This is a genomic window from Xenorhabdus doucetiae (assembly GCF_000968195.1).
In the GTDB taxonomy this organism is placed as follows: Bacteria; Pseudomonadota; Gammaproteobacteria; order Enterobacterales; family Enterobacteriaceae; genus Xenorhabdus; species Xenorhabdus doucetiae.
Genome location: NZ_FO704550.1, coordinates 3,804,015 through 3,861,685, shown reverse-complemented (window position 1 = coordinate 3,861,685; position 57,671 = coordinate 3,804,015). Strand labels below are relative to the sequence as shown.

39 protein-coding genes, 1 tRNA gene, 3 rRNA genes and 1 riboswitch (2 of these 44 cut by a window edge) are annotated in these 57,671 nt (G+C 48.0%); of the genes, 27 read left to right on the top strand and 16 right to left on the bottom strand.

Features of this window, described 5'->3' with window-relative positions; genetic code table 11:
• The 3 genes from rpoB to XDD1_RS16830 all read left to right on the top strand — a co-directional run.
• A protein-coding gene (rpoB, locus tag XDD1_RS16840; RefSeq protein WP_045972987.1) for a DNA-directed RNA polymerase subunit beta crosses the window boundary here: on the top strand, positions 1–3,324 show its 3' portion. The gene continues 705 nt to the left of window position 1, outside the view; the window shows 3,324 of its 4,029 coding nt (coding positions 706–4,029); its start codon lies beyond the left edge, outside the window; it ends in the stop codon at positions 3,322–3,324.
• An 81-nt stretch (positions 3,325–3,405) separates the two neighbouring features.
• A complete protein-coding gene (rpoC, locus tag XDD1_RS16835; protein ID WP_045972985.1) occupies positions 3,406–7,632 on the top strand; it encodes a DNA-directed RNA polymerase subunit beta' in 4,227 nt (1,408 codons plus the stop codon).
• Between the two features lie 142 nt (positions 7,633–7,774).
• Positions 7,775–9,007, top strand: coding sequence for a polysaccharide deacetylase family protein (locus tag XDD1_RS16830; protein ID WP_231854528.1), 1,233 nt, complete (start codon positions 7,775–7,777; stop codon positions 9,005–9,007).
• Positions 9,008–9,497: 490 nt separating this feature from the next.
• Here the strand turns inward: XDD1_RS16830 and malM are convergent, their stop codons facing one another.
• The 3 genes from malM to malK are packed head-to-tail and all read right to left on the bottom strand — an operon-like array spanning position 9,498 to position 12,855.
• A complete protein-coding gene (gene malM, locus XDD1_RS16820) occupies positions 9,498–10,448 on the bottom strand; it encodes a maltose operon protein MalM (protein ID WP_045972979.1) in 951 nt (316 codons plus the stop codon).
• Positions 10,448–11,710 (bottom strand): maltoporin, encoded by a 1,263-nt coding sequence (locus XDD1_RS16815; RefSeq protein ID WP_045972977.1) that lies wholly within the window; start codon positions 11,708–11,710, stop codon positions 10,448–10,450. Before XDD1_RS16815 ends, malM begins: the two co-directional genes overlap by 1 nt.
• 35 nt (positions 11,711–11,745) lie before the next feature.
• On the bottom strand, positions 11,746–12,855 hold the full coding sequence (gene malK / locus XDD1_RS16810; RefSeq protein WP_045972975.1) for a maltose/maltodextrin ABC transporter ATP-binding protein MalK: 1,110 nt from the start codon (positions 12,853–12,855) through the stop codon (positions 11,746–11,748).
• A gap of 442 nt (positions 12,856–13,297) precedes the next feature.
• On the opposite strand from malK, the gene malE reads away from it, so the two are divergent.
• The 3 genes from malE (at position 13,298) to malG (ending at position 17,048) form a co-directional block, all read left to right on the top strand.
• Positions 13,298–14,497, top strand: a complete 1,200-nt coding sequence (gene malE / locus XDD1_RS16805; protein WP_045972973.1) for a maltose/maltodextrin ABC transporter substrate-binding protein MalE — start codon at positions 13,298–13,300, stop codon at positions 14,495–14,497.
• A 91-nt stretch (positions 14,498–14,588) separates the two neighbouring features.
• Complete coding sequence (gene malF / locus XDD1_RS16800; RefSeq protein ID WP_045972971.1) at positions 14,589–16,145, top strand: maltose ABC transporter permease MalF; 1,557 nt, start codon at positions 14,589–14,591, stop codon at positions 16,143–16,145.
• Positions 16,146–16,157: 12 nt separating this feature from the next.
• Entirely contained in the window at positions 16,158–17,048 is an 891-nt protein-coding gene (gene malG, locus XDD1_RS16795; protein WP_045972969.1) for a maltose ABC transporter permease MalG, read from the top strand.
• 130 nt (positions 17,049–17,178) lie between these two features.
• On the opposite strand, the gene malQ is transcribed toward malG, so the two are convergent.
• Together malQ and malP are read right to left on the bottom strand one after the other, a co-directional pair.
• Complete coding sequence (gene malQ, locus XDD1_RS16790; RefSeq protein WP_045972967.1) at positions 17,179–19,299, bottom strand: 4-alpha-glucanotransferase; 2,121 nt, start codon at positions 19,297–19,299, stop codon at positions 17,179–17,181.
• 9 nt (positions 19,300–19,308) lie between these two features.
• Positions 19,309–21,756 carry a maltodextrin phosphorylase gene (gene malP, locus XDD1_RS16785; protein WP_045972965.1) on the bottom strand — a complete coding sequence of 816 codons (2,448 nt, stop codon included), beginning with the start codon at positions 21,754–21,756 and terminating at the stop codon, positions 19,309–19,311.
• Between the two features lie 303 nt (positions 21,757–22,059).
• Between malP and malT the strand changes: the two genes are divergently transcribed.
• From malT to XDD1_RS16755, 6 genes are all read left to right on the top strand, one after another.
• A complete protein-coding gene (gene malT, locus XDD1_RS16780) occupies positions 22,060–24,774 on the top strand; it encodes an HTH-type transcriptional regulator MalT (RefSeq protein ID WP_045972963.1) in 2,715 nt (904 codons plus the stop codon).
• Between the two features lie 232 nt (positions 24,775–25,006).
• Positions 25,007–26,260, top strand: a complete 1,254-nt coding sequence (locus XDD1_RS16775) for a class-III pyridoxal-phosphate-dependent aminotransferase (protein ID WP_045972961.1) — start codon at positions 25,007–25,009, stop codon at positions 26,258–26,260.
• A complete protein-coding gene (locus XDD1_RS16770) occupies positions 26,254–27,315 on the top strand; it encodes a zinc-dependent alcohol dehydrogenase (protein WP_045972959.1) in 1,062 nt (353 codons plus the stop codon). Before XDD1_RS16775 ends, XDD1_RS16770 begins: the two co-directional genes overlap by 7 nt.
• A 25-nt stretch (positions 27,316–27,340) precedes the next feature.
• A complete protein-coding gene (locus tag XDD1_RS16765; protein WP_045972957.1) occupies positions 27,341–27,994 on the top strand; it encodes an HAD family hydrolase in 654 nt (217 codons plus the stop codon).
• A 171-nt stretch (positions 27,995–28,165) separates the two neighbouring features.
• A complete protein-coding gene (locus XDD1_RS16760; RefSeq protein ID WP_197541045.1) occupies positions 28,166–29,275 on the top strand; it encodes an MFS transporter in 1,110 nt (369 codons plus the stop codon).
• A 14-nt stretch (positions 29,276–29,289) separates the two neighbouring features.
• A complete protein-coding gene (locus XDD1_RS16755) occupies positions 29,290–29,889 on the top strand; it encodes a DUF1349 domain-containing protein (protein ID WP_045972953.1) in 600 nt (199 codons plus the stop codon).
• A 77-nt stretch (positions 29,890–29,966) separates the two neighbouring features.
• Here XDD1_RS16755 and XDD1_RS16750 read toward each other — a convergent pair whose 3' ends face one another.
• Complete coding sequence (locus XDD1_RS16750; protein ID WP_045970488.1) at positions 29,967–31,010, bottom strand: IS630 family transposase; 1,044 nt, start codon at positions 31,008–31,010, stop codon at positions 29,967–29,969.
• A gap of 118 nt (positions 31,011–31,128) precedes the next feature.
• Positions 31,129–31,770, bottom strand: coding sequence for a hexitol phosphatase HxpB (gene hxpB / locus XDD1_RS16745; RefSeq protein ID WP_045972951.1), 642 nt, complete (start codon positions 31,768–31,770; stop codon positions 31,129–31,131).
• 338 nt (positions 31,771–32,108) lie between these two features.
• Here hxpB and nudI point away from each other — a divergent pair, with 338 nt between their 5' ends.
• On the top strand, positions 32,109–32,534 hold the full coding sequence (nudI, locus tag XDD1_RS16740; protein ID WP_045972949.1) for a nucleoside triphosphatase NudI: 426 nt from the start codon (positions 32,109–32,111) through the stop codon (positions 32,532–32,534).
• A gap of 44 nt (positions 32,535–32,578) precedes the next feature.
• On the opposite strand, the gene thiH is transcribed toward nudI, so the two are convergent.
• From thiH to thiC, 6 genes are read right to left on the bottom strand one after another with little or no spacing between them, the layout of a single operon-like run.
• A complete protein-coding gene (gene thiH / locus XDD1_RS16735; RefSeq protein ID WP_045972947.1) occupies positions 32,579–33,715 on the bottom strand; it encodes a 2-iminoacetate synthase ThiH in 1,137 nt (378 codons plus the stop codon).
• The gene (locus XDD1_RS16730; protein WP_045972945.1) at positions 33,712–34,479 is read right to left on the bottom strand and encodes a thiazole synthase; all 768 of its coding nucleotides are present in this window, start codon (positions 34,477–34,479) and stop codon (positions 33,712–33,714) included. The genes thiH and XDD1_RS16730 overlap by 4 nt, the downstream gene beginning before the upstream one ends.
• A 4-nt stretch (positions 34,480–34,483) precedes the next feature.
• Positions 34,484–34,684 carry a sulfur carrier protein ThiS gene (gene thiS / locus XDD1_RS16725; protein WP_045972944.1) on the bottom strand — a complete coding sequence of 67 codons (201 nt, stop codon included), beginning with the start codon at positions 34,682–34,684 and terminating at the stop codon, positions 34,484–34,486.
• Positions 34,681–35,466 (bottom strand): HesA/MoeB/ThiF family protein, encoded by a 786-nt coding sequence (locus tag XDD1_RS16720; RefSeq protein ID WP_045972942.1) that lies wholly within the window; start codon positions 35,464–35,466, stop codon positions 34,681–34,683. Before XDD1_RS16720 ends, thiS begins: the two co-directional genes overlap by 4 nt.
• A complete protein-coding gene (gene thiE, locus XDD1_RS16715) occupies positions 35,460–36,164 on the bottom strand; it encodes a thiamine phosphate synthase (protein WP_045972940.1) in 705 nt (234 codons plus the stop codon). The genes XDD1_RS16720 and thiE overlap by 7 nt, the downstream gene beginning before the upstream one ends.
• Positions 36,148–38,124, bottom strand: a complete 1,977-nt coding sequence (thiC, locus tag XDD1_RS16710; protein WP_045972939.1) for a phosphomethylpyrimidine synthase ThiC — start codon at positions 38,122–38,124, stop codon at positions 36,148–36,150. Before thiC ends, thiE begins: the two co-directional genes overlap by 17 nt.
• 126 nt (positions 38,125–38,250) lie before the next feature.
• Positions 38,251–38,375, bottom strand: a riboswitch (TPP riboswitch).
• 175 nt (positions 38,376–38,550) lie between these two features.
• Between thiC and nudC the strand changes: the two genes are divergently transcribed.
• The 6 genes from nudC (at position 38,551) to XDD1_RS16680 (ending at position 43,071) form a co-directional block, all read left to right on the top strand.
• A complete protein-coding gene (gene nudC, locus XDD1_RS16705; protein WP_045972937.1) occupies positions 38,551–39,321 on the top strand; it encodes an NAD(+) diphosphatase in 771 nt (256 codons plus the stop codon).
• A 119-nt stretch (positions 39,322–39,440) separates the two neighbouring features.
• Positions 39,441–40,505, top strand: coding sequence for a uroporphyrinogen decarboxylase (gene hemE / locus XDD1_RS16700; protein WP_045972935.1), 1,065 nt, complete (start codon positions 39,441–39,443; stop codon positions 40,503–40,505).
• Positions 40,506–40,509: 4 nt separating this feature from the next.
• Entirely contained in the window at positions 40,510–41,199 is a 690-nt protein-coding gene (gene nfi / locus XDD1_RS16695) for a deoxyribonuclease V (protein WP_045972933.1), read from the top strand.
• Between the two features lie 76 nt (positions 41,200–41,275).
• Complete coding sequence (locus XDD1_RS16690) at positions 41,276–41,866, top strand: YjaG family protein (protein WP_045972931.1); 591 nt, start codon at positions 41,276–41,278, stop codon at positions 41,864–41,866.
• 186 nt (positions 41,867–42,052) lie between these two features.
• Positions 42,053–42,325 (top strand): nucleoid-associated protein HU-alpha, encoded by a 273-nt coding sequence (gene hupA, locus XDD1_RS16685; RefSeq protein ID WP_010848914.1) that lies wholly within the window; start codon positions 42,053–42,055, stop codon positions 42,323–42,325.
• A 47-nt stretch (positions 42,326–42,372) separates the two neighbouring features.
• Entirely contained in the window at positions 42,373–43,071 is a 699-nt protein-coding gene (locus tag XDD1_RS16680; RefSeq protein ID WP_231854527.1) for a DUF1481 domain-containing protein, read from the top strand.
• A 32-nt stretch (positions 43,072–43,103) separates the two neighbouring features.
• On the opposite strand, the gene purD is transcribed toward XDD1_RS16680, so the two are convergent.
• Both purD and purH read right to left on the bottom strand, forming a co-directional pair.
• Complete coding sequence (gene purD, locus XDD1_RS16675) at positions 43,104–44,402, bottom strand: phosphoribosylamine--glycine ligase (protein WP_045972929.1); 1,299 nt, start codon at positions 44,400–44,402, stop codon at positions 43,104–43,106.
• Positions 44,403–44,414: 12 nt separating this feature from the next.
• The gene (gene purH, locus XDD1_RS16670) at positions 44,415–46,013 is read right to left on the bottom strand and encodes a bifunctional phosphoribosylaminoimidazolecarboxamide formyltransferase/IMP cyclohydrolase (RefSeq protein WP_045972927.1); all 1,599 of its coding nucleotides are present in this window, start codon (positions 46,011–46,013) and stop codon (positions 44,415–44,417) included.
• A gap of 590 nt (positions 46,014–46,603) precedes the next feature.
• On the opposite strand from purH, the gene XDD1_RS16665 reads away from it, so the two are divergent.
• From XDD1_RS16665 to rrf, 4 genes are all read left to right on the top strand, one after another.
• Positions 46,604–48,146 (top strand): 16S ribosomal RNA (locus XDD1_RS16665).
• Positions 48,147–48,228: 82 nt separating this feature from the next.
• Positions 48,229–48,304 (top strand) — tRNA-Glu (locus tag XDD1_RS16660).
• 192 nt (positions 48,305–48,496) lie between these two features.
• Positions 48,497–51,407, top strand: a 23S ribosomal RNA gene (locus XDD1_RS16655).
• A gap of 98 nt (positions 51,408–51,505) precedes the next feature.
• A 5S ribosomal RNA gene (rrf, locus tag XDD1_RS16650) occupies positions 51,506–51,621 on the top strand.
• The 16S, 23S and 5S rRNA genes sit together here with 1 tRNA gene alongside, the layout of an rRNA operon.
• A gap of 58 nt (positions 51,622–51,679) precedes the next feature.
• Here the strand turns inward: rrf and XDD1_RS16645 are convergent.
• The gene (locus tag XDD1_RS16645) at positions 51,680–52,345 is read right to left on the bottom strand and encodes a GntR family transcriptional regulator (protein WP_045972925.1); all 666 of its coding nucleotides are present in this window, start codon (positions 52,343–52,345) and stop codon (positions 51,680–51,682) included.
• A gap of 369 nt (positions 52,346–52,714) precedes the next feature.
• Here XDD1_RS16645 and XDD1_RS16640 point away from each other — a divergent pair, with 369 nt between their 5' ends.
• The 4 genes in view from XDD1_RS16640 to XDD1_RS16625 are tightly spaced (at most 39 nt apart) and all read left to right on the top strand, a layout consistent with a single transcriptional unit that may run on beyond the window.
• Complete coding sequence (locus XDD1_RS16640; RefSeq protein ID WP_045972924.1) at positions 52,715–53,974, top strand: NRAMP family divalent metal transporter; 1,260 nt, start codon at positions 52,715–52,717, stop codon at positions 53,972–53,974.
• A gap of 10 nt (positions 53,975–53,984) precedes the next feature.
• Positions 53,985–54,752, top strand: a complete 768-nt coding sequence (locus XDD1_RS16635; protein WP_045972922.1) for a LamB/YcsF family protein — start codon at positions 53,985–53,987, stop codon at positions 54,750–54,752.
• Positions 54,753–54,791: 39 nt separating this feature from the next.
• A complete protein-coding gene (locus XDD1_RS16630) occupies positions 54,792–56,405 on the top strand; it encodes a 5-oxoprolinase subunit B/C family protein (protein WP_045972920.1) in 1,614 nt (537 codons plus the stop codon).
• A protein-coding gene (locus XDD1_RS16625; protein WP_045972918.1) for an ATP-binding protein crosses the window boundary here: on the top strand, positions 56,402–57,671 show its 5' portion. The gene runs 506 nt beyond the window's last position; the window shows 1,270 of its 1,776 coding nt (coding positions 1–1,270); the start codon lies at positions 56,402–56,404; the stop codon falls past the right edge of the window. Before XDD1_RS16630 ends, XDD1_RS16625 begins: the two co-directional genes overlap by 4 nt.

The window sequence follows — 57,671 nt, the reverse complement described above, 5'->3', positions numbered from 1 at the left end:
AAATTGCAGATGACGCTGGTTCCAGAACGTCTGCGTGGCGAGACAGCTTCATTTGATATCGAAGCAAACGGTAAGGTCTATGTTGAAAAAGGCCGCCGTATCACCGCCCGTCATATCCGCCAGTTAGAAAAAGATCAGGTAGACCGTATTGAGGTGCCTGTCGAATATATCGCGGGTAAAGTGGTAGCAAAAGATTACATCGACCAGAACACAGGTGAAATCATCTGTGCGGCTAACATGGAACTCTCTTTGGATCTGCTGGCACGTTTGAGCCAGTCTGGTTACAAATCTATCGAGACCCTGTTTACCAATGATCTGGACCACGGTGCTTACATTTCCGAAACTCTGCGTATTGACCCAACCAATGATCGCCTGAGCGCACTGGTTGAAATCTATCGCATGATGCGTCCGGGTGAACCACCAACACGTGAAGCCGCAGAAAACCTGTTTGAGAACCTGTTCTTCTCTGAAGATCGTTATGATCTGTCTGCGGTGGGTCGCATGAAGTTCAACCGTTCACTGGATCGTGAAGAGGTTGAAGGTTCCGGTATCCTGAGCAAAGAAGACATCATTGACGTGATGAAGAAGCTCATCGATATCCGTAACGGTAAAGGTGAAGTTGACGATATCGACCACTTGGGCAACCGTCGTATCCGTTCCGTGGGTGAAATGGCGGAAAATCAGTTCCGCGTCGGTCTGGTTCGTGTCGAGCGTGCCGTGAAAGAGCGTTTGTCCCTGGGCGATCTGGATACCCTGATGCCACAGGACATGATCAACGCCAAACCTATTTCTGCGGCGGTGAAAGAGTTCTTTGGTTCCAGCCAGTTGTCCCAGTTCATGGACCAGAACAACCCACTGTCTGAAATTACCCATAAACGCCGTATTTCTGCGTTGGGCCCAGGCGGTCTGACCCGTGAGCGTGCCGGCTTTGAAGTTCGAGACGTACACCCAACCCATTACGGCCGTGTATGTCCAATCGAAACCCCGGAAGGTCCAAACATCGGTCTGATTAACTCATTGTCCGTTTATGCGCGTACCAATGAGTATGGTTTCCTTGAAACGCCTTACCGCTTAGTGCGTGATGGCGTGGTGACGGATGAAATCCACTACCTGTCAGCCATCGAAGAAGGTAACTACGTCATTGCACAGGCGAACACCGTACTGGATGAAGAAGGCCACTTCGTTGAAGAATTGGTCACTTGCCGTCATTACGATGAATCCAGCTTGTTCAACCGTGATCAGGTTCAGTACATGGACGTTTCGACACAACAGATCGTGTCCGTCGGTGCTTCCTTGATCCCATTCCTTGAACACGATGACGCCAACCGTGCATTGATGGGTGCGAACATGCAACGTCAGGCAGTTCCAACTCTGCGTGCTGATAAGCCGCTGGTCGGAACAGGCATGGAACGTGCGGTAGCGGTTGACTCCGGTGTTACCTCGGTTGCTAAACGCGGCGGTGTGGTTCAGTACGTTGACGCCTCCCGTATCGTTATCAAAGTGAACGAAGATGAAATGTACGCGGGTGAAGCGGGCATTGATATCTATAACCTGACCAAATATACCCGTTCAAACCAAAACACCTGTATCAACCAGATGCCATGTGTTTCTTTGGGTGAATTGGTAGAACGTGGTGACGTACTGGCTGATGGTCCATCCACCGACTTGGGTGAACTGGCACTGGGTCAGAACATGCGCGTGGCGTTCATGCCTTGGAATGGTTATAACTTCGAGGACTCCATCCTCGTCTCTGAGCGTGTTGTTCAGGAAGACCGTTTCACCACCATTCACATTCAAGAACTGGCTTGTGTGTCCCGTGACACCAAACTGGGGCCTGAAGAGATTACGGCTGACATCCCTAACGTGGGTGAAGCTGCGCTGTCTAAGCTGGACGAATCCGGTATCGTTTATATCGGTGCGGAAGTCAAAGGTGGCGACATTCTGGTTGGTAAAGTGACACCGAAAGGTGAAACTCAGCTAACACCAGAAGAAAAGCTGTTGCGTGCGATCTTCGGTGAGAAAGCGTCTGATGTGAAAGACTCTTCACTGCGCGTACCAAACGGTGTTTCTGGTACTGTCATCGACGTACAAGTCTTTACCCGTGATGGCGTAGAGAAAGACAAGCGTGCGTTGGAAATTGAAGAGATGCAGTTGCGTGAGGCTAAGAAAGACCTGACAGAAGAACTGCAAATCTTCGAAGCTGGCTTGTTTGCCCGTATTCACTCGGTACTGGTTGCCGGTGGTATTGAAGCGGAAAAACTCAACAAACTTCCTCGTGAACGTTGGTTGGAGTTGGGTCTGGCTGATGAAGAAAAACAGAATCAGTTGGAGCAGTTGGCAGAACAGTATGACGAACTGAAAGTCGAGTTCGAGAAAAAACTGGATGCCAAACGCCGTAAGATCACTCAGGGCGACGATCTGGCACCCGGCGTGCTGAAAATTGTCAAAGTGTATCTGGCCGTGAAACGCCAAATCCAGCCTGGTGACAAGATGGCAGGTCGTCACGGTAACAAAGGGGTTATCTCCAAGATCAACCCGATCGAAGACATGCCTTACGATGAAAACGGCACACCCGTGGACATCGTACTGAACCCGCTGGGCGTACCATCACGTATGAACATCGGTCAGATTCTGGAAACGCACTTGGGTATGGCGGCGAAAGGTATTGGTGACAAGATCAATGCCATGCTGAAACAGCAGCAAGAAGTTGCCAAACTGCGTGAATTTATCCAGAAAGCGTATGATCTGGGTGATGATACTCGCCAGAAAGTGGATTTGAACACCTTTACCGACGAAGAAGTGATGCGTCTGGCTGAAAACCTGAGAAAAGGTATGCCGATCGCAACGCCAGTTTTTGACGGTGCAAAAGAGACCGAAATCAAAGAGTTGTTGAAACTGGGCGGCTTGCCGACTTCCGGTCAGATCACGCTGTTTGACGGCCGTACTGGTGAACAATTCGAGCGTCAAGTCACCGTGGGTTACATGTACATGCTGAAATTGAACCACTTGGTTGATGACAAGATGCACGCCCGTTCTACCGGTTCTTACAGCCTGGTGACTCAGCAGCCGCTGGGTGGTAAGGCACAGTTCGGTGGACAGCGCTTCGGTGAGATGGAAGTGTGGGCACTGGAAGCATACGGTGCTGCATACACCCTGCAAGAAATGCTCACCGTTAAATCCGACGATGTTAACGGTCGAACCAAGATGTATAAAAACATCGTGGATGGTAACCACCAGATGGAACCAGGCATGCCGGAATCTTTCAACGTATTGCTGAAAGAAATCCGTTCGTTGGGTATCAACATCGAGCTGGAAGACGAATAAACCGTTTTCCAACCAGTGGTTATACAGGTGAGTGGCATGGGCCACTCACCTAACAGGTCTAACTCCGACAGGAGCCATTTCGTGAAAGACTTATTGAAATTTCTGAAAGCGCAAACCAAGACCGAAGAGTTTGATGCGATCAAAATTGCTCTGGCCTCCCCAGATATGATCCGTTCGTGGTCATTCGGGGAAGTAAAAAAGCCGGAAACTATTAACTACCGTACGTTCAAGCCTGAGCGTGACGGTCTTTTCTGTGCACGTATTTTCGGGCCAGTAAAAGATTACGAATGCTTGTGTGGTAAATACAAGCGTTTGAAACACCGTGGTGTGATTTGTGAGAAATGTGGCGTTGAAGTGACCCAGACCAAAGTACGTCGTGAACGTATGGGGCACATCGAGCTGGCATCTCCAACCGCTCACATCTGGTTCCTGAAATCTCTGCCATCCCGCATTGGTTTGTTGCTGGACATGCCTCTGCGCGACATTGAACGCGTACTGTATTTCGAATCCTATGTGGTTGTCGAAGGCGGCATGACCAACCTTGAGCGTAGCCAAATCCTGACCGAAGAGCAGTATCTGGATGCTCTGGAAGAGTTCGGTGATGAATTTGATGCCAAAATGGGTGCAGAAGCGATCCAGGCATTGCTGAAAAGCATCGACTTGGAAAACGAATGTGAAACCTTGCGTGAAGAGCTGAACGAGACCAACTCTGAAACCAAGCGTAAGAAGCTGACCAAGCGTATTAAACTGCTGGAAGCCTTCATTCAGTCTGGTAACAAACCAGAGTGGATGGTTCTGACCGTTCTGCCCGTTCTGCCACCGGATCTGCGTCCACTGGTTCCGCTGGATGGCGGCCGTTTCGCAACCTCAGACCTGAACGATCTGTATCGTCGCGTTATTAACCGTAACAACCGTCTGAAACGCCTGCTGGATCTGGCTGCGCCGGATATCATCGTACGTAACGAAAAACGTATGTTGCAGGAAGCGGTTGATGCGTTGCTGGACAACGGCCGTCGCGGTCGTGCGATCACCGGTTCCAACAAACGTCCTCTGAAATCCTTGGCAGACATGATCAAGGGTAAACAGGGTCGTTTCCGTCAGAACCTGCTGGGTAAACGTGTTGACTACTCAGGCCGTTCGGTAATTACCGTAGGTCCATACTTGCGCCTGCATCAGTGTGGTCTGCCTAAGAAGATGGCGCTGGAACTGTTCAAGCCATTCATTTACGGCAAGCTGGAACTGCGTGGTCTGGCGACGACCATCAAAGCCGCCAAGAAAATGGTTGAGCGTGAAGAAGCGGTTGTATGGGATATCCTGGATGAAGTCATCCGTGAGCACCCGGTTCTGCTGAACCGTGCACCAACCCTTCACCGTCTGGGTATTCAGGCTTTTGAACCGGTTCTGATCGAAGGTAAAGCCATTCAGTTGCACCCGCTGGTGTGTGCGGCGTATAACGCCGACTTCGATGGTGACCAGATGGCTGTTCACGTACCGTTGACACTGGAAGCTCAGTTGGAAGCGCGTGCGCTGATGATGTCTACCAACAACATCCTGTCTCCGGCGAGCGGTGAACCTATCATCGTTCCATCTCAGGACGTTGTATTGGGTCTGTACTACATGACCCGTGACTGTGTTAACGCGAAAGGCGAAGGCATGGTGCTGACCGGCCCTAAAGAAGCAGAGCGCGTTTACCGTGCCGGCCTGGCTTCTTTGCACGCCCGTGTCAAAGTTCGTATCACTGAAGAAGTGAGAGATGGCGAAGGTAATGTCACCGTTAATACCGGTCTGGTGGATACCACTATCGGTCGTGCCATCCTGTGGATGATCGTACCGCGAGGTCTGCCATATTCACTGATTAACCAGGCGCTGGGTAAAAAAGCCATTTCCAGAATGCTGAACACCTGTTACCGCATACTGGGCCTGAAACCCACCGTTATCTTAGCTGACCAGACCATGTATACCGGTTTTGCTTACGCTGCCCGTTCAGGGGTATCCGTAGGTATTGACGACATGGTGATCCCTGAGAAGAAAGAAGGCATCATCGCGGAAGCGGAAGCAGAAGTGGCCGAAATTCAGGAACAGTTCCAGTCAGGTCTGGTTACCGCGGGCGAACGCTATAACAAAGTTATCGATATCTGGGCAGCGGCGAACGAACGTGTTGCTAAGGCGATGATGGAAAACCTGTCTTCTGAAACCGTGATTAACCGTAACGGTGAAGAAGAACAGCAGGTTTCTTTCAACAACATCTTTATGATGGCCGACTCCGGTGCGCGTGGTTCTGCGGCTCAGATCCGTCAGTTGGCGGGTATGCGTGGCCTGATGGCAACGCCAGATGGCTCGATCATCGAAACCCCAATTACCGCAAACTTCCGTGAAGGCCTGAACGTACTCCAGTACTTCATCTCAACCCACGGTGCGCGTAAAGGTCTTGCGGATACCGCATTGAAAACAGCGAACTCCGGTTACCTGACCCGTCGTCTGGTTGACGTTGCCCAAGACTTGGTGGTGACGGAAGATGACTGTGGTACTCACGACGGTATCCTGATGACGCCGGTTATCGAGGGTGGTGACGTTAAAGAACCACTGCGTGAGCGTGTATTGGGTCGTGTGACGGCGGAAGATGTTCTGAAACCGGGTACAGCGGACATTCTGGTAACACGTAACACATTGCTGAACGAAAAATGGTGTGACCTGTTAGAAGAAAACTCCGTTGACAGCGTGAAAGTACGCTCCGTAGTCAGTTGTGAAACTGACTTTGGTGTTTGTGCGAACTGTTACGGTCGTGACCTGGCTCGTGGTCACCTGATCAACAAAGGTGAAGCGATTGGTGTTATCGCGGCACAGTCAATCGGTGAACCGGGTACACAGTTGACGATGCGTACGTTCCACATCGGTGGTGCGGCATCTCGTGCGGCAGCAGAATCCAGCATTCAGGTACGTAACAAAGGTCACCTGAAACTGACCAACGCGAAATTCGTAACGAATTCAACAGGCAAACTGGTTATTACCTCTCGTAATACCGAATTGCGCTTGATCGACGATTTCGGTCGTACCAAAGAGAGTTATAAAGTTCCTTACGGTTCGGTATTGGCGAAAGGTGATGGTGAAGTCGTGACCGGCGGTGAAACCGTTGCGAACTGGGACCCACATACCATGCCAGTCGTGAGTGAAGTCTCCGGTATTATCCAGTTCTACGACATGGTTGATGGTCAAACCATTACCCGTCAGACGGATGAACTGACCGGCCTGTCTTCACTGGTGGTTCTGGATAGTGCAGAGCGTACCGGTAGCGGTAAAGACCTGCGTCCGGCACTGAAAATCGTAGACGCCCAAGGTAACGACGTTCTGATCCCAGGTACAGATATGCCTGCTCAGTACTTCCTGCCGGGTAAAGCGATTGTTCAACTGGAAGATGGCATGTCCATCTCTGCGGGTGATACATTAGCGCGTATTCCTCAGGAATCTGGCGGTACTAAAGATATCACCGGTGGTCTGCCACGCGTTGCTGACCTGTTCGAAGCCCGTCGTCCGAAAGAGCCTGCTATCCTGGCAGAAATCAGCGGTATCGTTTCCTTCGGTAAAGAAACCAAAGGTAAACGCCGTCTGGTCATCAGCCCACTGGATGGTGGTGACGCTTACGAAGAGATGATCCCTAAATGGCGTCAGCTCAACGTGTTCGAAGGTGAGGTGGTTGAACGTGGTGACGTGATCTCCGATGGTCCAGAATCTCCACATGACATTCTGCGCCTGCGTGGAGTCCATGCGGTTGCTCGTTACATCACTAACGAAGTACAGGAAGTTTACCGTCTGCAAGGCGTTAAGATTAACGATAAACACATTGAAGTTATCGTTCGTCAGATGCTGCGTAAAGCGACTATCGCGAGTGCGGGTAGTTCTGAATTCCTCGAAGGTGAGCAGGTCGAATACGCACGCGTTAAAGTTGCAAACCGTAAGCTGGAGCAGGACGGTAAAGTTGCAGCTACCTTCCAGCGTGACCTGTTGGGTATCACCAAGGCATCACTGGCAACAGAATCCTTCATCTCTGCGGCGTCGTTCCAGGAAACAACCCGCGTTCTGACTGAAGCCGCTGTTGCAGGTAAACGTGATGAACTGCGTGGCTTGAAAGAGAACGTCATCGTGGGTCGTCTGATCCCTGCGGGTACAGGTTATGCTTACCATCAGGATCGCATCCGTCGCCGTCAAGAAAACGTCGTGGTTGAAGCATCACAAGTGAGTGTTGACGAAGCCACTGCAAACCTTGCTGAATTGTTGAATGCAGGTTTTGGTAGCAGCAGCGATAACGAGTAATCTCGTGATGCGTAGATGCTATAGAGCTAAATACAGCTAATCGTGAAATGCCCTCTCTTGGTAGAGGGCATTTTTTATTGGATGGAAAATCAAAATGAGACGAATTGTTTATATTACTGCAATGATTTTCTCAGCACTTCTGATGTGTTTTTCCCATTCAGCTTTATCGCAATACCACGATTTTCCTCATTATCGTTACATGGAGATGATCAAAGACAGTGAAATTTATTCTTGGGTCGGCGAGCACGTCATCAAGGTAGCCGTATTAAAGAAAGGGCAAGCCTTTAAAATTATTGAAGAAGAGGAAGAGAGTGATTACTATGCGCTCCATTTTGGTAATGGTACAGGTTATGTAGCCAAAGGAAATTTAAAGGAAATTAAAAAATCTGCATTTCCCCGTGATCCTTTTAATATTCTTCATAAGAAAGCCTCCCAAAATTTGATGGTTTTTAAGGTGGCTCGAATTTATGGCACACCTGATACAGATAGCGAGCCCATTGCAATCTTAATGGAAAATCTCCGCTATCCGGTTCTAGACAAATTACAAGATCTTTCACACCATACTTGGTACGAAATTAATTTGGGTGATCGATTGGGCTACATTAGTGATCGGGATGCTGAACTGGATAATGGCATTCCTTTGTTAACGTATCACCATATTCTTAACGATAATAAACATTTTCTACATACCTCGACGACGACATCTCTGACGGCCTTTCGTGAGCAGATGGCTTATTTGAAACGGGCAGGTTATACCACAATTTCATTATACGAATTGGAAGGTTACCTGAATGGTTACATTAACTTGCCGGCAAAAGTGGTTGGTTTAACCTTTGATGATGGGCTGAAATCCGTTTATCGTTATGCCTATCCCATTTTGCAAGAGAATGGTCAGAAAGCGACACTCTTTATTATTTCATCCAGAATTAAACGCCATCCACAGAAATGGAACCCTGACAGCCTGCAATTCCTGAGCCTGCCTGAATTATATGCCATGCAAGATGTATTTGATTTTCAGTCTCATACCCACTTTTTGCATCGTCTGGGAAAAAATAAACAGCCCATACTATTGAAACGGTCATACCATACTATCCTGTATGATTTTGCCCGTTCCAGACGGGCACTATCACAATTTAATCCTCATGTGTTTTATCTCTCCTATCCTTTTGGTGGATATAATCCAAAGGCAATAAAAGCGGCTGAACAAGCTGGATTTCATTTGGCTGTCACCACGGTACAGGGAAAAGTTAAGTTAGGCGATAATCCTTTTTCTTTGAAACGGTTATATATATTGCGGACAGATCCGATTGAAAAAATGGCGAAAATGATTGCTAACCAGCCAGATTCAATGTTTTTGCAACCGATTGAGAATTGAATATAAGATGTAAAATCATTTAGTCGATAAATCACAGTAGATCTTAACCTAATGTGATAATTTTTACTAAGGATGGAAATTATGGATTTCTTGGAGTTAATATTGGAAATTCCTTATGGTTTCATAAAATGTATTATCAAATTTTTTGCATGGATATTTAAGATTGCCATGAAGGATATTTTTATTTCATTGCTCTCGTTTGGTATTTTATGCTGCATTATATTTTCATTCATAATGCCTAAGGTTATTTTTAGTGTCTTGTTATTGTTGATGTTTATTTATTTGGTTTTTAAGTTCCGAGGGGAAATAAGAAGATATTTGAATAAGAAAGGCTTTTTATAGCCTATTTCGTTAGGGCCATTTTTCTATACCCTATAAACTTTAAGTTGCGGCGCGTAAGACGAAAACCACTTATTATCTCCCCACAATGCGGGGAGATAATAAATGCATCTTGAAGTACGACGAGAATATAACTATTTGGCAAATCAATCTATTTTTTGTTTTTTATCATCTTGATAAACGTTTTCCGTGCCGTTGGGGAGCCAAGTCGTTCTGCTTCATCCAACAGTTTTAATGCCTTATCAATATCACCGTGACTAATGGCTCTTGTGATAGCGTCATTGAAATATTGCTCAGTATCATTCAGCACTGGTTTCACTGGTGAGGCAGCCGATTGTGCGACATTAGCCGGCGTTGTTCTTATCGGCGATGTCGATACGGCTTGTGTAGAACCGACTGTCACTGGCTTAGTGTCAGGTGAAGAAAATACCTGACCAATCAAGATATTGCCTGTATTGCTTTCTGATTGCACTTTTAACGTTAATGACCCTATTTCTGTATGGCGAGCGACCGGATCGGGGATATTCGGCACGGAATTACCGATTCCTTTAGCATAAGCCTTAGCAGGATCGACCATTTGTGTTGACGTTTGTAAATCAGGACGGGTGGTATAAATGAGTAAATAAATTCGCTGTTGTCCCAATGCCGGAGTCAGCTTTAACACACCCTCCAGCCTATCGGTCGACATAATACCGGGTTGTTGATAGCGAAAATAATGGCTTGGATAAAAAGCCGCAGGATGCAGTTGTTCATCAAATACCAAAACATTCGGCGAGTATACCTGCTTATCTTTTATCAAACTGGTCAGTGTGATTTCCAATGAACCTTGATTGGCGGGTAAAGCAAATGCGGCGATCGCCCCTTGGACATGACCATCATTAATTTGCTGCGACGAGCTATTAAGAACCATGGACTGCGTGCCATGGGTATTAATCGGCTGCCACTGTAATTTCTGCAAAGTTGACAGGGACAACGCTGGCGCGACAGCGTTGCTTGTTTCTATATCAATTGGTTCTATGCCAGATCCTGCGGCATAACTCACCGCCGGGATCACGTTGCAGAGCAGGGCGCTGAGACAAAGTGAAAGTAATTTCTTTTTCATTACCACCAAGCCTCAAATTGGGCACCAAACGTAAATTCATCGCTGTTCCCACGACTGAACTGCTGTGCTGATGTATCGCGGTAGGCAACGCCATCGCCATAACCCCATTTTTCATTCCATTTGGAGTAAGAAGTAAATAAACGGATAGCAGGACGTGACCAGATGCTGTCACCCGCTTGCCATTGTTGGGCCAGAGTGATCTTGTACTGATTATTGTTTGCCTTAGTCCGTTGTGACTTCACATTGTCATAACCTACTTCCAGTAAGGTACTCATTATCGGTGTCCACTTATACATTGGACGGACACCTACGGTGTACCATGTGTTGCCATTGTTATTGTCGAGGTCAATGTTTTGGTACATGGCAACATACATGAGATCCCATTTATTCGTGATACTAATGGCACCATGATCCAGAATGCGTAGCATATGTCCGTTATTGTATACATTAGCACCTTCAGCGCGCCCATTGCTGTTAGACGTCATGGCGTCAGTTGCGTACTGTAGAACAAATTTGTTGAAGCCACCCAACAGGCTTTGGGTATGTTCGGCAGTCAGCATCACACCGTCTTTAGGTGCTTGTTTATCAAGCTGGTATCCTTTACGTGTATTAGCACGTCCATAATCTATACCAAACTCCAGTGTGCCGCTGGCATTGACAGGTAAGTTGGCTAGCCGTATATCGAAAACATCATTTGAGGTTGATTTAACTTTTTTATCGGATTGATCGGCAATCCACCCATGCGAACCGCCTTCTTCTGTATTACGGGTGACCGCGAAGGAAAGTTTACCAAAACCAAGATCGACATTTTCCAAACCTGCGCCGGGACCAGAGATATCCCAGTAATAGAAATCGATCATATGTACATCATGGCGTTGGTAGAAACGTTTACCCGCCCACAATGTTGAGCCTGGCAACCAACCAAGGACATTCGTTGCTTTCACATTAACTTCACGAAAACCAGGTTTGGTATCTTCCCAGTCTTTTTGCTGACTGACGGAGTAGGCTAAATTGGTATCAAAATAGAAACTTTTATCACCTTCTTTCCATAACTCTTGCCCCAGCTTAAGTTCGGCGTAGGTTTCACATTCGTTGCCGAGACGGTATTTACTCGGTGCACCAGTGACTTTGGCACAGTTTTGCTCACCGCCACTCCCTGTCCAGCCAATGCCTGAACGGGCATAGCCGTGGAAGTCAACAGCAAGAGCTTGCATAGATAATAAACCAGTTAGCATAGCCAATGAGAGAGACAATATACGCATAATGATTCTCCTGTTATTTTTTTATGGCCGCGGATCTAAACTCCGGGTTCTTTATGTAAACGTTGACATGCAGTGCCATCTTCACGGAAAAGATGACATCGGTGAGGCGCTAATCCGATAGTAAAATCGGCTCCTTCTTTTACGAGAACAATATCAGGTTGGCGGTAAACTAAATTTTGGTGAATGGCAGGTATGCGGATGTGAATTTGGGTTTCGTTCCCCAGTTGTTCCACGATCTGTACTGTCCCGTCTAACGTAACATCGGCTACATCATTAGGCAAAAGATGTTCAGGGCGAATTCCCAAAGATACATTACTACCCACAGTTAGCCCTTGACTTTCAACGGGTAACCAAACGGGCTGACCGTTAGGCAGGATGATTTGTACTTGATCGACCGCAATCGCTGAGACTTTGACTGGCAGAAAATTCATTTTCGGTGAACCAATAAAACCCGCAACAAAGCGATTGGCAGGATAGTGATAAATTTCAAGTGGTTTGCCAACCTGAGCAATATTGCCCCCATCCAAAACAACAATCTTATCTGCCAGAGTCATGGCTTCGGTTTGGTCATGAGTGACATAGACCATCGTACGTTGAAGCCGCTTGTGTAGGCGTGAAATTTCAATTCTCATCTGTACACGCAGGGCGGCATCCAGATTGGAAAGTGGCTCATCCAGCAGAAAGATATTGGGTTCAGCAACGAGGGTTCGGCCAATGGCGACTCGCTGACGCTGACCACCGGACAGGGCCTTGGGACGGCGATCCAGTAGATGGGCAAGCTGGAGAGTTTCTGCAACTTGTTGTACCCGCTTTTGGATATCGCTTTTTTTGACACCCGCCAGCTTCATACCGAATGACATATTGTCGGCAACAGAGAGGTGGGGATATAGCGCATAAGATTGAAAAACCATGCCGACACTGCGTTTGGCGGGTGGAACATCATTTATTCGCTTGCCATCTATCAGTAAATCACCGGATGTGATGTCTTCTAATCCTGCGATCATCCTCAGCAGCGTCGATTTCCCACAGCCTGACGGACCGACAAATACGACAAATTCTCCTTCCTGAATCTCAAGATTAAGATCTTTGGAGATGACCGTTTCACCATATGATTTAGATACATTGCGGAATGTAACGCTGGACATTTGTTCCCTCCCTCGGATTTGCCACCTCAGTTTTCTGCTCGTTTCCTGTTCGTCTTTGTTTCCTGCTTGCCGTTGCGAGAAACGTCGTCCCGAGAAACTTAGTGAAAAACTGATGGCTGGATTGTGGATAAAATAACAGGCACAAGAATCCTCCATACCAGAATTTTTGATGGTGGAGGAGTCAGGAGGACGAGCTTAATGTGATTGAGAAGGGAGGAATAAAATTGACAGGTAAGATGTGACTTAAATCCCAAAAAAGGATGCTGTATTGGTGTTAACGCTATGATTTTAATTATTTTTGTAAGCTGGTTCACACTCATGCAGTATGAGGCGTAGAACGGGGGAGGATGAGTCTTTTTTACATTGATTGCACACTGGTGCCATTTTATCGCGATGTAATAAAGATAATTACCTTGAACTAACAAATGAAAAAGGCGGAATGATGACCAAGAAAATTTTAAAAGTGGGGGTTCGCACCCTGATGCTTTCCGTTTTAACAACCTGTGTATTGTCTGCTTCGGCTTTTGCGAAGCCGGAAGAAGGAAAGTTGGTAATCTGGATTAATGGTGATAAAGGCTATAACGGGTTGGCACAGGTTGGTGAAAAGTTTGCAAAAGAAACGGGAATTCCTGTCACTGTTGAACACCCTGACAAACTGGAGGAAAAATATACCCAAATTGCAGCCAGTGGCGATGGTCCGGATATTATTTTCTGGGCACACGACCGCTTTGGTGGCTATGCTCAATCAGGGTTAGTCGCTGAAATCACGCCTGATAAGTCGTTTATTGACAAGCTATTTCCCTTTACATGGGATGCCGTTCGCTATGACGGGAAATTGGTAGGATATCCGATCGCAGTTGAAGCCCTTTCTCTTATCTACAATAAAGACTTGATTAAATCTCCTCCCAAAACCTGGGAAGAAATCCCTGCCCTGGATAATGAGCTGAAAAAGCAAAATAAAAGCGCAATTATGTTCAATTTGCAGGAACCGTATTTCACTTGGCCCCTGATTGCTGCTGATGGCGGGTATGCCTTCAAGGCAGGCAACGGTAGTTATAATGTTAAAGACAGCGGAGTGAATAATGCCGGCTCTAAGGCGGGAATGAAATTTCTGGTTGATTTAGTCAAAAACAAACATCTCAATGCGGATATCGATTATTCCATCGCCGAAGCTGCCTTTAATACAGGCAAAACCGCAATGACGATTAATGGTCCTTGGGCATGGGCAAATGTAGATAAAAGTAAGATTAATTATGGCGTTACCCAATTACCAACCTTTAAGGGAAAACCCTCTAAACCTTTTGTCGGCATTTTAACTGCGGGAATTAATGCGGCCAGTCCTAATAAAGAGTTAGCAAAAGAGTTTTTAGAAAATTACCTGCTGACTAATGAAGGATTGGCAATGATGGATAAAGATAAGCCGTTGGGCGCGGTGGCTTTGAAATCCTATCAGGCGATTCTGGAAAAAGACCCACGAATTGCGGCTACGATGGCGAATGCTCAAGACGGTGAAATTATGCCAAATATTTCCCAAATGAGTAGCTTCTGGTACGCAATGCGTAGTGCTGTTCTTAACTCGGTCAGTGGGCGTCAGGCGGTAGATGCGGCTCTTGATGATGCTGAAGCGAGAATGACAAAATAAATGAATGACAGGCTCCTGATCCTCAGGAGCCTTAACACCTTATTGTGATAGGTTTTGGATAATCACAATGGTTGGTAACAGGACGTGCAAGATGTCAGCGACATTAAAAAAAGCAAAATGGTGGCAGCATCCTGCCCTGAAATGGTTTGCTATAGGGTTTTGCCTACTTTTTACAGGTTATTTGGTTGTACTAATGTATGCTCAGGGAGAATACCTGTTTGCTATGTTAACACTGGTATTACTGGGAAGCGGCATCTATGTTTTTTCCAACCGGAAGGCGTATGTCTGGCGCTATACCTACCCTGGAATTGCTGGAATAGGATTGTTTATCCTGTTTCCGCTTATTTGCACGATTGCTATCGCTTTTACCAATTATAGCAGTACTAACCAATTGACGTTTGAACGTGCGCAAACGGTATTAATGAGCCGCCACTACCAGACGGGGGAGCCATTTAATTTCAAACTTTATCCTGTCTCTGAACAGTGGGTTTTGGCACTCAGTGTGCCTGATAGTAATCACTTATTGATATCTGAGCCTTTTTTTCTCGCGGGAACGGAAGAAATTGTCCTGCCTCTCCATAAACAGGAACAACAGCTTGAAGGCGATGCCGCGGCATTGCGCACCATTACTCAGCATCGGCAGACACTGAATCAATTGGTTGCCGTTCTGCCTGATGGCAGTAAACTGAGAATGAGTTCCTTGCGTCAGTTCTCAGCGATAAACCCGCTTTATTCCCTTGATGCAGATGGGATTACGCTGACTAATAGCCAAACGGGCATACAATATCGGCCGAATAGGGATACCGGGTTCTATCAATCGATTAATGCGGAAGGAGAATGGGCTAAAGAAACGTTAAGTCCTGGATTCACAGTGCCTATTGGTTGGAAAAATTTCCTGCGGGTGATGCAGGATGAGGGTATCCAAAAACCGTTTCTGTCCATTTTTATCTGGACCGTGGTTTTCTCTCTGTTAACTGTAGTACTGACGGTGGCCCTGGGGATGATCCTCGCTTGCGTTGTACAGTGGGAAGCGCTTAAGGGGCGAGCGATTTACCGAGTATTGCTTATCTTGCCTTATGCTGTTCCTTCGTTTATCTCCATTCTGATTTTCAAAGGATTATTCAACCAAAGTTTCGGTGAAATTAATCTGGTACTCAATGGGCTGTTTGGCCTTAAACCAGATTGGTTTACCGATCCGACACTCGCCCGAACCATGTTGATTATTGTCAATACGTGGTTGGGCTATCCCTATATGATGATTCTTTGCATGGGGCTGTTGAAGTCTATCCCTGATGATCTTTATGAGGCATCGGCGCTTGATGGTGCAGGGCCGTGGCAGAATTTCAGCAAAATTACTTTTCCATTATTGATTAAGCCATTGACACCGTTGATGATTGCCAGCTTTGCGTTTAATTTTAACAACTTTGTCCTGATTCAACTGCTCACCAACGGGAAACCTGATCATATTGGTACAACGACACCGGCAGGCCATACCGATCTTTTGGTGAGTTATACCTATCGTATTGCCTTTGAAGGTGGGGGTGGACAGGAATTTGGTTTGGCAGCCGCTATTGCAACATTGATCTTCTTGTTGGTAGGTGCACTCGCCATCATCAATTTGAAAACCACCCGCATGAAATTTGATTAAGGAGAAAGGAAGATGGCGATGGTACAACCTAAATCGCAACGATGGCGGGTATGGGGAACACATATATTCATGCTGGCTTTTATTGGCCTGATTTTGTTCCCTCTGCTGATGGTAATTGCTATCTCTTTGCGTCCGGGTAATTTTGCTACAGGTAACCTAATCCCAGAAACTATTTCATGGGAACACTGGAAGCTGGCATTGGGTTATCGGGTCGAATCTTCTGATGGACATGTCGTACTCCCACCATTTCCGGTCATGCAGTGGCTTTGGAACTCGGTAAAGGTTGCTTTCATTACTGCCACTGGCATTGTGGCATTATCAACGACGTGTGCTTATGCCTTTGCCCGTATGCGCTTTCGTGGAAAAGGCACCTTACTTAAAGGAATGTTGATTTTTCAGATGTTCCCACCGGTACTTTCTTTGGTGGCACTGTATGCCTTGTTTGATCGATTGGGCGAATATATTCCTTTCCTTGGTCTTAATACACACGGCGGTGTGATTTTTGCCTATCTGGGCGGAATTGCTTTACATGTATGGACGATAAAAGGTTATTTCGAAACGATAGATCGCTCTCTGGAAGAAGCGGCCATGTTGGATGGCGCGACATCGTGGCAAATTTTCCGTTTGATACTGCTGCCGCTTTCTGTGCCGATATTGGCGGTGGTATTTATTCTGTCGTTTATTGGTGTGATTACCGAAGTCCCGGTTGCATCTCTGCTATTACGTGATGTGGACAATTACACGTTAGCGGTGGGAATGCAGCAATATCTTCACCCACAGAATTATCTCTGGGGCGATTTTGCCGCTGCGGCTGTACTTTCTGCCATTCCTATCACGTTGATTTTCTTACTGGCTCAACGTTGGTTGGTGGGTGGATTGACGTCGGGAGGCGTGAAAGGTTGACCCTCTTCCCAATCATATAGCCACATGATTGGGGGGTATTTTTCTTTATCTCCCCGCGTCGCGGGGAGATCATCAATGTATCTTGAAGTATGACGAGTATACCGGTGGTTCAGTCAGTTATAAAAAGCTATCAACCCTGTTTTCGGCATTCGCCAACGGTTTGTAACAACTGGTTGATATGGGCGTCTGCAAACATCGTTTCCAATGTGGTAGAAAGTTTTCGTCGCCAGTTAGGATATTCCTCTGTTGTACCAGGGATATTGACAGGGCATTCCATATCCAGCCAATCTTCAGGTTGTAATCCCAATAAAGCACTAGAACTATGGGCTATATAACGATGTATGCTTTGATTTATCGCGTTTGACATCGGAAGTTCAGGTTGTGCCGCTTGCAATGAAGAAAGAGTATCTGGCTTGAACCATTCTTCTGATAAATAGCCATGACGCTTTAGACTGGTGAGTAATGCTTGCTTGCTGCGTTTGCGTTCCGCATATAAATCGGCAAGAAGCGCTTTATCAGGGTATAAGCCGATGTCTTCCCCTAAGGTGAGATCTTTATTTTGCCAGAATCCACGTAAGGTAGGTAAGTCATGGGTCGTAATCGTTGCCATTGCTTGCGCGGGATATTCATCGGGAGAACGGTATTCACCTTGCTGATTGCGTTCAAAATAAAATACTTTATAGGAATAAACACCGCTATCTCGTAATTTACCCACAATTTCTTCCGGTACAATGCCTAAATCTTCGCCTATCACCAGGCAATGGTTGCGCTGGCTTTCCAATGCCAATATTGCCAACAGATCGTCAACCGGATAATGAACATAAACGCCTTTATCGGCTGTTTCTCCTTGTGGTATCCACCAGAGCCTGAGTAACGACATGACATGATCGATACGCAATGCACCGCAATGACGCATGTTGCTGCGCAGTAATTCGATGAAAGGCTGATAGGCTTGGGCTTTTAAGACATGGGGATTCATTGGCGGAAGCCCCCAGTTTTGCCCCCGTGGTCCCAGAATATCGGGAGGCGCGCCTACAGAGGCTTGAGTGCAATAGATACTTCGGTTACACCAGGTTTCTGATCCTCCTTGTGCGACACCGACGGCCAGATCACGGTAAATGCCAATCGGCATGTGATGGGTTTGGCTGGTCGTGAAGCATTCGGCAAGCTGAGTGTCAGCCAGCCATTGCAACCAAAGGAAAAACGCTATCTCTTGTGGGTGTGAATGACAGAATGCTTTAACCGTGTCGCTCTCAGGTTCACGGTATTCTTCCGGCCATACAGGCCAACCCCAATAAGCTCTGTTTTCCCTATATAGCTTATGGTGTAGGGCATCATAAGCCGCTTGAGAGTAAAGGTTCTTGCCGCCTTGGGTGACAAATTGTTGGAAAGCGATTTGTTGTGGATCATCGCCAGACCGGCGCTTGAATTGCGGATAAGCCAGCCGCAATGCCGCCATTTTTAGCGTCATGACTGTGGTGTAATCGACCCATTCGGTTTGGCGGGCTTGCTGGAGTTCGAGCTGTGTTTCTGTTGAGTGCCACCACGCTTGTGCTTCAGCGCTATCATTAAAATCTTCTACCTGATTGACGGCAATATAAATGATATTGAGCCAGTGGCGGGAAGATGGACTGTAAGGGCTGGCATTTTCAGGCATGGCAGGATATATGGCATGAAGAGGATTCAGGCCAATAAAAGCACCACCACGCTGTGCCAGTTCTTGCAGCATATATTTCAGATCACCAAAATCACCGATTCCCCAGTTATTTTCTGAGCGCAAGGTATAAAGCTGAACGCAAGCGCCCCAAAGTTTTTCTCCACGTGTTATGGCATCAGGTTCGTAACAACGTTTTGGAGCAACAATCAGTTGCATGGAGGACTGCCGAGAGTCAGTTTTCGCTATTAAATTCAGTGTGTGATAGCCCAAGGGGAGGTCAGCCGGCAAAGTGAGTTGATGCTGGCAGTGACCATGAAGTATTTTCCCTTGCTCAGTCTGTATCTGCCACTGGTAATGATTTGTTCCCTCCAGAGGCAGTGTCGCCATTTGCCCTTGGATCACCACCTTAACATTGGGTAAAGAGGACGCTTGTAGATGAGAAACCGGCCTTCCGACCGGTATATCTGTACTCATGGCTGCTAATATTCGTTGCCTGATTTCAGCAGGGAATGCCTGGGGTTTTCCATAGGCATTAATGTATTCGCTGGCAATGCCGGCCTCAGTTGCCAAATCATTGAGGCATTTATTTTCCATACTCAATCCCTATTTGGTTCGCCAAATGCGTTGTTGATAATCCTGAATAGTGCGGTCAGAACTAAAATGACCCATTCGAGCGGTATTGAGCACAGTACTGCGTGTCCAGCTTTCAGTGTCGCGATATCGAGTATCAATTTGCTGATGGGCGTGGCAGTAAGAGGCAAAATCAGCCAGAACTAAATAAGGGTCGCCACCGTCAGTCAGGCTATTTAACAAGAGATCAAAGGCGTGCGTATCTCCGTGGCTGAATTCACCACTGGCGAGGGAGCCAAGGAGATCGTTGAGATGGTGATCTTGTTGCAGGATATTTTGTGGATTGTAGCCGCCGTTGAGTAGGGCTTTAGCCTCTTCCACGGTCTTACCGAAGATAAAGATATGCTCGTTGCCAACGTGTTCGGCGATTTCGACATTCGCACCATCCAGCGTTCCAATAGTTAACGCGCCGTTTAGGGCCAATTTCATATTACCTGTACCGGAGGCTTCTTTGCCCGCAGTAGAGATTTGTTCTGACACATCGGCTGCCGGTATCATCAGTTCCGCTGCGGACACATTGTAATCAGGGATAAACGCGATTTTGATGCGATCACGGACGATTGGGTCATGATTGATCTTGTCGGCAGCATGATTAATGGCGGCGATGATATTTTTTGCCAGATAGTAGCCGGGAGCCGCTTTGGCGCCAAATAAGAAAACACGGGGATGGATATCCAAAGCCGGGTTTTCCTGAATCTGCCGATAAAGTGACAAGATATGGAGCAGGTTCAGATGCTGACGTTTGTACTCATGCAGACGTTTTATCTGGATATCGAAAATCGCATGGGGATCAATCTTGAGTCCCATGACCTTATTGACATAGTTGGACAGGCGAATTTTATTGCCTTGCTTAACGGCGTGATAGGTTTCACGGAAAGCAGGATCGTCGGCGTAAGGTTCGAGTTGTTGCAGGGCAGCAAGATCATTTACCCACTCATGATCTAATGTTTGGTTGATTAATGAAGAAAGTGCGGGGTTACACTGCTTCAACCAGCGGCGTGGGGTGACACCATTGGTCACATTGTGGAATTTGGTTGGCCACAATTGATGATATTCAGGGAACAGGTCTGTCACGATCAAAGAGGAGTGCAGGGCGGCAACCCCGTTGACGGCAAAGCAGGCAACAACACACAGGTTAGCCATTCTGACTTGGTTGTCATAGATAACCGCCAATTTTTCCCAGATTTGCGGGTTATCAGGCCAGGTTTGATCCACGGTTTTTTTAAAGCGTCGGTTGATTTCCTGAATGATGCGGTGATGACGTGGCAGAAGCTCACTCATCAGTTGTTCATCCCAACGTTCTAAGCCCTCTGGCAGCAAGGTATGGTTGGTATAGGCGAACGTTTTTCCCGTAATTTCCCATGCGGTTTCCCAACTTAACTGGTGCTCATCAAGCAGAAGACGCATCATTTCAGGGATCGCGATGGTGGGATGGGTGTCGTTAAGCTGGATAACTTCGTATCGCGCGAGTTCTTCTATTTTTCGCCCTGCTTGTTGGTGGCGGCGCAGAATATCTGCCACGGCACAGGCACACTGAAAATATTGTTGCATCAGGCGCAGGCGTTTACCGGCCTGATGATTATCATTCGGGTAAAGCACTTTGGTCAGGCTGGCAGCGTCAATGCCTTGCTGTTCCGCGTGCAGGAACTGCCCATCATTGAACAGTGACAGGTCAAAGGGGCTATCGTAGGTTGCTTGCCACAGGCGCAGTGGTTGCGTCACGCCATTGTGATAGCCAAGCACAGGTAAATCCCATGCTTCACCAATCAGGGTGAAGGCGGGCGCCCAAGTTTCATAACCCTCGGCCGTGGTCACGATTTCGCCGCCAAAATTGATGCTCACTTTTAATTGTGCGTTGTGGCGAAACCACGGGTAGGACTCGCGTCCCCAATCATCGGGCGCTTCAATTTGTTGGCCCTGTTTAAACGATTGGCGAAAGAGGCCATATTGATAATTGAGGCCATATCCCGTAGCGGGTTGATTAATTGTCGCCATTGAATCGAGGAAACAGGCCGCTAATCTGCCCAATCCACCATTGCCCAAAGCAGGATCCGTTTCTTCTTCCAGCAAGTCACTCAGAACGACGCCATCTTCTGCCAGATAAGACTGAATATCGTTATACCAACCAAGATTCAATAAGTTATTGGCTGTCAGGCGGCCAATCAGAAATTCCATCGAAATATAGTTCACATGACGCTGGTGGTCAGGGAAGGGATTGGCTCGGTTTTGTTGAGTGGATAGGGGAAGTAATTCAGATACGGCCCCGCTAACGGCCTGCCACCACTGATGTGGCGTCATTTCCTGCGCTGAGTTGAGGCCAAAAGATTGCCACTGACGTGTGAGCGCAGCCTGAAATAAGGCTTTATTGAGTTTCGGGTTTTTATCTAATGTGGGTTTTTTATTTAATGTGGATAGTTCCATGACGTCGCATCCTGTCACTCACTGAGGAAAATTGGGGGAATTATTTAAAGGGATATGCTGAAGGTTCGTGGCGAGGGAAACATCATCCCGTGCAAATATTCGCGGGGGAGGAGTATCAGGGCGTAGCAATTTCTTTCGAGCTTTTTCGCAATTTCATTAGAGAAATAGAAAGATTGCAACCCAAGAATGTGACAAGGTGCAATTTAACACAATGAAATTAATCAACTTGTTTGCAAAAAATGGGCGTTTCTCTACATTTGGTGGTCATTGCTTTTATTGATTGCGTGTGAGGGGAGAAAATTAATGCTTATCCCATCGAAACTCAGTCGCCCCCTTCGACTCAATAATATGGTCATGCGGGAGCGCCTGTTAGAAAAGTTCAATGCAATACAGAATTATCGGCTGGTATTGATAACCAGTCCCGCAGGGTACGGTAAAACGACGTTGATGTCACAATGGGCGGCCGATCAGGCGCATTTGGGCTGGTATTCTCTTGATGATAGTGACAATCAGCCAGAGCGTTTTGCCAGCTATTTGATTGCCGCCATTCAGCAGGCAACGCAGGGATATTGTGTGAAAAGTGAGGTACTGGCCCAGAAACACCAATATGCCAATTTACCTGCCCTGTTTGCGCAACTGTTTATTGAGCTTAGCGAATGGCAGCAACCGATTTTTCTGGTCATCGATGATTATCACCTGATTGTCAATGAACTTATTCATGAAGCCATGCGCTTTTTCCTCCGCCATCAACCTGAAAATTTGACCTTAGTGGTTTTATCACGCCACTTGCCCTCGTTGGGCATTGCCAACCTGCGCGTACGTGAACAGTTATTGGAGATTGATAGCCAGCAACTGGCTTTTGATTATCAGGAAACCGAGCGATTTTTCGCCAAGCGATTAATGAGCCCATTGGATGCTGAACACTGTAAACAGTTATGCAATGATGTTGCGGGGTGGGCAACAGCCTTGCAACTGATTGCCCTTTCTGCCCGCCAATCGGGTAATACAACCGAAATGTCAGCCAAGCGCCTTGCGGGGATTAATGCCAGCCATCTTGCGGATTATCTTGTGGATGAGGTGTTAAATCGGGTGGATCAGGCGACGCGGGATTTTTTGCTGCACAGTTCTATTCTGCGTTCCATGAATGACGGGCTGATTGTTTGCCTGACAGGGGAGGAAAATGGTCAGCAGCGTCTGGAAGACATTGAACGTCAGGGGTTGTTTATTCAACGGATGGACGATTCCGGTGAATGGTTCTGCTTTCATCCTTTGTTTGCTTCATTTCTGCGCCAGCGTTGCCAATGGGAAATGGCAGCTAAATTACCTGCATTACATAGGGCCGCCGTGAAAGGCTGGCTGATGCAGGGGTATCCGGGGGAAGCTATCCATCACGCCCTCGCCGCAGGAGATACTATTTTGTTGCGGGATATTTTGCTGCAACATGCCTGGGAGTTGTTTAACCACAGCAAATTATCCCTATTGGGAGAGTGCATGAATGCACTGCCGTATGAACACCTGTTGGAAAGCCCGCGCTTGGTACTGTTGCAAGCGTGGCTGGCACAAAGCCAGCATCGCTACTATGAGGTGAATGCGTTATTGAATCAGGCAGAGCAATCACTGCAACAGAAGCAAATCCCCATTGAGCCGGAGTTGCTGGCAGAGTTTGATGCCCTGCGAGCCCAAGTGGCGATGAATGATGGGCGTCCGGCTGATGCTGATGCGTTGGCGGAAAAGGCGCTGGCGGCGCTTTTGCCTGACAATCAATATGGGCGCATTGTGGCGATGTCAGTGAAAGGGGAAGTCTTGCACTGCAATGGTCAGTTGGCTGAGGCATTGGCATTAATGAAGCAAACGGAGCAACTCGCCCGCCTTTGTCATGTTTATCACTATGCTTTGTGGGCGTTGTTGCAACAAAGTGAAATTTTACTGGCACAAGGTTATTTGCAGGCGGCTTATGATACCCAGACCCATGCTTTTGATTTGATTCGGGAGCAGCATCTGGAGCAGTTACCGATGCATGAGTTTCTGCTGAGAATTCGTTCACAACTTTTGTGGTGTTGGGCCCGCATTGATGAGTCAGAAGAAGCCGCCCGCCTGGGGTTAGATGTGTTGGCTAATTATCAGCCACAACAGCAATTACAATGCCTTACCCAATTGGCGAAATGTTCTTTGGTTCGGGGGGATATTGATAACGCTCGCCGTTATTTGACCCGCTGTGAAAATTTACTGAGTAATGGGCAATATCACCGCGATTGGCGGACGAATACGGACAAGTTGCGGGTCATTATTTGGCAGACTTTGGAAGATAGCAGTTCCTTGGCTCAATGGCTGGCACAGGCAGAACGGCCAGAAAGTTTTTGTAACCACTTCAATCAAAATCAATGGCGAAATATTGCACGAGTCAAAATCTCACTGGGTCAGTATGAGGAAGCGGGATCTATCTTGGAAAAATTGAATGAATATGCAAGAAGACTGGCATTGGTCAGCGACTTGAATCGGAATCTGCTGCTGTGTAATTTGCTTTATTGGCAGCTTGGGCGCAAGGCGCAGGCGCAGGATGTTTTGATGGAAGCCTTGAATTTGGCTAACCAGACAGGGTTTATCAGCCATTTTGTGATTGAGGGTGAGTTGATGGCCTTGCAATTGCGTCAGCTTATCCAACTCAATATCTTGCCTGAGATGGAACAGCACCGGGCTCAACGTATTCTCCGGGAAATCAACCGGCAGCACCGACATAAATTTGCCCATTTTGACGAAACTTTTGTAGAACAACTGCTCACTCATCCTGATGTGCCTGAGCTTATCCGCAATAGTCCACTCACCCAACGTGAATGGCAGGTGTTGGGGCTGATTTATTCTGGTTACAGTAACGATCAAATTGCGGCCGAATTAGATGTTGCTGCGACCACGATCAAAACCCATATCCGTAATTTATATCAGAAAATGGGGATTACCCATCGACAGGATGCTATTCGTCAGGCGCAAAAATTAATGCAAATGATGGGATTGGGGGTTTAGTTATTATTTCTAAATGCGATTTATTTAGCATTTAATATGATTAATGAATATTAATAAACAAATATATGATTTTTCAAATATAAATTAAATTTTAAATTTGCTTAATATTTTTTATGGCATTTGTGTGATCGAAATAAAATTTTAATGTGCTTAATCTAGTCTCATCACAGTAGATATGTTTTTCGTTGTGTATGTAACTCTTTGTTTAATATAACTAATAGTGGTGAGTAATATGGAAGATAGAAACGATCTTGAAAGCATGCTTTCCCGCTTTATTGGTCATGGCCCTTATTTGATTATTGATGGTGAAAAGTATATTGACGCGGCATCAGGCACGTTTAATTTACCGCTCGGCTATACCAATGATCGGATAGCAGAAAAACTCAAACAACAGATTGATAGATGTACCCATTTGAGTTCGGCTTATACACGGGAAATGTCACAATATATTTTGCGTAAATTAGTTAAATATACCCCTGAAGGTGTCGATCGTATCTGGCTGCGCGATGTTTCTGGATCGGGGGCGGTTGAATGTGCTATCCGCATAGCGCAAAAAGCGACAGGGCGCTCAGGCGTGATTTCGCTTTTTCTTGCCCATCATGGACAATCTCTTGCAACCGCTCAGATTTCGGGTAACGCATTCAGAATTAAAGACTTCCATATCAATATTGATGGATCGATAAAAATTCCTACGCCAGCCAGCGTCCTGTCAGGGCAACCACAACCGAGTGAGGAGCAGTTTGTCGATCTGGAGCAGTTTATTCAATTAGGATCGAATGACAATTTTGCATGTCTGATTATTGAACCGATTCAGGGGAATGGCGGAAACACCGTTTTCCCGGTGGCTTTTTACCGCAAGATCAGGGAAATTTGCCGCCAGCATGGCATTATCATTATTGCGGATGAAGTCCAAACCGGTTTTGGCCGTACAGGAACATTCTTCGCATCAACGGGTTATGCCAAAGAACTGGAACCAGATATTATCGTCTTCGCCAAAGGAGCGGGTGGTATGGGCATTCCCACGGGTGGGGTATTAATGCGTCATTCACTGGATATATTGGAATCATTCGAACACTCCAGTACCTCTGGTGCCAATCCGCTCTCACTGGTCGCCCTCAACGAAATCATCGATATTATTGAAGATGATCACGTTTTAGAAAATGTGCAACAAAATGAAGCCTACTTGCGCGAGGGTTTGCTGAAATTACAGCGTCAATATCCAGAGATCACCGGAGTGAGAGGGGTGGGGTATATGTATGGTTTTGACACCCCGACCCCAGATTTTGCCGCACAGGTGATTGCGACTGCCAACCGCCATCACTTGATCGTGCGTGGTTCCCGCTATGGTAAAGGAAGGGCAGTTAAAGTTCGTCCGCCGCTGATTTGTACCCAGGAACATTTGGCAGAAATCCTGCATAAACTGGATCTGACTTTCTCAGAATTAACAACGGTCGCACAGGCGCGCAAGGAGGCGGTATCATGCTAGCACTTAAATATCATCAAACCTGGGATGTTGAAATTCAGCAGGTTGAAGCCTTGTCTTGTATTGAGCCTGACGATGTTGTTGTTGATATTGCCGTGTGTGGGATTTGTGGCACGGATGTGGGCATTATCACGGGGGCTTACCCTGTCGCAATTCCCGGCACCACGTTGGGTCATGAAACCACGGGCGTAGTATCTCAAGTTGGCAGCGGAATGACGCAGTTTCAGGTGGGCGATCGTGTGGTTGTCAACCCGACTTACTTTTGTGGCCATTGCCGGATGTGCCAGACGGGAAGTCCCAACCATTGTGAGAGAAAATTGGGAACGGAAGCCGGCGTTTCCTATGATGGCGCGTTTGCAGGTCAATATTTGGCAAAAGAAAATTTGCTTATCAGGCTGGATGATCATGTCAGTATGGAGGAAGCCTCGCTGACTGAACCACTCAGTTGCACTTTAACCGGGGTGGATAAGCTGGGGATCACGCATACTAATATTCGTGCGGCAGTGGCAGGAGCCGGCCCGATGGGGATGTTGTACATTTGGGCGTTGTATGAGCGGGGCGTGAAAGCCTTTATGGTCGAGAAGAATGAGAACCGGATTCAGTTTGCAAGAAATAATTTGCCACCTGAATGCCCGTTATATTCTGACTTTGATGAAGCACTGATTCAGGAATACGGCAATCCCTCGGCTCGGATTGATTTGTGCGTGGATACGACAGGGCAGTTGACTGAATATATTTTTGACCATCTGGCACCGGGTGGGAAGTTGCTGAATGTTGCCCTGAAAGACAAACATGCCAATTTGGATATCATGAAAATTGCCGATAAAAGTCTTTCGGTGATAGGTTCCATCGATTCGCTGAATAACAGTTTTGAACGTGCCTACGCCATGATCCGCGATGGCGTTATTCCGGTGAAACGTTTTATCAGCCAGATCTTTGATTTCAAGGATTATCAACAGGCTTTTCTGACGGTCGGTTGTGATATTGCATCGAAAACCCAAGTTCCTCTCACGACACCAAACTGTAAGGTATTGATTCGTATTTCTGACCTAAAATAATCAATTGTTTTGAAGGACGGTTTCGATGAACAGATGCCATGTTATTTTTGATATCGACGGCGTTATTGTCGATAGTGAGCAACTGCATTTTGACGTATTGCTTGATGTATTAGGTGAGTTGGGAGAGCGGGCACCAGCTAAAATAAGTGATATCCAACCTCAGCAATTGATTGGGCTAAGTTTGGCGGAAACGTTGGATGAGGTTGGCCTTCCTCCCTCAATGCAGCAAGAGGTTACCGAAAAAATTATTGCCCGTTATCAGGAAAAATTGTCCGCACATTACTTGCGTCCGGGCATTACCGGCCTGATTGCGGCCCTGCAACAAAATGGAATTAATTTTGGGTTTGTGTCCACCGCGCCGCGTGATGTGTGTTTGGCAAATCTGAGTTTATTGGGTCTCCATGCACCTCCTGCCTTGATTTCTGGCGATGATGTGGAGAGAACGAAACCGTTCCCTGATCCGTATTTGGCGATGCTGAAATTGAAGGAGATGGATGTTCAGCAAACGTTGGTGATTGAAGATACTGATTTGGGGATCGCGGCAGCAAAACAGGCAGGTATTCCGTGGGTATATGCTTGGCCTCATGCTTTGTCGGTGGCAGAGCAGTATGGGCAGGCTTCCCGGATTATTGCGAGGTTAACCGATATTCCCCAGTTTTCGGGGATCAATATAGTGTGATGTCTTATTGAAATTCAATATTTGGTGCTTTCCGTCAGAACAGGCGGAAAGCACTGTTTGCAGGAGATAGGATTTAAAGGATAGGGTTTGAAATATCTTGTTTAATGGGTATGGCTTGGAGGAATTAAGTTGTCTGAAGAATATGCAGTCGCTTCAATAAAACCGCCTGTCATGGCAACGCGAATTTCGTTTTTTATTGCGGGATTCAGTATTGCGAGTTGGGCGCCGTTGATCCCATTGGTGAAGGAACGACTTGGGCTGGATGATGGCTCAATGGGGTTGCTGATACTGGTGTTTGGTATTGGCTCTTTCATTATGATGCCAATCGCGGGCATGTTGGCGACCCGCTTTGGCTGCCGGAAGGTTTTTACCCTTTTTGCTCTGTTAGCTGTTTTGATATTACCGGGGCTAAGTGTGCTCTCGACGCCACTGACACTGGCGTGTGCCTTGTTTGTGTTCGGTATGGGCATTGGGGCGACAGACGTGGTGATCAATATCCATGCGGTCAATATTGAGAAAAGAGTCCATCAGCCGATTATGTCGGGCTTTCACGCCTTGTTCAGTTTAGGGGGCATTGCGGGGGCCGGCACGGTCAGCTTATTGTTGTTTTTGGGGATCTCACCGTTACACGTTACCATCGCCGTCGGGGTCTTCGTTATTCTGCTATTATTGCCAACGTGGAATGGCATGTTGGATGACTCTGAAGCCGAGGACACGCCATTTTTTGCTTTGCCTCGCGGGATTGTTATCCTGATTGGCACGCTCTGTTTTGTTGTTTACCTAATGGAAGGCTCCATGCTGGATTGGAGCGGGATCTTGTTAAGTAGTGTGCATAACATGAGCACGCATCAGGCGGGTTTTGGCTATACGCTTTTTGCCATTACCATGACGGCGGGGCGGTTTTTGGGCGATAAGATCATTGCTGCTTGTGGATATCGGCGCGTGTTTTTGGGTAGCGCGATTTTGGCGACGGCGGGTTTTGTTCTGATCTATCTGGCATCCGGCCCGGTTCAGTTGGGAATTTCTTTCCTGATGATCGGGGCGGGGTTATCCAATTTGGCACCGATGTTTTTCACTGCGTCAGGCCAGCAGAAAGTGATGCCCGATGCGCTAGCCGTTTCTGCCGTTTCTACGATGGGATATTCAGGGATTTTGCTTGGGCCGGCCATTATTGGCGGTTTGGCACATCAGGTAACACTGCATGGTGCTTTTGCCTGTATTGCCTTGATTTCCCTTTCATTATTAGCGGGATATGGTTTGATTAATCCTACCAGAAAATAACAGGGTAAATAGTGATGAACTTGCAGCAATGTCATTGGTTGAATGAGCCTGCTTCATGGCGGTGTCAAGGGGATGAGCTTCATGTCACGACGGACAGTAAAACCGATTTCTGGCGTGATACATGGTATGGGTTTCAGCGTCATAGTGGTCATGTATTTGGTGGCTATGTTGATGATTTTGAACTTGAAGACGGTTTTACCTTCCAGTTTTGTATCGAAGGCCAGTTTGAACGGTTATATGATCAGGCGGGTGTGATGTTATTGGTGGATGAGCAACATTGGTTAAAAGCCGGCATTGAACATTCTGATGGGCAGGCCACTATCGGCAGTGTATTGACTAATGGGGGTTCTGACTGGGCGATGGGACTTTTCCCCGGTAATCCCGATAAGTTTTGGCTCCGGTTGACCTACAGTGACGGGGCGATCAGGTTGCAGTATTCCACCGATGGCGTGACGTGGCCGTTACTGAGATTGTCCCCGTTTACGATTGGTCATCATCAGCGTATCTTTGTCGGAGCGATGTGCTGCTCACCAGAGCGAGAAGGGTTACAGGTGAGGTTTTCAGATTTCAGACTAACGTCATCATTGAAAAAACACCTGCATGATTTGAGTTAGTCATTAAATTTCGTTCTCTTTGGCTAACTTAAGCCAAAGAGAAACATGAAATAATGAGAGGTTTTATAAATAGGTTTTCATAATTGTGATACACCCATTTTTCTCATCCCCGGTTTCTGCTGTTGTAAGGAAGCGGTTTCCATGAAGATTTTGACATGGTGAAGCAACTGCCACATAAATTGGCAGCAGTGGTTTCGTGTCACGGTTTCATGCAAGGATTGCCATAGACGTTCAATTTTATTCAACCACGGGGAATAGGACGGTAAAAAGAGAAGGTTAAATTGGGGATTTTTTGCCAGCCAAACCCTGACCTTCCGGCTCTTATGAATGCAATAGTTATCTAAAATTAACGTGATTGTCTTGGCACTGGTATATTGATGATTAATTTCATCTAACAATTTGATAAATAAATCTGAGTTCTTTCTCAAGCCACCGACATACGTGATTTCTTTCGTTTTCGCATTGAGGCAACCCGCAAGGTAGTGTTTTTGGTTCTTTCCGGGGGTAACAACACGCTTTTGCTGTCCTTTGAAGCACCAGTCTGCACCGATTTTCGGGTTAAGGTTGATGTCCACTTCATCCTCATATAAGACAGGATGTTTCCCTGAGGCATTGGATAACGCCTCGCTGATTTTGGCCATTTTTTCATCATACTCAGGGTCAGGTAATTTTAAGGTTGGCGCCGCCCTTCGCCAAACGATGCCCGCCCGACAAAAGTAGCGATAGAGTGTACTTTGAGAGAGCGATATATTCAGTATCTCATTGATTTTAAGTGTAATCAGTTCAAGGCTCCATCGTGAACGGAGATAGCCAAGATGTTGTGGAGAGTGCTGTAATAAGAAAGAAATGACGGAGAGAAGCGGGGCTAAATTCCAGATGGCAGGCCTTCCCGCAGGGAGGCTTTTAAGCCCTTCCAACCCGTATAATGTTAACCAATTTACCCAACGATTAACTGAAGAACGTGAACAGTGAAGCGTTCTGGAAACGTGAGAAACCGTACTCCCTTCATGCAACATCAAGAGCGCGGTGAGGCGACGTGCATAGTTCTTATCCCGGGTTTTCTGGATAGCTTTTTTCATTTGACGTCGTTCATTTCGGGGTATTGATGTTATGATTGGCATGACTCAGTCCATTTTGGGATTTGTTTTGATTTGGCGATTAATCAGATCGCGAAAATCGGACTGAGTTCCCTTCAAGTGATCTACTATTTTGAAAACCTATTTATATGTAATCAATCAATTAAATTATATTTTCCAATTCCTGTAGTTTTTTTATTTTCCAGTCAGAAGCATCCCAATAGGAATAATCATATTCAATCTTATTCGGTATAACTACGCATTTCATCGAAGCGGCTTTAACTGAAATCATGCCGATTTTGGAATCTTCTATTCCTAGGCATTCTTTAGGTGAAACATTTAGTTTTTCAGCGGCATTGAGATAAACCATTGGGTGTGGTTTATTATATGGCATATCTGCTGCTGAAGATATATAGTCAAAATAATCAGCGATACCACATTGTTCGACTATTTTTAATAAAAAGGGTAATGGCGAAGCAGAGGCAATTCCAATTTTAATATCTTTCTTGACTAATAGTTCTAAACATTCAACCACACCATCCATCAGTGGTTTTTCTGTAAGAATTAATTCAACCCCTTTATTGAAAAAATCTTTTTCAATTTTAGATTTATCTAAGTCATTTTTATTATAAAGTTGACATGCTCTATCTATCATGCCTGATACAGGTATCCCTATCATTTTAAGCATTTCATCATAAGTGATGGGAACACCATAATGATTTAAAATTAGCATGCCTGATTTTTTCCATAATGGTTCAGAGTCTATCAATACACCATCCATATCGAAAATAACTGCTTTCATCATTACCCTCTTTATTTACGCAAGGTTATGCTTATGATTCCATCTTGGATATTTTCATCTAAATCAGTGTGATTATACGCCAAACTTGATAATTATTAAGAAATTTAATTCGTTATTTCGAACGTAAATAGGTTTGCATAATAGAGAGAGCTTGCAACCTTATCCTGCGCGTGGTGCGGGATAAGATTGACTTCTATTATTTTGAAACACTATTTAATCACGGAGTTTATTATAGTGATATGGATCACAATTGAACAAAATTATAATTTGTCAAAATCCAGATAAGATTGACGCATTTTCTGCTACAGTGATCAACAAAATAAGTATGCTGCGGAGGTGATATGCGTCAGAGAATGATTGTTTGTCCCATCATTCAAAATAATGGGGAATACCTGCTTTGTAAAATGGCTTCTGATCGCGGTGTATTTCCGGGTCAGTGGGCGCTGTCCGGCGGAGGAATGGAACCCGGCGAAACGATGGAAGAGGCACTGAGACGAGAGATCAGGGAAGAACTGGGTGAAGCCCTGGAAATAACAGAGGTGAAACCTTGGGCTTTTCGTGATGATGTCCGGGTTAAAACGTATTCGGATGGCACCACCGAAGAAATTTACATGATTTACCTCATCTTTGATTGTCTCAGTGCTAACCGAGACATTACGTTCAACGAGGAATTTCAGGAAATTGCTTGGGTGTCATCTGAAGCCATGAAAGACATGGATTTGAATGAAGCGACACGGGTTACCTTTACCAAGAAAGGGGTAATCTGACAAATTCTGTCAAATCATCCCTGTCATAGTGTGCACTTTAAGCTCTATCGACCCAAATAGTGATCCCAATCCTTCCAGACGGGTTGCAAGCCGGATTTGATTAGGGCTTCGGCGACCTGAAAAACCGGGCGATTATCGTGGGGCACGAATTGTTCCAGCTCGTGATGTCCATCCGCATAACCGCCGGGTTGGGTTTTTGAACCGGCACTGATGTTGTTGATAGCGAGCGGGACAACGTGATCACGGAAGAACGGGGATTCACGGGTGGAAAGGGAAAGCTCGACATCCGGTGCCAGCAGGCGGAATGCACAAATCAGTTGTACCAGTTCGGCTTCATTCATTAAAGAAGCCGGTTCTATACCGCCGGCACAGGGGCGCAGGCGCGGAAAAGAGATGGAGTAACGACTCTTCCAGAACTGTTTTTGCAGGAAAAAGAGGTGTTCAGCCACCATATAACAATCGGTGCGCCAATGGTGGGACAGCCCAATTAAAGCGCCTAGCCCAATCTTGTCAATGCCCGCTCGCCCAAGGCGCTCCGGTGTTTCCAGCCGCCAGTGGAAATCCTGCTTTTTGCCTTTCAAATGATGCAGTTGATAACTGGGTTGATGGTAGGTTTCCTGATAGACCATCACACCATCCAATCCCAGTGTTTTCAGTTCAGCGTATTCTTCTTGCGCCAGTGGCTGGACTTCCATTGAAACCGAACTGAAATGGCGGTGGATCAGGGGAAGACAGCGACGAAAATAGTCCATGCCGACTTTGTTTTGGTGTTCCCCGGTGACCAGCAAAATATGCTCAAACCCCCGTTTTTTCAGCGCGAGACATTCGGCTTCAATCTCCTGTTCATTGAGCGTCTTGCGCTTAATGTGATTACTCATGGAGAAACCACAATAAGTACAATCGTTGGCACACAGATTGGAAAGGTAGAGTGGGATAAAAAATCCCACCGTATTGCCAAAACGCTGGCGAGTGAGCTGGTGTGCACGTTGGGCGAGTGGCTCAAGATAAGGCAGTGCAGCAGGGGAGAGCAGGGCCATAAAGTCATCCAGCGTCAAGCGATCGCGGTTGAGTGCGTGTTCAATGTCCTGTGATGTCTTGCTGTTGATGCGCAGTGTGATGTCATCCCAATCCAGTTGTTGCCAGCGCTGGCGAAATGTGCGGTTTGGTGTCGTGTTTGTCATAGCACCCCCAGAAAATCGGTCAGCGGGCTGGACGCCTCAGCATAGGATTTGGGGCTTGCCACGCCCGCTTGATGGGAAAGTTCGCCGGCTTCAATGGCGGTTTTGAATGCCTGAGCCATTTTCACCGGATTGCGGGCAACGGCGATGGCGGTATTGACCAGCACCGCATCCGCACCCATTTCGATGGCTGCCAGCGCATGGCTGGGTGCGCCGATCCCGGCATCCACTACCACGGGCACGTTGGCTTGCTCGATGATGATTTGCAGAAAATCACGTGTCAGTAACCCCTTATTGGAGCCGATGGGCGCCCCCAATGGCATCACCGCAGCACAGCCGACCTCTTCCAACCGGCGGCACAGGACAGGATCAGCGCCACAATAGGGCAGAACAATAAATCCCTCTTTGACCAGTTGTTCTGCGCCCTTCAATGTCTCAACGGGATCGGGCAGCAGGTATTTGACATCGGGATGGATCTCTAACTTAATCCAGTTCGTCCCTAACGCTTCCCGTGCGAGGTGAGCGGCGAAGATGGCTTCCTCTGCGGTTTTGGCCCCGGACGTATTGGGCAGTAGTTTGACGCCCAACTGTTGCAGGGGGGCGAGAATCCCATCGTCATGGCCGTGAAGATCGAGGCGTTTCATTGCCATGGTGACCAGTTGGCTGCCGGAAGCGCGGATCGCATCAATCATTAATCCGGCATGGGCAAATTTGCCTGTTCCTGTAAACAGGCGGGATTGGAAGGTAACATCTGCAATTTTCAACATAAAATTAACCTCCTGCAATCGCCTGAAACAGCAAAATCGTATCCCCGTCATTAATCTGATGGGTATGCCACTCTGAGCGCGGGATAATGGTTTGATTAATAGCCAAAGCCGTGCCTGACTGAGTGTGTTCTATGTGTTCCAGCCATTGTTGCACGGTCATGGGCGCACTCAATGCCATGGGTTGATCGTTGACGATAATGTTCATGCGACCTCTCTTCCTGACCGTTTTTTATCGGGTTGTCTGATAACGCCACAAACGGGGCACTGCGGGGAACGGGCAAGCTGTAAGGTGCTCCAGCTTTGTTGTCTGCCATCAAACAACCGGAGTTTGCCGTTTAAGGAAGAAGGAAGACCCGCCAGCATTTTTATGGCTTCCAAGGATTGCAATGTCCCGATCACCCCAACGATAGGGCCTAAGATCCCGGCGGTCCGGCAATTGCGCTGAGGTTCTTCCTGATGGGGATAGAGACAAGCATAGCAACCGTGTTGGTAAGGGGGAGTCAAGACCAGCAATTGCCCACTAAAGCCGACGGCACTGCCGCTGATCAGGGGTTTGTTTTCGGCAATACAGGCGGCATTGATGGCATGGCGGGTTGCCATATTATCGCAGCAATCCAGCACCAGATCGACTTGACTGATAACATCCATCAACGACTCACGATCTTGCCGCGCAGTTAGCACCGTGATATTGATTTGCGGGTTCAGTTCAACCAATTGTTTTGCCGCTAATTGGGCTTTGTTGGCCGGAATATCGCGGGTGCGATAGAGGATCTGGCGTTGCAGGTTTGAGATATGCAACTCGTCATCATCGGCCAGATACAGGTTTCCCACCCCTGCCGCCGCGAGATAAAGCGCTGCCGGTGAGCCTAATCCGCCAAGGCCGATAATCAGCACCTTGCCGGCTTTTAATTTCTCCTGCCCTTCGGGGCCAATATCTTCCAGCAGTAATTGGCGGCTGTAACGCATAAATTCCTGATCGTTTAACATAAAAGCCCCCGATCCTGTTCTTCAGCGATTTTTCCTTCAGCTATTTTCCCTTCAACCAAATAAAGTAATCTGGCCGTTGCCTGTCGCCAGTCTTGCGCTTGTGTAATCGCACTGACCAGTGCCACGCCACCCACGCCCGTTGCCACCACATCCGGCACCCGCTCCAGCGAAATGCCGCCAATGGCGACGGTGGGATATTCCGCTGTGCTCGCCACTTGCTGTTTCAGGGCGTCAAGCCCCTGTGGTGATGAGGGCATTTTTTTCGTGGTGGTGGGGAAAATATGCCCAAGTGCGATATAAGAGGGGCGCAGGGATTTTGCCCGCGCTAACTCTACTTGATCATGGGTAGAAATGCCCAGCCGCAATCCGGCCTGTTGGATGGCATTGAGATCGGCGCTAGCCAGATCTTCCTGCCCCAAATGAACGCCGTAGGCTTGGTGCTTGATCGCCAGACGCCAATAATCGTTGATGAACACGCGGGCGTGATATTGGCGGCCGAGGGCAATGGCGGACTGAATCTCCTTCTCGACCTGTTCGTCCGTTTGGTCTTTGATGCGCAGTTGCAGGGTGCGGACACCGGCTTCCAGTAACCGCTCAATCCATGTCAGGGAGTCCACCACCGGATAAAGCCCCAACCGATGTTCTGTCGGGGCAAAAGGGGCGGGGAGGCACATTGAGATGTCAGGCTGATTTTTCATGCGCCACCTCCTCTGCACTGTGATAAAGCTCGCTGCCATGGGAACGAAAGGCTTCTGACATCTGTTCCATGCCCGCTTCCTGCTCCAGTTTGGCCGCGTAGTCACGCACATCTTGGGTAATTTTCATTGAGCAGAATTTTGGCCCGCACATGGAACAGAAGTGGGCGACTTTGCCGGATTCCTGCGGTAAGGCCTCATCGTGATAAGCGCGGGCGGTGTCAGGATCAAGCGCCAGATTGAATTGATCTTCCCAACGGAATTCAAAACGTGCTTTCGACATGGCATTGTCACGGATTTGTGCACCGGGATGGCCTTTGGCCAGATCAGCCGCATGGGCCGCGATTTTGTAAGTGATCAGCCCTTGTTTGACATCTTCTTTATTCGGCAAACCAAGGTGCTCTTTCGGGGTGACATAACAGAGCATGGCACAGCCAAACCAGCCAATCATGGCAGCGCCGATGCCGGAGGTGAAATGGTCATAACCCGGCGCGATATCGGTCGTCAGTGGCCCTAAGGTATAAAAGGGGGCTTCGTGGCAATGTTCCAGTTCTTCGGTCATATTGCGGCGGATAAGCTGCATGGGGATATGCCCCGGCCCTTCGATCATGACTTGGACATCGTATTCCCATGCGATTTGGGTCAGTTCACCGAGCGTATGCAGTTCGGCAAATTGCGCTTCGTCATTGGCATCCTGAATGGAGCCGGGACGCAATCCATCCCCCAAAGAGAGGGAAACGTCATAGGCGGCACAAAGTTCACAGATTTCGCGGAAATGCGTGTAGAGGAAATTTTCCTGATGATGGGACAGGCACCATTTCGCCATAATTGAGCCACCACGGGAGACAATGCCGGTCAGACGCCTGGCGGTCATCGGCACGTAACGCAGCAGCACGCCGGCATGGATCGTGAAATAATCCACCCCTTGCTCGGCCTGTTCCAGCAAAGTATCGCGGAACATCTCCCAAGTCAGGTTTTCCGCGATGCCGTTCACTTTTTCCAGCGCTTGATAGATCGGTACGGTGCCAATGGGAACCGGGCTGTTGCGCAGTATCCATTCGCGGGTTTCGTGAATGTAACGTCCGGTGGAGAGATCCATCACGGTATCTGCGCCCCAGCGGGTAGACCAAATTAATTTTTCCACCTCTTCTTCAATGGACGACGTCACGGAGGAGTTACCGATATTGGCATTCACTTTCACCAAGAAATTGCGGCCAATAATCATCGGCTCGGATTCAGGATGATTAATGTTGGCGGGAATAATCGCGCGACCGGCGGCAACTTCTTGGCGGACAAATTCGGGGGTGATGTTTTCCGGTAAGTTGGCACCAAAATTTTGCCCGGCATGTTGCTGGCGCAAGACGTCACTGCGAATGCGCTCGCGTCCCATATTTTCACGCAGGGCGATAAATTCCATTTCCGGTGTGATGATCCCCTGGCGCGCATAGTGCAATTGGGTCACACACTTGTCCGGTTTAGCGCTCAATGGATGTGGGCGATGATGAAAGCGCAGGTGATCCAATCCGGCATCGGCAAGGCGTTGTTGGGTGAAATCGGAACTGAGGACGGAAACCGGTTCAGTATCATTGCGCTCATCAATCCACGGTTGGCGAAGTTTATGTAAGCCTTTTGTGACATCCAGTACGGCAGCCGGATCACCATAAGGGCCGGACGTGTCATAAACGGGAACAGGCTCGTTTTCTGCAAATTGGGGCTGCTCTTTTGTGCCGCCCGTTAATGTGGGAGAAAGTTGGATCTCACGTAGGGGAACCTGAATATCTTGACGTGAACCTTCAAGGTAAATGCGTTTTGAGTTGGGAAAAGTGACGCCTTGGATGGTGTTGATAAACGCTTGTGCGGCATCTCTCTGGGCCTTGCGCGGCCTGGCTGGATGCGCTTTTGGTGAAATATCCGCCGTTGGAATCATGGCATTGGAAATAACGATATCGTTGGACTTAGACATAGCAAATTCCTGACTGTGTTATCGCCTGTCGCATAGTTGATCAGGCTTAAGTTGAGAAAATTGCTTGTCTGGAGCTCGCAGGGAGTAATAGTTGGTGCTGGCGGGTATTTTACTGATACTGGCAGCGGGGTGATTACTCTTGTTCCCTTCGCGGGTATTAGCCCGATCAGGTTCTGCGGATCCCGAATAAACGGTCTCAGCCTGTGTTCATCGTGATATACGTTGAACGCTAGGCACTCCGACAAGAAAAAACACCCCAAAGTATAAAGGGGATTATGAAAACTACAACCTAAAACTGCTTTTGGGACAGGGTATTTTGCAGACGAAATAAGATAAAAAGGCGTATGCTTTGCTTGTGTTGATTCTGGGTAGATGGATTCTGGGCATAATAGTATGGGAATAATCACATAACTCATGATGGGACAAATGATGCAACAAAAATTGGTAGGTACAGAACGCGGCTGGTGGATTGTCAGTCTTGAAAATCGGGTTTGGCTGCCACAAGGAGAGTTACCTTTGGGCACGGCGGATCAGTGGTCATTGCAAGGCTATCTGGCGCAACCGATCGGCGAGTGGTTGGGCGAAACCGTCTGGTTGGTTCGGCAGAAAATGGCGTCAGATATGGCCTCTCCCCGTTTAATTGCTGATCGGGATGCTCAGTTATTTCAATTGGTCGGGCGGGGTGCCCAACTGGCTGAGTTTTATCGTTCACATCATTATTGTGGTTACTGCGGTCATAAGATGCAGCATAGCCAGCATGAATGGGCCTGTTTGTGCAACCATTGCCATGAACGTTACTATCCACAAATTGCCCCCAGCATTATTGTCGGCATTCGCCGCGATGACCATATTTTGCTGGCACAGCATCAGCGCCACCGCAATGGCGTCCATACTGTACTGGCCGGGTTTGTTGAAGTGGGGGAAACGCTGGAGGAGGCGGTGCATCGTGAAGTGATGGAAGAGAGCGGCATTAAAATCCGAAACCTGCGTTATGTCGCTTCCCAACCGTGGCCTTTTCCCAATTCATTGATGACAGGCTTTCTGGCTGATTATGAGAGCGGCGAAATCAATATTGACCCCGTTGAGCTTATCAGTGCCGATTGGCACCGTTATGATAACCTGCCCTTGATCCCGCCCCCGGATACGATTGCCCGCCGTTTAATTGAAGATACGGTGGCGTTGTGTCGTCAGCCGTAATTGGGGGAATTTGGTGAGAGACAGGTAAGCAAATCACGTTATTGGAGGTTATGCCAGCAGCTCAATGTCAGGCATGTTAAACTGTGCCAATTTTCTCGTGCTAATCAAGGGAGCTTGTCATGAATGAGTTGAAAAACGACCGTTATCTGCGTGCCTTATTGCGCCAGCCTGTCGATATCACACCGGTCTGGATGATGCGTCAGGCGGGTCGATATTTACCCGAATATAAAGCAACACGTCAGGCGGCGGGAGATTTCATCTCGTTATGCAAAAACACGGAGTTGGCGTGTGAAGTCACTCTCCAGCCCTTGCGCCGTTTTCCCCTGGATGCGGCTATCCTGTTTTCCGATATTTTGACGATCCCTGATGCGATGGGATTGGGGCTTTATTTCGAAACGGGGGAAGGGCCACGTTTCCATTCTCCGATTCAGAATCATGCTGATGTAGAAAAATTACCCGTGCCCGATCCCGAACTGGAGTTGGGTTATGTGATGGATGCAGTACGTGCTATTCGCAAGGCACTGGCAGGGCAAGTTCCTCTGATTGGTTTTTCGGGTAGCCCGTGGACGTTGGCAACCTATATGGTTGAGGGGGGAAGCAGCAAGGCTTTCACCAAAATTAAGGCCATGATGTATGCGGAACCTGCGACACTGCATAGCTTACTGGATAAATTGGCAAACAGCGTTATTCTATATCTGAACGCGCAGATAAAAGCGGGTGCGCAATCTGTCATGATTTTCGATACTTGGGGTGGGGTTTTGTCTCATCGCGATTATCTGGAATTTTCCCTGCAATACATGCATAAAATCGTGGATGGCTTGATCCGTGAACATGAAGGGCGTCGTGTGCCTGTGACCCTGTTCACCAAAGGGGGAGGACAGTGGCTTGAGGCGATGGCCGCAACAGGTTGTGATGCACTGGGTTTGGATTGGACCACGAATATGGCGGATGCGCGTCGGCGGGTTGGCGATAAAGTCGCTTTGCAGGGTAATATGGACCCTTCTATGCTGTATGCCCAGCCAGCCCGGATTGAAAAAGAAGTTTCGACAATCCTACACGATTTTGGTGCGGGCAACGGGCATGTTTTCAATTTGGGGCATGGCATTCATCAGGATGTTCCGCCAGAGCATGCAGGTGCATTTGTCGAAGCCGTACACCGGCTTTCAGTAAAATACCATCAATGATTCTATGATTGATACCAAGGCATTACGTCAGGAACAGAGTGAAAAATCACGGCGGGTTATCCGCCATGATGCTTTTTCTGCCTCTTTTACCGTAGATTTTACACCAAAGTTCATTGCGGGTGCTGATGTTGGGTTTGAACAAAGCGGTACGGTAACGCGTGCCGCCATTGTGGTCTTGCAGTATCCCTCACTGGATGTGGTCGAATATCAAATCGCCAGAATTGATACGGTGCTTCCCTATATCCCCGGCTTACTTTCATTTCGTGAATACCCAGCCTTGATGGCAGCATGGCAAAAATTAAGCCTGCGGCCTGATTTGGTGATGGTGGATGGTCAGGGCATTGCCCATCCCCGGCGTTTTGGTATTGCCAGCCATTTTGGGCTATTGGCCGATGTTCCCACGATTGGGGTGGCGAAAAGCCGCTTGTGTGGTGAACATGCACCGGTAGGTGAGATTGTGGGCGATCGTCAGCCATTGCTGGATCATGGTGAGCAGGTCGGTGTTGTATTGAGAAGCAAAAGAAGATGTAATCCGCTCTATATTTCCCTCGGTCATCGGGTCAGTACTGACAGTGCTGTATTTTGGGTTGAGCAGTGTCTGAGGGGATATAAACTGCCTGAACCCACCCGTTGGGCGGATGGGATTGCTTCAAATAGATTGTTTTTTAGGCAAACAATGCAGAAAAATCTATAATTGTGGCGGAAAAGTGTGGATATTCTTGATTTTCAGGTAAACTTCGACGCAAATTAGGCATCATGAGTAACGACCAATGTTAAGAAACCCGATTCACCTGAGGTTGGAGAAACTCGAAAGTTGGCAACATTTGACTTTTATGGCTAGTCTATGTGAGCGGATGTATCCAAATTATCAGGTATTTTGTCGCCAAAGCGGGTTTGCAGACCCTGCACAATATCGCCGGATTCTAGATCTCGTGTGGGAAATTTTGGTCGTTAAAGATGCAAAAGTGAATTTTGATAATCAGCTGGAAAAATTGGAAGCCATTATCCCATCATCAGAAGATTATGATATTTATGGTGTGTATCCGGCGATTGATGCATGCATTGCATTGGGTGAAGTCATTCATTCTCGCCTGAGTGGCTCGACGTTAGAACATGCAATAGCTATTAGTGAAATATCCATCCGCACTGTTGCTATGCTGGAAATGACGCAAGCCAGTCGGGAAATGACTGAGGATGAATTAAAATTATTACCGGCCATTGAGGAAGAATGGGATATTCAATGGGAGATTTACCGTTTGTTGGCAAATTGCGCAGAACGGGACATCGAATTAATTAAAGGATTAAAGGCTGATCTCCGTGAAGCGGGGGTGAGCAATATCGGCATAAATTTGGAGCAGTAACTCATAAAACGTGACTTATTGCTTGATTTGCCGTAGTTAAAAGGCTTCACATTTGCCCTCACTCTGTTCTACATTGGGGGGCGAAAAGAAGTGGCTATCGGTGCGTGTATGCAGGGGTGCTGTCAAATCGGCATATCCGTCGCACTCGATGCTTTGCAAACGATAAACACACTGTAAGGATAATCTATGAATAAGACTGAATTGGTTGATGCAATTGCAGCAGGTGCAGACCTGACTAAAACTCAGGCTAAAGCGGCGCTGGAGTCAACTTTGAATGCAATCACTGAATCCCTGAAAAATGGTGATGCAGTGCAGCTGGTAGGCTTTGGTACTTTCAAAGTTAACCACCGTGCAGAACGTACTGGTCGTAACCCACAGACTGGTAAAGAAATTAAAATCGCAGCAGCAAACGTACCTGCTTTCTCCGCTGGTAAGGCACTGAAAGACGCAGTTAAGTAATCGAATTGCGAAAAAAAATAAGAGGGGGAAATAAACCCCTTTTGTTGATTCTACAGGGGCTGTTAGCATTAGGGTTCGTCTCTTTGCTCAGCGCCTGTTCGATTCAGCCAACAACACCTCTTTTCAGCGCCAGCGGTTTTGTCACTGACAGCGGCGTTATTCGTTTATGGCGTTTGGATGACCAAAACAGTAGACCTCAGGTTATCATGAGTGTTTACAGTCCTTACTACGATAACGCTTACAACGATGCCTCTTACAACAATAAAAACAGCCGTAATAAAGACACCATTGTGACTTTTTACGAATATCGTCATGGCAGCTTGTGGCAAATCCGGCGCAATGTGTTTGATAATCCTCCAATCGTAGAAACATTACGTATCGCCCAAGATGACTCTGTCATTTTTAAGCTGCGGCAATTGCAAAAGCGTAATGAACCGTTATCCGATGATGATGTGGCTCGTCTGAAATTTGATGCTAAGCAGATAGAAAAAACCAGTGACGCTTTAATTGCCGATCAGGTGAATTTATTACAAGGGCATTGGCAGGATGGACGAGTGACCACCTGTGCAGGAAAGCAATTATCGATTGAGTTTGGGTCTGATGCTCAGAAGTGGCTCGAAGAAAGGCGAAATAACAGCGCTGGCTCATTAACGATTGCCTGGCTGAATTCGTCCGCAGGAAACAAGCTCTTGTTGGTCGCTAATGATGATTTTTGTCGTTGGGAACCGACGAAAGATAAGCTGTAATTTTGTCACTTTCGTCGGCTTAGTGAGATTGACTATTTCAAACGGGCAATGGCTCGGTGGCCAATATCTTTACGATAAAAACACCCTTCCCAGCCAATTTGTCCGGCTCTCTGATACGCTTTCTTTTGTGCATCTGCAATATCACACCCTAAGGCAGTCACACACAAAACACGTCCACCCGCAGTAACGACATTTTCATCCTCAAAAGCCGTTCCGGCATGAAAGACTTTTTCATCGATGTCTGATTCATCGGCATCTGATTTCTGCATTAACCCACTGATAACGTCACCTTTGGCGTAGTTAGCCGGATAACCGCCTGCGGCCAGCACGACACCCAAGGCAGGGCGGTCGTCCCATACCGACGTTTTTTCGCCTAACTGGCCGTTGGCACCGGCGAGGCACAGTTCGACCAGATCAGAGCGTAACCGCATCATGATAGGTTGCGTTTCAGGATCACCAAATCGACAGTTAAATTCGATCACTTTCGGCTCACCCTGTTTATCAATCATCAACCCCGCATACAGAAAACCCACGTAGGTATGGCCTTCGGCTGCCATGCCTGCCACGGTAGGGTAAATGATTTTTTCCATCACGCGTTGGTGGATCTCATCCGTGACGACCGGCGCGGGTGAGTAAGCCCCCATTCCCCCAGTGTTCGGCCCGGTATCGCCATCGCCTACACGCTTGTGATCCTGGCTGGTTGCCATCGGCACCACGTTCTTGCCATCCACCATGACAATAAAACTGGCTTCTTCCCCTGCCAGAAATTCTTCAATGACAATACGATGCCCTGCATCACCAAACGCATTACCCGCCAGCATATCTTTGACGGCGCTTTGGGCTTCTTCCATCGTTGCAGCAACCACAACACCCTTACCGGCCGCCAGACCATCGGCTTTAATCACGATAGGAGCGCCCATTTTCTCTAAATAAGCCAGTGCAGGTTCAACTTCAGTGAAATTCTGATAGGCCGCTGTGGGGATATGATGGCGGGCAAGGAAATCTTTGGTGAACGCTTTGGAACCTTCCAATTGAGCCGCCGCTTTTGTCGGGCCGAAAATGGTTAGCCCTGCCTGCTGAAAGGCATCAACCACACCGATCACCAATGGCGCTTCTGGCCCAACAATGGTCAGGCCAATATCATGATGTTGGGCAAAGGCCAGCAATCCTTCTATATCTGTCGCGGCAATATCCACATTTTCTAAATTAGCTTCCAACGCGGTGCCTGCATTACCCGGTGCGACATAAACCTGATTGGCCAGAGGTGATTGTGCCGCTTTCCAGGCTAAGGCATGTTCTCTGCCGCCACTGCCAATAATCAAGATGTTCATTTGAGGTTCCTATTAATGGCGGAAATGGCGCATGCCTGTGAAAATCATGGCAATGCCTTGTTCATCGGCAGCCGCAATCACTTCATTATCACGGATGGAACCACCGGGTTGGATAATACAGCTCACGCCCACCGCTGCGGCGGCGTCAATCCCATCGCGGAAAGGGAAGAAGGCATCGGAAGCCATGACGCATCCCTGAACGTCCAACCCCTCATCTGCGGCTTTAATACCGGCGATTTTGGCAGAGTAAACACGGCTCATTTGGCCGGCACCAATACCCACGGTCATATTCTCCTTGGCATAAACAATCGCATTGGATTTGACGAACTTAGCCACTTTCCAGCAGAACAGGGCATCTTGCCTCTCTTGTTCCGTTGGCTGGCGCTTGGAGACAACAACCAGTTCACTTTCTTTTACCATACCCAAATCGCGATCTTGTACCAGCAAACCCCCGTTGACACGTTTGAAATCTAAGTTGGCAACCGGCGAATGCCATTCACCGCACGCCAAAACACGGACATTTTGTTTTGTTGCCAGGATGGGCAGCGCGGCTTCATTAATAGCAGGCGCAATGATGACTTCAACAAATTGGCGTTCAATGATGGCCTGTGCAGTATTGGCATCGAGTTCACGGTTAAACGCAATGATGCCACCGAAAGCAGAAGTCGGATCGGTCTTAAAGGCGCGGTCATAGGCGGTATGGATGTCAGAACCCATTGCAACACCACAAGGATTGGCGTGTTTGACAATAACGCAGGCGGGTTCAGCGAAACTTTTTACACATTCCAGTGCCGCATCGGTATCTGCGATATTGTTATAAGAGAGTGCCTTGCCTTGTAACTGCGTTGCGGTAGAAATCGAAGCCTCCGCGATTTGACCTTCTATTGCTTCTATATAGAAAGCAGCATCTTGATGGCTGTTTTCACCATAACGCATATCCTGCTTTTTGATGAAATTCAGATTTAGCGTGCGAGGGAAACGTCCTGATGGCTGATCAGTATCACCATAATATGGCGGAACCAGCTTGCCAAAGTAATTGGCAATCATGCTGTCGTAAGCGGCGGTGTGCTCAAATGCTTTGATGGCTAAATTAAAGCGAGTGGACTGCGTCAGTGAATTTTGGTTGTTATCCATCTCCCCAATAATCTTGTTGTAATCTTGGCTATTCACCACAATCGCCACATCTTTGTGGTTTTTGGCAGCAGAGCGAACCATGGTTGGACCACCGATATCAATATTCTCTACCGCATCTTCCAGAGAGCAATTTGGTTGCGCCACGGTTTGAGCAAAGGGATAAAGATTAACGACCACCATATCAATCGGTGAAATCTGGTGTTGTGCCATCACTTCATCATCCTGCCCGCGCCGACCCAAAATGCCGCCATGAACTTTAGGGTGAAGTGTTTTGACACGCCCATCCATCATTTCAGGGAAGCCTGTATAGTCAGAAACTTCGGTGACATTCAATCCGGCTTCCGCCAGCAGACGCGCAGTACCTCCCGTTGAAAGCAGTTCGACACCGCGATTGGATAAGGCTTTGGCAAACTCAACAATCCCCGCTTTGTCAGAAACACTCAGCAGGGCACGACGGATTGGACGAAGCTGTTGCATTGGTGTGATCCCTTGAATTTCATAAAACCAGAATGTGTTATTGGGAAAAATCCACTTATTTGATCGAAAAAATGGCTTCTGCAATAACATTTCAAAACAATCTGAAAAAAACACTGGGTGATTTTTACTTCGCAGATTGTAACGAAAACGTTTGCGTGATGCTCGATAAATTTTAGCAAAATATCGATATGTGGATAAATCTGTGCATATGTGGGTATAAAGCGGCATTTTGCTGTGTAATGCAGCAAGCGGTAATTATTTTCAAAAAAACTATTGCCAGCACCGTAAAATCCCCTATAATGCGCCACCACTGACCGACGCCAAGCTGAGAACAGCCGCTGAGGGAAGCGGAAAGAAAGCGAAAATAAACGCTTGACTCCGGAGGCAAAAAGCGTAAGATACGCAGCCTCGCAACCCGGCACAAACGCCCGGTTGCCAACGCTCTTTAACAAATTAATCAGACAATCTGTGTGGGCACTCGCAAGACACTATCCAACGCCGAAAGGCGGAAAATATTAAAGTCTTGAAGAGTGAACAACAGTTAATTCATTATGAACTAACAGTAAGATTCTTTGAGCATCAAACACTTTGAATTGAAGAGTTTGATCATGGCTCAGATTGAACGCTGGCGGCAGGCCTAACACATGCAAGTCGGACGGTAACAGGAAACAGCTTGCTGTTTTGCTGACGAGTGGCGGACGGGTGAGTAATGTCTGGGGATCTGCCCGATGGAGGGGGATAACCACTGGAAACGGTGGCTAATACCGCATGAACTCTGTGGAGCAAGGTGGGGGACCTTCGGGCCTCACGCCATCGGATGAACCCAGATGGGATTAGCTAGTAGGCGGGGTAAAGGCCCACCTAGGCGACGATCCCTAGCTGGTCTGAGAGGATGACCAGCCACACTGGGACTGAGACACGGCCCAGACTCCTACGGGAGGCAGCAGTGGGGAATATTGCACAATGGGCGCAAGCCTGATGCAGCCATGCCGCGTGTATGAAGAAGGCCTTCGGGTTGTAAAGTACTTTCAGCGGGGAGGAAGGCGTAGGCTTTAATACAGCTTACGATTGACGTTACCCGCAGAAGAAGCACCGGCTAACTCCGTGCCAGCAGCCGCGGTAATACGGAGGGTGCAAGCGTTAATCGGAATTACTGGGCGTAAAGCGCACGCAGGCGGTCAATTAAGTTGGATGTGAAATCCCCGGGCTTAACCTGGGAACGGCATCCAAGACTGGTTGGCTAGAGTCTCGTAGAGGGGGGTAGAATTCCACGTGTAGCGGTGAAATGCGTAGAGATGTGGAGGAATACCGGTGGCGAAGGCGGCCCCCTGGACGAAGACTGACGCTCAGGTGCGAAAGCGTGGGGAGCAAACAGGATTAGATACCCTGGTAGTCCACGCTGTAAACGATGTCGATTTGGAGGTTGTGCCCTTGAGGCGTGGCTTCCGGAGCTAACGCGTTAAATCGACCGCCTGGGGAGTACGGTCGCAAGATTAAAACTCAAATGAATTGACGGGGGCCCGCACAAGCGGTGGAGCATGTGGTTTAATTCGATGCAACGCGAAGAACCTTACCTACTCTTGACATCCAGCGAAGCCTTTAGAGATAGAGGCGTGCCTTCGGGAACGCTGAGACAGGTGCTGCATGGCTGTCGTCAGCTCGTGTTGTGAAATGTTGGGTTAAGTCCCGCAACGAGCGCAACCCTTATCCTTTGTTGCCAGCACTTCGGGTGGGAACTCAAGGGAGACTGCCGGTGATAAACCGGAGGAAGGTGGGGATGACGTCAAGTCATCATGGCCCTTACGAGTAGGGCTACACACGTGCTACAATGGCGGATACAAAGAGAAGCGACCCCGCGAGGGCAAGCGGAACTCATAAAGTCTGTCGTAGTCCGGATTGGAGTCTGCAACTCGACTCCATGAAGTCGGAATCGCTAGTAATCGCAGATCAGAATGCTGCGGTGAATACGTTCCCGGGCCTTGTACACACCGCCCGTCACACCATGGGAGTGGGTGGCAAAAGAAGTCGGTAGCTTAACCTTTTTGGAGGGCGCTGACCACTTTGTGATTCATGACTGGGGTGAAGTCGTAACAAGGTAACCGTAGGGGAACCTGCGGTTGGATCACCTCCTTAACCTGAGATGGTGAAATGTGAGTGTTCACACAGATTGTCTGATGAAAGAAGAAATGAGCAGCGTCTGCGAAGAAGACTCGATGTCCCCTTCGTCTAGAGGCCTAGGACACCGCCCTTTCACGGCGGTAACAGGGGTTCGAATCCCCTAGGGGACGCCATATTGCTCAGGCCCTGGGTGAAAGGCAGTGCCATACAGTATTGTTAAGCGTGACTTGCGAGTCGGTTTAGCAATATTTGCTCTTTAACAATCTGGAACAAGCTGAAAATTTGAAACAATCAGTATGGTTATTCATGACGATATTGATGAGTCTCTCAAAACACTCCGGCCTGAAGACACCTTCGGGTTGTGAGGTTAAGCGACTAAGCGTACACGGTGGATGCCTAGGCAGTCAGAGGCGATGAAGGACGTGCTAATCTGCGAAAAGCGCCGGTGAGCTGATATGAAGCGCTATCAGCCGGCGATGTCCGAATGGGGAAACCCAGTGTGATTTGTCACACTATTATTCACTGAATCCATAGGTGAATGAGGCGAACCGGGGGAACTGAAACATCTCAGTACCCCGAGGAAAAGAAATCAACCGAGATTCCCCCAGTAGCGGCGAGCGAACGGGGAGCAGCCCAGAACCAACAACGGCTTGTGTGTCAGTGGAAGCGTCTGGAAAGGCGCACAGTAAAGGGTGACAGTCCCGTACACGAAGATGCACCAGCCGGGAGTTCGATGAGTAGGGCGGGACACGTGGTATCCTGTCTGAACATGGGGGGACCATCCTCCAAGGCTAAATACTCCTGACTGACCGATAGTGAACCAGTACCGTGAGGGAAAGGCGAAAAGAACCCCGGCGAGGGGAGTGAAAGAGAACCTGAAACCGTGTACGTACAAGCAGTGGGAGCACCCTTTAGGGTGTGACTGCGTACCTTTTGTATAATGGGTCAGCGACTTATATTCTGTAGCAAGGTTAACCGCATAGGGGAGCCGCAGGGAAACCGAGTCTTAACTGGGCGTTAAGTTGCAGGGTATAGACCCGAAACCCGGTGATCTAGCCATGGGCAGGTTGAAGGTTGGGTAACACTAACTGGAGGACCGAACCGGCTAATGTTGAAAAATTAGCGGATGACTTGTGGCTGGGGGTGAAAGGCCAATCAAACCGGGAGATAGCTGGTTCTCCCCGAAAGCTATTTAGGTAGCGCCTCGTGAACTCATCTTCGGGGGTAGAGCACTGTTTCGGCTAGGGGGCCATCCCGGCTTACCAACCCGATGCAAACTGCGAATACCGAAGAATGTTATCACGGGAGACACACGGCGGGTGCTAACGTCCGTCGTGAAGAGGGAAACAACCCAGACCGCCAGCTAAGGTCCCGAAGTCATGGTTAAGTGGGAAACGAAGTGGGAAGGCTCAGACAGCCAGGATGTTGGCTTAGAAGCAGCCATCATTTAAAGAAAGCGTAATAGCTCACTGGTCGAGTCGGCCTGCGCGGAAGATGTAACGGGGCTAAACCATGCACCGAAGCTGCGGCAGCGACACGTTTGTGTTGTTGGGTAGGGGAGCGTTCTGTAAGCCGTTGAAGGTTGGTCGTGAGGCTGGCTGGAGGTATCAGAAGTGCGAATGCTGACATAAGTAACGATAAAGCGGGTGAAAAACCCGCTCGCCGGAAGACCAAGGGTTCCTGTCCAACGTTAATCGGGGCAGGGTGAGTCGACCCCTAAGGCGAGGCTGAAAAGCGTAGTCGATGGGAAACAGGTGAATATTCCTGTACTCGGTGTTACTGCGAAGGGGGGACGGAGAAGGCTAGGCCGGCCGGGCGACGGTTTGTCCCGGTTGAAGCGTGTAGGTGGGATGATTTGGCAAATCCGGTCATCTGTATAACACTGAGGCGTGATAACGAGCCACCACGGTGGCGAAGCGGTTGATGCCCTGCTTCCAGGAAAAGCCTCTAAGCATCAGGTAACATTGAATCGTACCCCAAACCGACACAGGTGGTCAGGTAGAGAATACTCAGGCGCTTGAGAGAACTCGGGTGAAGGAACTAGGCAAAATGGTGCCGTAACTTCGGGAGAAGGCACGCCGGCACTAGGTGAAGTGACTTGCTCACGGAGCCGAAGCCGGCCGCAGATACCAGCTGGCTGCAACTGTTTAATAAAAACACAGCACTGTGCAAACACGAAAGTGGACGTATACGGTGTGACGCCTGCCCGGTGCTGGAAGGTTAATTGATGGGGTTAGCGGTAACGCGACGCTCTTGATCGAAGCCCCAGTAAACGGCGGCCGTAACTATAACGGTCCTAAGGTAGCGAAATTCCTTGTCGGGTAAGTTCCGACCTGCACGAATGGCGTAATGATGGCCAGGCTGTCTCCACCCGAGACTCAGTGAAATTGAACTCGCTGTGAAGATGCAGTGTACCCGCGGCAAGACGGAAAGACCCCGTGAACCTTTACTATAGCTTGACACTGAACCTTGAGCCTTGATGTGTAGGATAGGTGGGAGGCTGTGAAGTGCGGACGCCAGTCTGCACGGAGCCATCCTTGAAATACCACCCTTGAATGTTTGATGTTCTAACGTAGGCCCGTCATCCGGGCTGCGGACAGTGTCTGGCGGGTAGTTTGACTGGGGCGGTCTCCTCCCAAAGCGTAACGGAGGAGCACGAAGGTTGGCTAAGCATGGTCGGACATCATGCGGTTAGTGCAATGGCATAAGCCAGCTTGACTGCGAGCGTGACGGCGCGAGCAGGTGCGAAAGCAGGTCATAGTGATCCGGTGGTTCTGAATGGAAGGGCCATCGCTCAACGGATAAAAGGTACTCCGGGGATAACAGGCTGATACCGCCCAAGAGTTCATATCGACGGCGGTGTTTGGCACCTCGATGTCGGCTCATCACATCCTGGGGCTGAAGTAGGTCCCAAGGGTACGGCTGTTCGCCGTTTAAAGTGGTACGCGAGCTGGGTTTAGAACGTCGTGAGACAGTTCGGTCCCTATCTGCCGTGGGCGCTGGAAGATTGAAAGGGGCTGCTCCTAGTACGAGAGGACCGGAGTGGACGCACCACTGGTGTTCGGGTTGTCATGCCAATGGCACTGCCCGGTAGCTAAGTGCGGAAGAGATAACCGCTGAAAGCATCTAAGCGGGAAACTTGCCTTGAGATGAGTCTTCCCTTGTCCCTTGAGGGCACTAAAGGAACGTTCGAGACGAGGACGTGGATAGGCCGGGTGTGTAAGCGTCGCGAGACGTTGAGCTAACCGGTACTAATGACCCGTGCGGCTTAACCTGACAACACCGAAGGTGTTTTGGGGTGATTTTGAGAAAAAGACGAAAAGTTTCAGATGAAAGAATGTCACAGCTTGTTCGGGATTGAAAAACAGGATTTGTCTGGCGGCAATAGCGCGGTGGTCCCACCTGACCCCATGCCGAACTCAGCAGTGAAACGCCGTTGCGCCGATGGTAGTGTGGGGCCTCCCCATGCGAGAGTAGGGCACTGCCAGACATTATTTTAGCCAAAAAAGCCATCCGTCACCGGGTGGCTTTTTTGCGTTTGGGGGTTTTTATGATATCTGGTGATTTTTACGTGTATAAGCAGCCAGTATTGCCCTTTCTGATAAGGCTAAATAATCCTTCATTTTTTTAGCTGCCTCTTCATTTTGTCCTGAGATAAGCAGTTCTAGAATATGCGCATTTTTGTCGATATAAGGTGCATACAAAAGTTCAGGATCATTTAACATGCCGAAAGCCAGACGGAGTTCTGCGGAGATATTGTGATAGAAAGCGATCAACCTTTCACTATCAGTTAACTCTACGATCGCGGCATGAAAGTGCATATTCGCTGTTCCGGCACCAATCCAATCTTGTTGCTCGCGACATTGTTGAGCGACTTCAACAGATTGTTTCATTTTGGCAACGCTGGGATGCATGGTATAAGCCTGAGCCAGAGCCTGACATTCAATGAGTTGCCGAACCCGATAGATATCAATAATGGATGCAATATCAGGCGTTGCTACAAATACGCCACGATTAGGTTCATGTTTCAGCAGCCCTTCTTGGGTAAGAAGACGGAACACTTCACGTAACGTATTGCGTGAAATTTCAAGCTGTTCACTCAGCGCAGCTTCTGATAGTCGTTGTCCCGGTAATAACTCCCCAATAACCAGTTTATTTCTGATGGATTCGGCGATTCTTTTGCTTAAAATCTGGGGAGAATGGTTTTTTTTCATAGTCATCCGTTAGATTCAATGGCTGATAACAAACACCTTCAAAGCGTATATAAAAGCGAATCTTCACATATTCCCCAGTAACCAGCAAGTTACCGCCCTTGAACCAATGTGGGGCAATATTATTGTGCCTGTTGCACCTAAATCGTGCGTATTGGCGATAAATTCAATGGAAAATGTTAATAAAGTGATCGCTATTGGATTTTAAGGATCGATAATACAATTCTATTTGCTTATTTCCTCGTCAGATTATATCTATTGTTCAACAATACATTTACCTTAATAAAACAATTCTCTTATTTGGTTCCACAATGGTACAGATATTGCTTAGAAAACAATAAATACAATAACGATGACAGGGGAGAATAGCCTATGGCTATGCAGGAAACGCAGGAAACAGTGAAACAAAACTCGGCAGGTTTTGTCTCAAATCGGCGTTCGTCTTTGATTGCTGCGTTTTTTTTGATGGCGACATCAGCGATCGGGCCGGGGTTTATCACTCAGACAGCGACATTTACTGCGACGATGGGAGCGGCTTTTGCCTTTGGTATCCTGGCCTCGATTTTGATCGATTTTGTGGTACAGCAAAACATTTGGCGAATTGTCACATTAACCCGAATGCAATCGGCTGATATTGCCAATGCAGCGATTCCGGGAAGTGGCTACTTGTTGGCTGCTTTGGTGATCCTTGGCGGATTAGTGTTTAACATCGGTAATATTGCGGGAGCGGGATTAGGGCTTAATGCCTTGGTGGGACTGGAGCCGAAGTGGGGCGGATTATTCAGTGCACTGATGGCGATTTACATTTTTACCTCTCGTCAAGCCAGTGTCGCCATCGATCGGATTATGGTGATATTGGGTCTGGTCATGATAGGCATGACACTGTTTGTTGCGATAGTTTCCAATCCACCAGTGGGAGAAGCCTTGCGGCAAACCGTACTGCCTGATGAAATCAATTTTGCGACGATCACAACGATTGTTGGCGGAACGGTTGGTGGTTACATTTGTTATGCAGGTGCTCACCGTTTACTGGATAAAGGCGCGGTGGGCGTTGAAAACATCAAAGTTGTTTCCCGTGCCGCAACCAAAGGCATCTTGGTCGTTGGCCTGATGCGCTACCTGTTATTTCTTGCCATCTTAGGCGTGGTTGCCAGTGGTTTTACTCTTGATATTGCCGGTAAAACGGCAAACCCTGCCTCTCAAGCCTTTCAGATCGCCGCTGGTGAATTTGGGCTGCGCATCTTTGGTTTAATTTTTTGGGCCGCGGCAATGACCAGCATTATCGGGGCTGCCTATACTTCCATTTCCTTTTGCAGTGTTTTTCGAAAGCAATTGACTGAGCGCCAGCGCAATATCGCCACCTTGTTCTTTATTGCCGCATCGTTGGCCGTTTATCTATTAGTGGGAACGCCGCCCGCCGCGTTGTTGGTTTTCGCCGGTGGTTTCAATGGGCTTATTCTTCCGCTTGGTTTGACCCTCTTTGTGTATGTTGGCTGGAAACGTGCCGATTTGATGGCCGGATATGTCTATCCACGCTGGTTGCTGTGGTCAGGCGCGTTGACTTGTGTGCTGACATGGTACATGGCTGTCATGTCTATCGGTTCAATCTTTGAGTTTTTGCAATCCGCTTAAGGGGATCATCATGATAACAACGATCGATTTAAATAGTGATCTGGGTGAAAGTTTTGGCCAATGGCGGATGGGAAGTGATGAAGCAATATTGGGGATTGTCAGTAGTGCTAACGTTGCCTGTGGTTTTCATGCGGGTGATCCGGCCGGGATTTTGCAGACCTTGAAATCGGCACAGAAAAATAATGTCGCAATCGGTGCCCATGTTTCCTACCCCGATTTGGTTGGTTTTGGGCGACGTAAAATGGATATTGCCAGCCATGAGCTGACCGCTGATGTGATTTACCAGATTGGTGCCTTGCAAGGATTGGCAGCGGCGGCGGGCACCAGAGTGAGTTATGTTAAGCCGCATGGCGCGCTGTATAACACCATCGCAAATGACGAATATCAGGCGCTTGCTGTGATTGAAGGCATTTTGGCGATCGATCCCAACCTGATGTTGGTCGGTTTGGCGGGCTCAAACATTCTTAAGCTGGCTCAGGAAAGAGGGCTGAAAACCATCGCGGAAGCATTTGCTGATCGTGCCTATACCTCACAAGGGGAGTTAGTCTCCCGCCGCGAAGCGGATGCCGTTTTGCATGATGCGGATCTCGTTGCTCAACGCATGTTGCAATTGGTGACAGCAGGGGGGCTTGAGTCCATTGATGGCAAATTTACCCCTATTCAGGCGGATTCGATTTGCGTGCATGGTGATAGCCCCGGTGCGGTAGCGATGGCCAAACAGGTCAAAACCGTTTTGCAACAGGCGGGAATCACCATTCAGCCATTTATTCATCCATGAGCATGGATCGCATTGATACAATGATTTAGGGAGATAGCCTTGCGTTTTTTACCTGTTAATGGCCATACCATCATGGTTGAATTGAGTGGATTGGCAGAAACATTGGCTCTGCTTGATTCACTGAATAAGTCACCGATTTTGGGAATTGAAGAAATTATTCCGGCAGCGAGAACGTTGATGATTTGTTTTCGGCCGACAAAAATATCGAGCCAACAATTGGCGGCAGAAATCCGTCGCCGGAACTTGCAAGAACGCCGTCATGCCACGGGAAAACGGCTAGAAATTCCTGTGCATTACAACGGTGATGACCTTGCTTTGGTTGCGGAAATATTAGGGTGTACCGTTCAGGAAGTGATTCATCAACATACCGAAAATGAATACACCGTCGCTTTCACCGGGTTTGCCCCTGGGTTTGCTTATATGGTATCGGATACCGTGCAATGGAATATTCCTCGCAGAGAAACCCCCAGAACACGCATTCCGGCAGGTGCTGTTGCTCTGGCGGGGGAATTCAGCAGCGTTTATCCGCAGGCGAGTCCCGGCGGATGGCAAATTATCGGCCTGACAACCGAACGCATGTGGGATCTTTCCCGCTCGTCTCCAGCCTTATTGCAACCCGGTTATCGGGTTAATTTTCGGGATGCCGGGCGCTGCCCTGCAATAATCAGCTTACCTGAAACCCGGCTGCCTGAAACGTCTGGCAATAACCTAGCGCCTGTTTCAAAAACGACTTGCCATCTGGAAATCTTGTCGGTGGGATTACAAACCTTATTCCAAGATTTGGGGCGTGTGGGTCAGGCAAAATCAGGGATCTCCGAATCGGGGGCAATGGACAAAAGCGCCTTGCGTAGTGCGAATCGTATTGTGGGAAATGCCTCTGACCAAGTTTGTCTGGAAATCGTGCAGGGGGGATTTAAAGCTGTTGCGCATGGGCAGATGCTGATTGCGATTACGGGGGCACCCTGTCCAATAGCGATAAAAACGCCATCGGGTGAAATATTCTATGTGAACACTTACCAACCGATTGATCTCAACGAGGGTGATGAAATTTCGCTGGGTATGCCTGTCGCCGGAATGCGTTCGTATTTATCGGTACGCGGAGGTTTCACCGTTCCGGCCATTTTATCCAGTCATTCCTTTGATACATTGTCTCATATCGGGCCTGCCCCATTGAAAGTGAACGATAAAGTAGCCATCGGTGCAACCTTTCACTGCGCCGCGATATCTGTTTCTGAAACGCCGGCATTTGCCATGCCAAATAAAGATGAAATTGTGGTATTGGATATCCTGTTTGGCCCGCGTACAGATTGGTTCACGCAAGCATCCATCGACTTATTGAGTAAACAGGTTTGGCAGATCACGCCTCAATCCAATCGCATTGGGTTGAGGCTAAATGGTGAGTGCTCACTATCTAGAATTAAGCAACAAGAATTGCCCAGTGAAGGCACCTGTGCAGGGGCAATACAAATTCCTGCCAGCGGGCAGCCCGTCCTGTTTTTGGCTGACCATCCATTGACCGGCGGATATCCGGTGATTGCTTCAATCGCAGATTATCACCTCGATCTGGCGGGTCAGATCCCCGTTAATGCCAAAATTCGATTCAATCCCATCAGCCCATTCCATGAAATTCAAGGGAGTCATGATTTGCCATGAACACCACGACGAATAATTTAAATAATAACCTTAAGAAAGTATTGATTGCTAACCGTGGTGAAATTGCTGTTCGGATCATTCGGGCTTGCCGCGATTATGGCATTCAGACGGTCGCTGTTTATGCAGATGCCGATATGAATGCCCAACATGTTCAATTGGCTGATGAAGCTTATGCTCTGGCCGGAAACAGCCCGACGGAAACTTACCTCAATATGCCTCGTTTGCTGGAGGTGGCACAGCGATCTGGCGCAACGATGGTGCATCCCGGCTACGGCTTTTTGTCTGAGCGATCGGAATTTGCTCAGGCCGTGATGGATGCGGGTTTAATTTGGATTGGCCCTGACCCTGAAACCATTGATGAGCTGGGTGATAAGGTTAAGGCGCGTAAAATAGCCCAGAAAGTGGGTGCGCCATTGGTTGTTGGGACATCAGAGCCGGTCAAAAATGCACAGGAAGTGGTTGCTTTTGCCGAGCAGCATGGCTTGCCGATTGCCATCAAAGCGGCTTTTGGTGGCGGAGGACGGGGGCTGAAAGTTGCCTGGCGCATGGATGAAGTGGCAGAGCTTTATCACTCAGCAATACGTGAGGCGACAGCGGCATTTGGTCGTGGCGAATGTTTTATTGAGCAATTTTTGGATAAACCGCGCCATATTGAAGCACAAGTGATTGCGGATAAACAGGGTAATGTGGTGGTTTTGGGAACCCGTGATTGCTCCTTACAGCGCCGTAACCAGAAGTTGGTGGAAGAAGCGCCAGCACCATTTTTGACGCAGGAACAAAGAGAACGTATCCACCAGTCAGCCAAGGCTATTTGTGCCGAGGCCAATTATGTGGGGGCGGGTACAGTTGAATTTTTACTTAGCACAGAGGGAACACTTTCTTTCTTGGAAGTAAATACTCGCTTACAAGTAGAGCATCCTGTGACAGAAGAGACGACGGGCCTTGATCTGGTTATTGAGCAGTTGCGCATAGCAGAAGGTTATCCGTTAAGCATTCAGGAAACACCGATACTACGAGGGCACTCGTTTGAATTTCGCATTAATGCGGAAGATGCAGCGAAAGGTTTCCTGCCGATGACTGGCACCATCACCGAATTTATCCCGCCTTCTGGCCCCGGCATTCGCTTGGACTCTGGTGTGATTACTGGCTCCAGCATTCCGGCCTCCTTTGATTCACTGATGGCAAAATTGATTGTCACCGGGGCGAGTCGGGAACAGGCCATTGTTCGGGCACGTCGGGCATTGAAAGAGTTTCAGATCCATGGCG

What these genes read in the sequence shown, in the direction of transcription:
- XDD1_RS16830 (WP_231854528.1), top strand. Translation starts at nt 7,775, where the DNA reads ATGTGTTTTTCCCATTCAGCTTTATCGCAATACCACGATTTTCCTCAT.
- malM (WP_045972979.1), bottom strand. Translation starts at nt 10,448, where the DNA reads ATGAAAAAGAAATTACTTTCACTTTGTCTCAGCGCCCTGCTCTGCAAC.
- XDD1_RS16815 (WP_045972977.1), bottom strand. Translation starts at nt 11,710, where the DNA reads ATGCGTATATTGTCTCTCTCATTGGCTATGCTAACTGGTTTATTATCT.
- malK (WP_045972975.1), bottom strand. Translation starts at nt 12,855, where the DNA reads ATGTCCAGCGTTACATTCCGCAATGTATCTAAATCATATGGTGAAACG.
- malE (WP_045972973.1), top strand. Translation starts at nt 13,298, where the DNA reads ATGACCAAGAAAATTTTAAAAGTGGGGGTTCGCACCCTGATGCTTTCC.
- malF (WP_045972971.1), top strand. Translation starts at nt 14,589, where the DNA reads ATGTCAGCGACATTAAAAAAAGCAAAATGGTGGCAGCATCCTGCCCTG.
- malG (WP_045972969.1), top strand. Translation starts at nt 16,158, where the DNA reads ATGGCGATGGTACAACCTAAATCGCAACGATGGCGGGTATGGGGAACA.
- malQ (WP_045972967.1), bottom strand. Translation starts at nt 19,299, where the DNA reads ATGGAAAATAAATGCCTCAATGATTTGGCAACTGAGGCCGGCATTGCC.
- malP (WP_045972965.1), bottom strand. Translation starts at nt 21,756, where the DNA reads ATGGAACTATCCACATTAAATAAAAAACCCACATTAGATAAAAACCCG.
- malT (WP_045972963.1), top strand. Translation starts at nt 22,060, where the DNA reads ATGCTTATCCCATCGAAACTCAGTCGCCCCCTTCGACTCAATAATATG.
- XDD1_RS16775 (WP_045972961.1), top strand. Translation starts at nt 25,007, where the DNA reads ATGGAAGATAGAAACGATCTTGAAAGCATGCTTTCCCGCTTTATTGGT.
- XDD1_RS16770 (WP_045972959.1), top strand. Translation starts at nt 26,254, where the DNA reads ATGCTAGCACTTAAATATCATCAAACCTGGGATGTTGAAATTCAGCAG.
- XDD1_RS16765 (WP_045972957.1), top strand. Translation starts at nt 27,341, where the DNA reads ATGAACAGATGCCATGTTATTTTTGATATCGACGGCGTTATTGTCGAT.
- XDD1_RS16760 (WP_197541045.1), top strand. Translation starts at nt 28,166, where the DNA reads ATGGCAACGCGAATTTCGTTTTTTATTGCGGGATTCAGTATTGCGAGT.
- XDD1_RS16755 (WP_045972953.1), top strand. Translation starts at nt 29,290, where the DNA reads ATGAACTTGCAGCAATGTCATTGGTTGAATGAGCCTGCTTCATGGCGG.
- XDD1_RS16750 (WP_045970488.1), bottom strand. Translation starts at nt 31,010, where the DNA reads ATGCCAATCATAACATCAATACCCCGAAATGAACGACGTCAAATGAAA.
- hxpB (WP_045972951.1), bottom strand. Translation starts at nt 31,770, where the DNA reads ATGATGAAAGCAGTTATTTTCGATATGGATGGTGTATTGATAGACTCT.
- nudI (WP_045972949.1), top strand. Translation starts at nt 32,109, where the DNA reads ATGCGTCAGAGAATGATTGTTTGTCCCATCATTCAAAATAATGGGGAA.
- thiH (WP_045972947.1), bottom strand. Translation starts at nt 33,715, where the DNA reads ATGACAAACACGACACCAAACCGCACATTTCGCCAGCGCTGGCAACAA.
- XDD1_RS16730 (WP_045972945.1), bottom strand. Translation starts at nt 34,479, where the DNA reads ATGTTGAAAATTGCAGATGTTACCTTCCAATCCCGCCTGTTTACAGGA.
- thiS (WP_045972944.1), bottom strand. Translation starts at nt 34,684, where the DNA reads ATGAACATTATCGTCAACGATCAACCCATGGCATTGAGTGCGCCCATG.
- XDD1_RS16720 (WP_045972942.1), bottom strand. Translation starts at nt 35,466, where the DNA reads ATGTTAAACGATCAGGAATTTATGCGTTACAGCCGCCAATTACTGCTG.
- thiE (WP_045972940.1), bottom strand. Translation starts at nt 36,164, where the DNA reads ATGAAAAATCAGCCTGACATCTCAATGTGCCTCCCCGCCCCTTTTGCC.
- thiC (WP_045972939.1), bottom strand. Translation starts at nt 38,124, where the DNA reads ATGTCTAAGTCCAACGATATCGTTATTTCCAATGCCATGATTCCAACG.
- nudC (WP_045972937.1), top strand. Translation starts at nt 38,551, where the DNA reads ATGATGCAACAAAAATTGGTAGGTACAGAACGCGGCTGGTGGATTGTC.
- hemE (WP_045972935.1), top strand. Translation starts at nt 39,441, where the DNA reads ATGAATGAGTTGAAAAACGACCGTTATCTGCGTGCCTTATTGCGCCAG.
- nfi (WP_045972933.1), top strand. Translation starts at nt 40,510, where the DNA reads ATGATTGATACCAAGGCATTACGTCAGGAACAGAGTGAAAAATCACGG.
- XDD1_RS16690 (WP_045972931.1), top strand. Translation starts at nt 41,276, where the DNA reads ATGTTAAGAAACCCGATTCACCTGAGGTTGGAGAAACTCGAAAGTTGG.
- hupA (WP_010848914.1), top strand. Translation starts at nt 42,053, where the DNA reads ATGAATAAGACTGAATTGGTTGATGCAATTGCAGCAGGTGCAGACCTG.
- purD (WP_045972929.1), bottom strand. Translation starts at nt 44,402, where the DNA reads ATGAACATCTTGATTATTGGCAGTGGCGGCAGAGAACATGCCTTAGCC.
- purH (WP_045972927.1), bottom strand. Translation starts at nt 46,013, where the DNA reads ATGCAACAGCTTCGTCCAATCCGTCGTGCCCTGCTGAGTGTTTCTGAC.
- XDD1_RS16645 (WP_045972925.1), bottom strand. Translation starts at nt 52,345, where the DNA reads ATGAAAAAAAACCATTCTCCCCAGATTTTAAGCAAAAGAATCGCCGAA.
- XDD1_RS16640 (WP_045972924.1), top strand. Translation starts at nt 52,715, where the DNA reads ATGGCTATGCAGGAAACGCAGGAAACAGTGAAACAAAACTCGGCAGGT.
- XDD1_RS16635 (WP_045972922.1), top strand. Translation starts at nt 53,985, where the DNA reads ATGATAACAACGATCGATTTAAATAGTGATCTGGGTGAAAGTTTTGGC.